At 56.9% G+C, this 56,709-nt stretch carries 57 protein-coding genes and 1 tRNA gene (2 of these 58 only partly in view); 30 read left to right on the plus strand and 28 right to left on the minus strand.

The window, feature by feature from the left end:
* The 6 genes from QWY83_RS06125 to purC all read right to left on the minus strand — a co-directional run.
* Positions 1-1,059 carry the start of an Rne/Rng family ribonuclease gene (locus tag QWY83_RS06125; RefSeq protein WP_249945640.1) on the minus strand. The gene continues 1,731 nt to the left of window position 1, outside the view, so the window shows 1,059 of its 2,790 coding nt (coding positions 1-1,059); the start codon lies at positions 1,057-1,059; its stop codon lies off the left edge, out of view.
* Positions 1,060-1,470: 411 nt separating this feature from the next.
* Positions 1,471-2,802, minus strand: a complete 1,332-nt coding sequence (locus QWY83_RS06130; protein WP_249945639.1) for a sigma-54-dependent transcriptional regulator — start codon at positions 2,800-2,802, stop codon at positions 1,471-1,473.
* A 6-nt stretch (positions 2,803-2,808) separates the two neighbouring features.
* Positions 2,809-4,566, minus strand: a complete 1,758-nt coding sequence (locus QWY83_RS06135; RefSeq protein ID WP_249945638.1) for a sensor histidine kinase — start codon at positions 4,564-4,566, stop codon at positions 2,809-2,811.
* Between the two features lie 35 nt (positions 4,567-4,601).
* Positions 4,602-5,267 (minus strand): phosphoribosylformylglycinamidine synthase subunit PurQ, encoded by a 666-nt coding sequence (purQ, locus tag QWY83_RS06140; protein ID WP_249945637.1) that lies wholly within the window; start codon positions 5,265-5,267, stop codon positions 4,602-4,604.
* A complete protein-coding gene (purS, locus tag QWY83_RS06145; protein ID WP_067545380.1) occupies positions 5,267-5,497 on the minus strand; it encodes a phosphoribosylformylglycinamidine synthase subunit PurS in 231 nt (76 codons plus the stop codon). Before purS ends, purQ begins: the two co-directional genes overlap by 1 nt.
* Positions 5,498-5,512: 15 nt before the next feature.
* Positions 5,513-6,274: a phosphoribosylaminoimidazolesuccinocarboxamide synthase gene (gene purC, locus QWY83_RS06150; protein ID WP_067545383.1), complete on the minus strand. Its 762-nt coding sequence runs from the start codon at positions 6,272-6,274 to the stop codon at positions 5,513-5,515.
* 195 nt (positions 6,275-6,469) lie between these two features.
* Between purC and QWY83_RS06155 the strand changes: the two genes are divergently transcribed.
* The 4 genes from QWY83_RS06155 (at position 6,470) to QWY83_RS06170 (ending at position 9,406) form a co-directional block, all read left to right on the plus strand.
* A complete protein-coding gene (locus tag QWY83_RS06155) occupies positions 6,470-6,784 on the plus strand; it encodes a DUF1476 domain-containing protein (RefSeq protein ID WP_249945636.1) in 315 nt (104 codons plus the stop codon).
* Positions 6,785-6,899: 115 nt separating this feature from the next.
* Positions 6,900-7,907, plus strand: a complete 1,008-nt coding sequence (gene bmt, locus QWY83_RS06160) for a betaine--homocysteine S-methyltransferase (RefSeq protein WP_249945635.1) — start codon at positions 6,900-6,902, stop codon at positions 7,905-7,907.
* 169 nt (positions 7,908-8,076) lie between these two features.
* A complete protein-coding gene (locus tag QWY83_RS06165) occupies positions 8,077-8,775 on the plus strand; it encodes a corrinoid protein (protein ID WP_067545389.1) in 699 nt (232 codons plus the stop codon).
* Positions 8,768-9,406 carry a DUF1638 domain-containing protein gene (locus tag QWY83_RS06170; RefSeq protein WP_249945634.1) on the plus strand — a complete coding sequence of 213 codons (639 nt, stop codon included), beginning with the start codon at positions 8,768-8,770 and terminating at the stop codon, positions 9,404-9,406. Before QWY83_RS06165 ends, QWY83_RS06170 begins: the two co-directional genes overlap by 8 nt.
* On the opposite strand, the gene aroB is transcribed toward QWY83_RS06170, so the two are convergent.
* Positions 9,403-10,515, minus strand: coding sequence for a 3-dehydroquinate synthase (aroB, locus tag QWY83_RS06175; protein ID WP_249945633.1), 1,113 nt, complete (start codon positions 10,513-10,515; stop codon positions 9,403-9,405). The two genes, QWY83_RS06170 and aroB, sit on opposite strands and share 4 nt — an antisense overlap.
* Positions 10,512-11,117: a shikimate kinase gene (locus tag QWY83_RS06180; RefSeq protein WP_290245734.1), complete on the minus strand. Its 606-nt coding sequence runs from the start codon at positions 11,115-11,117 to the stop codon at positions 10,512-10,514. The genes aroB and QWY83_RS06180 overlap by 4 nt, the downstream gene beginning before the upstream one ends.
* 100 nt (positions 11,118-11,217) lie before the next feature.
* Here QWY83_RS06180 and QWY83_RS06185 point away from each other — a divergent pair, with 100 nt between their 5' ends.
* Genes QWY83_RS06185 through QWY83_RS06200 form a run of 4 tightly spaced genes read left to right on the plus strand, consistent with a single transcriptional unit; the run spans position 11,218 to position 15,209 of the window.
* A complete protein-coding gene (locus QWY83_RS06185; protein ID WP_158664507.1) occupies positions 11,218-11,373 on the plus strand; it encodes a hypothetical protein in 156 nt (51 codons plus the stop codon).
* A 3-nt stretch (positions 11,374-11,376) separates the two neighbouring features.
* Positions 11,377-12,924 carry a hypothetical protein gene (locus QWY83_RS06190; protein WP_249945632.1) on the plus strand — a complete coding sequence of 516 codons (1,548 nt, stop codon included), beginning with the start codon at positions 11,377-11,379 and terminating at the stop codon, positions 12,922-12,924.
* Positions 12,921-13,859, plus strand: a complete 939-nt coding sequence (locus QWY83_RS06195; RefSeq protein WP_249945631.1) for a site-specific tyrosine recombinase XerD — start codon at positions 12,921-12,923, stop codon at positions 13,857-13,859. Before QWY83_RS06190 ends, QWY83_RS06195 begins: the two co-directional genes overlap by 4 nt.
* A 51-nt stretch (positions 13,860-13,910) precedes the next feature.
* Positions 13,911-15,209, plus strand: coding sequence for an HlyC/CorC family transporter (locus QWY83_RS06200; RefSeq protein WP_435404502.1), 1,299 nt, complete (start codon positions 13,911-13,913; stop codon positions 15,207-15,209).
* Positions 15,210-15,236: 27 nt separating this feature from the next.
* On the opposite strand, the gene QWY83_RS06205 is transcribed toward QWY83_RS06200, so the two are convergent.
* On the minus strand, positions 15,237-16,787 hold the full coding sequence (locus QWY83_RS06205; RefSeq protein ID WP_249945630.1) for a helicase HerA-like domain-containing protein: 1,551 nt from the start codon (positions 16,785-16,787) through the stop codon (positions 15,237-15,239).
* 407 nt (positions 16,788-17,194) lie between these two features.
* On the opposite strand from QWY83_RS06205, the gene QWY83_RS06210 reads away from it, so the two are divergent.
* Positions 17,195-17,764, plus strand: a complete 570-nt coding sequence (locus tag QWY83_RS06210) for an invasion associated locus B family protein (protein WP_249945629.1) — start codon at positions 17,195-17,197, stop codon at positions 17,762-17,764.
* A 49-nt stretch (positions 17,765-17,813) separates the two neighbouring features.
* On the opposite strand, the gene QWY83_RS06215 is transcribed toward QWY83_RS06210, so the two are convergent.
* The 4 genes from QWY83_RS06215 to QWY83_RS06230 form a co-directional block, all read right to left on the minus strand.
* A complete protein-coding gene (locus QWY83_RS06215; protein ID WP_105234963.1) occupies positions 17,814-19,025 on the minus strand; it encodes a beta-ketoacyl-[acyl-carrier-protein] synthase family protein in 1,212 nt (403 codons plus the stop codon).
* A 5-nt stretch (positions 19,026-19,030) separates the two neighbouring features.
* Positions 19,031-19,288 (minus strand): acyl carrier protein, encoded by a 258-nt coding sequence (locus QWY83_RS06220; protein ID WP_105234962.1) that lies wholly within the window; start codon positions 19,286-19,288, stop codon positions 19,031-19,033.
* A gap of 73 nt (positions 19,289-19,361) precedes the next feature.
* Positions 19,362-20,429 (minus strand): UDP-3-O-(3-hydroxymyristoyl)glucosamine N-acyltransferase, encoded by a 1,068-nt coding sequence (locus QWY83_RS06225; RefSeq protein WP_249945628.1) that lies wholly within the window; start codon positions 20,427-20,429, stop codon positions 19,362-19,364.
* A 26-nt stretch (positions 20,430-20,455) separates the two neighbouring features.
* Entirely contained in the window at positions 20,456-22,009 is a 1,554-nt protein-coding gene (locus QWY83_RS06230) for a L,D-transpeptidase family protein (RefSeq protein WP_249945748.1), read from the minus strand.
* Between the two features lie 366 nt (positions 22,010-22,375).
* Between QWY83_RS06230 and mepK the strand changes: the two genes are divergently transcribed.
* Positions 22,376-22,957, plus strand: coding sequence for a peptidoglycan L,D-endopeptidase MepK (gene mepK / locus QWY83_RS06235; protein WP_249945627.1), 582 nt, complete (start codon positions 22,376-22,378; stop codon positions 22,955-22,957).
* 51 nt (positions 22,958-23,008) lie between these two features.
* Here mepK and QWY83_RS06240 read toward each other — a convergent pair whose 3' ends face one another.
* Positions 23,009-23,710, minus strand: a complete 702-nt coding sequence (locus QWY83_RS06240; RefSeq protein WP_067545424.1) for a hypothetical protein — start codon at positions 23,708-23,710, stop codon at positions 23,009-23,011.
* Positions 23,711-23,784: 74 nt separating this feature from the next.
* On the minus strand, positions 23,785-24,651 hold the full coding sequence (locus QWY83_RS06245; RefSeq protein WP_249945626.1) for a helix-turn-helix domain-containing protein: 867 nt from the start codon (positions 24,649-24,651) through the stop codon (positions 23,785-23,787).
* A 223-nt stretch (positions 24,652-24,874) separates the two neighbouring features.
* Here QWY83_RS06245 and QWY83_RS06250 point away from each other — a divergent pair, with 223 nt between their 5' ends.
* The 5 genes from QWY83_RS06250 to QWY83_RS06270 all read left to right on the plus strand — a co-directional run bounded on the left by QWY83_RS06250 (position 24,875) and on the right by QWY83_RS06270 (position 28,981).
* Complete coding sequence (locus QWY83_RS06250; protein ID WP_290245946.1) at positions 24,875-25,228, plus strand: helix-turn-helix domain-containing protein; 354 nt, start codon at positions 24,875-24,877, stop codon at positions 25,226-25,228.
* A 110-nt stretch (positions 25,229-25,338) separates the two neighbouring features.
* The gene (locus tag QWY83_RS06255) at positions 25,339-26,421 is read left to right on the plus strand and encodes a methyl-accepting chemotaxis protein (RefSeq protein WP_249945624.1); all 1,083 of its coding nucleotides are present in this window, start codon (positions 25,339-25,341) and stop codon (positions 26,419-26,421) included.
* Positions 26,422-26,496: 75 nt separating this feature from the next.
* A complete protein-coding gene (locus QWY83_RS06260; protein WP_249945623.1) occupies positions 26,497-27,222 on the plus strand; it encodes a 5-oxoprolinase subunit B family protein in 726 nt (241 codons plus the stop codon).
* Positions 27,219-28,229, plus strand: a complete 1,011-nt coding sequence (locus QWY83_RS06265; RefSeq protein ID WP_249945622.1) for a 5-oxoprolinase subunit C family protein — start codon at positions 27,219-27,221, stop codon at positions 28,227-28,229. The genes QWY83_RS06260 and QWY83_RS06265 overlap by 4 nt, the downstream gene beginning before the upstream one ends.
* Entirely contained in the window at positions 28,226-28,981 is a 756-nt protein-coding gene (locus QWY83_RS06270) for a LamB/YcsF family protein (RefSeq protein ID WP_249945621.1), read from the plus strand. The genes QWY83_RS06265 and QWY83_RS06270 overlap by 4 nt, the downstream gene beginning before the upstream one ends.
* Positions 28,982-29,100: 119 nt before the next feature.
* On the opposite strand, the gene QWY83_RS06275 is transcribed toward QWY83_RS06270, so the two are convergent.
* Positions 29,101-32,715: a vitamin B12-dependent ribonucleotide reductase gene (locus tag QWY83_RS06275; RefSeq protein WP_249945620.1), complete on the minus strand. Its 3,615-nt coding sequence runs from the start codon at positions 32,713-32,715 to the stop codon at positions 29,101-29,103.
* Between the two features lie 670 nt (positions 32,716-33,385).
* Here QWY83_RS06275 and QWY83_RS06280 point away from each other — a divergent pair.
* From QWY83_RS06280 to QWY83_RS06295, 4 genes are all read left to right on the plus strand, one after another.
* Entirely contained in the window at positions 33,386-33,868 is a 483-nt protein-coding gene (locus tag QWY83_RS06280; RefSeq protein WP_249945619.1) for an Lrp/AsnC family transcriptional regulator, read from the plus strand.
* Between the two features lie 157 nt (positions 33,869-34,025).
* Entirely contained in the window at positions 34,026-35,165 is a 1,140-nt protein-coding gene (locus tag QWY83_RS06285; RefSeq protein WP_249945618.1) for a glycine cleavage T C-terminal barrel domain-containing protein, read from the plus strand.
* A gap of 55 nt (positions 35,166-35,220) precedes the next feature.
* Positions 35,221-36,021 (plus strand): enoyl-CoA hydratase, encoded by an 801-nt coding sequence (locus tag QWY83_RS06290; RefSeq protein WP_249945617.1) that lies wholly within the window; start codon positions 35,221-35,223, stop codon positions 36,019-36,021.
* A gap of 3 nt (positions 36,022-36,024) precedes the next feature.
* A complete protein-coding gene (locus tag QWY83_RS06295) occupies positions 36,025-37,653 on the plus strand; it encodes an acyl-CoA synthetase (protein ID WP_249945616.1) in 1,629 nt (542 codons plus the stop codon).
* A 197-nt stretch (positions 37,654-37,850) separates the two neighbouring features.
* Here the strand turns inward: QWY83_RS06295 and QWY83_RS06300 are convergent, their stop codons facing one another.
* Entirely contained in the window at positions 37,851-38,474 is a 624-nt protein-coding gene (locus QWY83_RS06300; protein WP_249945615.1) for a hypothetical protein, read from the minus strand.
* A 628-nt stretch (positions 38,475-39,102) separates the two neighbouring features.
* On the opposite strand from QWY83_RS06300, the gene QWY83_RS06305 reads away from it, so the two are divergent.
* Positions 39,103-39,306, plus strand: a complete 204-nt coding sequence (locus QWY83_RS06305) for a hypothetical protein (RefSeq protein ID WP_249945614.1) — start codon at positions 39,103-39,105, stop codon at positions 39,304-39,306.
* A 51-nt stretch (positions 39,307-39,357) separates the two neighbouring features.
* On the opposite strand, the gene QWY83_RS06310 is transcribed toward QWY83_RS06305, so the two are convergent.
* From QWY83_RS06310 to pdxH, 8 genes are all read right to left on the minus strand, one after another.
* Positions 39,358-39,795 (minus strand): c-type cytochrome, encoded by a 438-nt coding sequence (locus QWY83_RS06310; RefSeq protein ID WP_249945613.1) that lies wholly within the window; start codon positions 39,793-39,795, stop codon positions 39,358-39,360.
* 669 nt (positions 39,796-40,464) lie between these two features.
* Positions 40,465-40,884, minus strand: a complete 420-nt coding sequence (locus tag QWY83_RS06315) for a site-specific integrase (RefSeq protein ID WP_249945612.1) — start codon at positions 40,882-40,884, stop codon at positions 40,465-40,467.
* Positions 40,885-40,961: 77 nt separating this feature from the next.
* Positions 40,962-41,390 (minus strand): glyoxalase superfamily protein, encoded by a 429-nt coding sequence (locus QWY83_RS06320; RefSeq protein ID WP_249945611.1) that lies wholly within the window; start codon positions 41,388-41,390, stop codon positions 40,962-40,964.
* Between the two features lie 53 nt (positions 41,391-41,443).
* The gene (locus tag QWY83_RS06325; protein ID WP_290245744.1) at positions 41,444-42,784 is read right to left on the minus strand and encodes an MATE family efflux transporter; all 1,341 of its coding nucleotides are present in this window, start codon (positions 42,782-42,784) and stop codon (positions 41,444-41,446) included.
* Between the two features lie 241 nt (positions 42,785-43,025).
* Positions 43,026-43,102 (minus strand) — tRNA-Pro (locus tag QWY83_RS06330).
* A 57-nt stretch (positions 43,103-43,159) separates the two neighbouring features.
* The gene (locus QWY83_RS06335; protein ID WP_435404510.1) at positions 43,160-43,615 is read right to left on the minus strand and encodes a DUF192 domain-containing protein; all 456 of its coding nucleotides are present in this window, start codon (positions 43,613-43,615) and stop codon (positions 43,160-43,162) included.
* The gene (locus tag QWY83_RS06340) at positions 43,615-44,148 is read right to left on the minus strand and encodes a cold-shock protein (RefSeq protein WP_105236336.1); all 534 of its coding nucleotides are present in this window, start codon (positions 44,146-44,148) and stop codon (positions 43,615-43,617) included. The genes QWY83_RS06335 and QWY83_RS06340 overlap by 1 nt, the downstream gene beginning before the upstream one ends.
* Before the next feature lie 104 nt (positions 44,149-44,252).
* Positions 44,253-44,858 carry a pyridoxamine 5'-phosphate oxidase gene (pdxH, locus tag QWY83_RS06345; RefSeq protein ID WP_249945608.1) on the minus strand — a complete coding sequence of 202 codons (606 nt, stop codon included), beginning with the start codon at positions 44,856-44,858 and terminating at the stop codon, positions 44,253-44,255.
* A gap of 148 nt (positions 44,859-45,006) precedes the next feature.
* Here pdxH and fabI point away from each other — a divergent pair, with 148 nt between their 5' ends.
* The 5 genes from fabI to trpE all read left to right on the plus strand — a co-directional run bounded on the left by fabI (position 45,007) and on the right by trpE (position 50,549).
* Entirely contained in the window at positions 45,007-45,813 is an 807-nt protein-coding gene (fabI, locus tag QWY83_RS06350; protein WP_105234912.1) for an enoyl-ACP reductase FabI, read from the plus strand.
* Positions 45,814-45,816: 3 nt separating this feature from the next.
* Positions 45,817-46,431 carry a LysE family translocator gene (locus QWY83_RS06355; protein WP_249945607.1) on the plus strand — a complete coding sequence of 205 codons (615 nt, stop codon included), beginning with the start codon at positions 45,817-45,819 and terminating at the stop codon, positions 46,429-46,431.
* Positions 46,432-46,443: 12 nt separating this feature from the next.
* Positions 46,444-46,956 (plus strand): xanthine phosphoribosyltransferase, encoded by a 513-nt coding sequence (gpt, locus tag QWY83_RS06360; protein WP_249945606.1) that lies wholly within the window; start codon positions 46,444-46,446, stop codon positions 46,954-46,956.
* A 227-nt stretch (positions 46,957-47,183) separates the two neighbouring features.
* On the plus strand, positions 47,184-49,025 hold the full coding sequence (locus QWY83_RS06365) for a peptidylprolyl isomerase (protein ID WP_249945605.1): 1,842 nt from the start codon (positions 47,184-47,186) through the stop codon (positions 49,023-49,025).
* Between the two features lie 12 nt (positions 49,026-49,037).
* Positions 49,038-50,549: an anthranilate synthase component I gene (gene trpE, locus QWY83_RS06370; RefSeq protein ID WP_249945604.1), complete on the plus strand. Its 1,512-nt coding sequence runs from the start codon at positions 49,038-49,040 to the stop codon at positions 50,547-50,549.
* Positions 50,550-50,579: 30 nt separating this feature from the next.
* Here the strand turns inward: trpE and QWY83_RS06375 are convergent, their stop codons facing one another.
* From QWY83_RS06375 to QWY83_RS06385, 3 genes are all read right to left on the minus strand, one after another.
* Positions 50,580-51,314 carry a hypothetical protein gene (locus tag QWY83_RS06375; RefSeq protein ID WP_249945603.1) on the minus strand — a complete coding sequence of 245 codons (735 nt, stop codon included), beginning with the start codon at positions 51,312-51,314 and terminating at the stop codon, positions 50,580-50,582.
* 103 nt (positions 51,315-51,417) lie between these two features.
* Positions 51,418-51,849 carry a ribose 5-phosphate isomerase B gene (gene rpiB / locus QWY83_RS06380; protein ID WP_074038990.1) on the minus strand — a complete coding sequence of 144 codons (432 nt, stop codon included), beginning with the start codon at positions 51,847-51,849 and terminating at the stop codon, positions 51,418-51,420.
* A gap of 54 nt (positions 51,850-51,903) precedes the next feature.
* A complete protein-coding gene (locus QWY83_RS06385; RefSeq protein WP_249945602.1) occupies positions 51,904-53,301 on the minus strand; it encodes a divergent polysaccharide deacetylase family protein in 1,398 nt (465 codons plus the stop codon).
* 139 nt (positions 53,302-53,440) lie between these two features.
* Here QWY83_RS06385 and QWY83_RS06390 point away from each other — a divergent pair, with 139 nt between their 5' ends.
* The 5 genes in view from QWY83_RS06390 to QWY83_RS06410 are tightly spaced (at most 3 nt apart) and all read left to right on the plus strand, a layout consistent with a single transcriptional unit that may run on beyond the window.
* Positions 53,441-54,028, plus strand: coding sequence for an aminodeoxychorismate/anthranilate synthase component II (locus QWY83_RS06390; RefSeq protein ID WP_105234906.1), 588 nt, complete (start codon positions 53,441-53,443; stop codon positions 54,026-54,028).
* The gene (gene trpD, locus QWY83_RS06395; protein ID WP_249945601.1) at positions 54,025-55,041 is read left to right on the plus strand and encodes an anthranilate phosphoribosyltransferase; all 1,017 of its coding nucleotides are present in this window, start codon (positions 54,025-54,027) and stop codon (positions 55,039-55,041) included. Before QWY83_RS06390 ends, trpD begins: the two co-directional genes overlap by 4 nt.
* 3 nt (positions 55,042-55,044) lie before the next feature.
* Complete coding sequence (gene trpC, locus QWY83_RS06400) at positions 55,045-55,851, plus strand: indole-3-glycerol phosphate synthase TrpC (RefSeq protein ID WP_249945600.1); 807 nt, start codon at positions 55,045-55,047, stop codon at positions 55,849-55,851.
* On the plus strand, positions 55,851-56,324 hold the full coding sequence (gene moaC, locus QWY83_RS06405) for a cyclic pyranopterin monophosphate synthase MoaC (RefSeq protein ID WP_105234903.1): 474 nt from the start codon (positions 55,851-55,853) through the stop codon (positions 56,322-56,324). The genes trpC and moaC overlap by 1 nt, the downstream gene beginning before the upstream one ends.
* On the plus strand, positions 56,321-56,709 hold the start of the coding sequence (locus QWY83_RS06410; protein WP_249945599.1) for a molybdopterin molybdotransferase MoeA. It continues 784 nt past the right edge of the window; 389 of the gene's 1,173 nt are visible here — the first part of the coding sequence; its start codon is at positions 56,321-56,323; the stop codon falls past the right edge of the window. Before moaC ends, QWY83_RS06410 begins: the two co-directional genes overlap by 4 nt.

Below are 56,709 nucleotides of genomic sequence, written 5' to 3' on the forward strand. Positions count from 1 at the left end.
CAGTTCGCGGATCTGTTCCCACAGGCGCTGCAGGTATTCATAGTCACGCTTGATCTCAGCCTTCGTGCGCTGAGAGCCCGCAGTGCGAATGATCAGGCCTGCACCGTCTGGCACATCCATCTCGGTCGCGATTTCTTTGAGCTTTTTGCGGTCGACAGCATTGGTGATCTTGCGGCTGATGCCACCGCCACGCGCCGTGTTCGGCATGAGCACACAGTAACGGCCAGCGAGCGACAGATAGGTCGTCAGCGCCGCGCCTTTGTTGCCGCGTTCTTCTTTTACGACTTGGATCAACAGGATCTGGCGAACCTTGATCACTTCTTGAATTTTGTAACGTTTGGGGCGCGGTTTACGAGCCGGACGAACGTCTTCGTGGTCGTCCTCATTCGCTACGGACTCGATGTTGTTATCAGCATCGTCCTCGTCTTCGTCGTCTGCTTCGTCCTCGGCGGTTTCTTCGGACACCTCTTCATGAGCCTCGTCCTGAGTGTCCTCAGCGACAGCCTCTTCGGCAACAGGAGCCTCAGCAGCCGTGTCATCCTCGGGCTCTTCGACAGGGGTTTCCGCGACGGTTTCCATCGGGCTCAGGCCCTCTTGGTCATCGTCCTCACCCAGATCGATGGTCTCCATCCCCTTGGGTTCTGCATCAACGTCCTTTGTCGCGATCAGATCATCCGACTTGGCCGCAGCAGGTTTCGACCGCGACCGACGGCGGCGGTTGACCTTCTTGGGCTTATCTTCGTCTTCGTCCTCAGCGGCGAGGCTTTCCGCATATGCGCGCTCTTCGGCGATCAGGGCTTCACGGTCAGCGACCGGGATCTGATAATAATCCGGATGGATTTCCGAAAACGCAAGGAAACCATGCCGATTACCACCGTAATCGACAAAAGCCGCCTGAAGCGACGGTTCGACGCGCGTTACTTTTGCGAGATAAATATTACCAGCAAGCTGGCGTTTTGACTGACTTTCAAAGTCGAATTCCTCAACTTTGTTGCCGTCTACCACCACGACGCGGGTTTCTTCCGCGTGGGTGGCATCGATGAGCATTTTCTTTGCCATGTTTTCCAATTGCACGACGCAATGCCGCCCTACCCGGGGGCGCGGCGGATATGTAGTCGTGTCTGTCAGGGGCGAAACGGGCGCGGCAAGCAGAGAGGCCCCTTGGGGCCGTCAATCGTCTGCCTGTGTCCAGCGCGCGTTGCATCGCGGTTCTTCCTCAGCGCCCTTTTCGGGCGCCCGTTATAAGCCCGGCGCGTCCGATAAACTCGCGCTGCCAGGGCATCCTATCGACCCATTTCGGGGCCAAATACACATCTGTCGGAGACCGAGTCTGTGACCCTTATGTCTGAGACAGTGAATCTTTCCGGTGTCGGCCGCGCCATTGCGGACGCCATCACGTAACGACTACATAAGACTGGCTGGGGATAAAATACAATGGTCAATGTGTTAACCAGCCAAATCAAAGGCCAATTACAGGTAATCAGAACGCTGTAAGTTGTATTTTGCCATTTTTTCGTTGAGCGTACGACGCGGCAGGCACAGTTCATCCATCACCGCCACGATCGACCCTTTGTGGCGGCGCATCGTGTTATCGATCAGCATCCGCTCAAAAGCTTCCACGAATTCTTTCAGTGGTTTGCCTTCGGTCGTCATGGTCGGCGGCTGTTCGTCACTATCCGCCATCAACAAGGACGCAATCGTGCCCGACCCGCGGCGTGACTGTAGAACCGCGCGTTCTGCAACATTCGTCAACTGGCGCACGTTCCCCGGCCAAGGTGCCTGTAACAACTGTGCTGCCTCTTGCGCCGACACTTGCGGCGTGTCGCAGCCGTATTCATCGGCAAACTGTTCCGTATAGGTCGTAAAGATCGACAGAATGTCCTCACCCCGCGCCCGCAGCGGCGGCACGGTGATGCGCAGCGCGGCCAGACGGTAAAACAGATCAGAGCGCAACTCGCTTTCGCAGGTTTTATCCTGCTCTTGCAGGTTACAGATCGCGATGATCCGTGTTTCAGCTGGCGTGCCCTGCTCGTTGATCGCAGTCATCAAACGCGACTGATGCGACGGGCTGAGCGCCTCAATGTCTTCGAGGACCAAGGTCCCGCCACGTGCTTCTTCCATCGCTGGGATCGGCTCGTCCTCATTCGCAGGACCAAACAGACGGCGGGTCAGGCTGTCCTCGTCAAAGGCGCCACAGGACAGGATCACGAACTTCTTCGACGCACGAGCACTCACCGCATGAAGAGCGTGAGCAATCAGCGTTTTACCCGTGCCTGTCTCGCCTTCGATCAACACATGCCCATCGGCTTGCCCAAGATCGAGGATATCCTCGCGCAGACGCTCCATCGCGGGCGAGGTGCCGATCAGCTTTTGCATCAGCGATGTTGGGTCCGACAGTTCTTTGCGTAGCATCCGTGCGTCCAAAGTCACACGCCGCGCATTGGTCGCCTTTTTCGCAAGCTCGGTCATCCGATCAGGATTGAACGGCTTCTCAAGAAAATCATAAGCCCCGATCCGCATCGCCTCCACCGCCATCGGAACATCGCCGTGGCCCGTGATCATGATTACAGGAAGAGTGCTGTCCAGACCTTTGATTTTGCGCAGAAACTGCATCCCATCCATGCCAGGCATCTTAATGTCACTGACGACAATACCAGGGTAATCCGAGGTCAGAACCTTTAGCGCATCTTCGGCACAGGCGTAGGTTTCGGTGTCAAATCCCGACAAAGCCAACCACTGGCTGATGGATTGGCGCATGTCCTTTTCATCGTCCACAACGGCAATTTTCATGGCTTTTGTCATCTGTGTTTACTCCGCTGCTTCAACGTCACTGGCCAAGACCGGCAAGGTCATTTCAAAGACCGCCCCACCTTTTGCGCCATTACGCGCGGTGAGGCGACCCCCGAGGTCAGTCACAATTCCTGACGAAATCGCGAGGCCGAGCCCCACACCGTCACCCGGCTGTTTCGTCGTGTAAAATGGTTCGAACAAGGCATCGAGGTCTTCGATCCCTGCCCCGTTATCTCGCACGATCAATCGCACGGCGTCCGTGACCGTCAGCGTGACCTCAACGGACGGGTCATCGACACCTTTGGTCGCGTCGAGCGCGTTGCGCAAAAGGTTGATGATCACCTGTTCAAGGCGCAGCCGATCCCCAAAGATCAGCGCGGGATCGGATGGCAAGGTCCGCGTGATCGCGACCTTACGCGTTTTCAACTGCGGTTCCATCATCGATAGCGCGGTCGACACCGCGTCACGCACATCCACCTCTTCAAAGGCGTCTTTGCCTTTGCGCGCATAGGATTTGAGCTGTTTGGTGATCGCGCCCATGCGGTCGATCAGATCGTCAATCCGACCAAACGACGAAAGTGCCTCGTCCGCGCGTTTACGCTGCAACAACAATCGTGCGCCCGCGAGGTATGTTTTCATCGCAGCGAGCGGTTGGTTCAGCTCATGGCTCACCGCAGCGGACATTTCCCCCAAAGCTGCCAATTTCGATGACTGCGCAAGTGATTGCTCCGCCACCTCCAGCGTCTTTTCGACCTTCTGACGTTCTGCAATCTCACGCTGAAGGCGCAGGTTCAACGCCCGCAATTCCGCCGATTCCCGTTGGAAGAACACAACGCGGTTCGCGGATTTGCGCGAGGACACCCAGAACGCCAAGGCCAAGAGGATCGCAAAGCCCATGATTTCGAGCGCGAGGACCCCGTTCACCTTTTCCCGCACGGAATCATAGGTGGTGAAACTCACCATCTTCCAGCCTTGGAACGGAACACGGGTTTCGCGGCGCAACACGGCCTCGCCACGCAAATAGGCGTCAATCGGAACGACGGTCCAATCGCGAGTCGCCTCGAACGCACGATCAATGGCCGATGCAGGCGATTGGCGGGCTAAGGCTTGCTCTTCCACCAATCCACGCCAGCGCGGTTCAGTAGAGAGGATGATCGTCCCCTCACTATCAGCAACGAACACTGCATCGGAAATGCTCGCCCAACTGCGTTCGAGTTTTTGCAAATCGACGGCAACAGTCATGACGCCCAAGGTGCCGCTCGGGTCATCCATCTTGCGCGAGTAAACGAACGAAAACCCGCCTGATTCGGTGCGCACCGTGGTAAAAATCGTGGCGTTCGATCGCAGCGCATTGATGTAATACGGCGCATTGCGGTGGTTTTCGCCCAAACGGTTTCTGTCAGTCGCAGCAACCGTGCGTCCGTCTTTATCCAACAGCATCAAAGACGCCGCGCCGATCTCATCGACAAAGGACAACAGACGTTGGGTGGAGAGCGAATATTCCGCTGCCGACAATGCACGCAACAACTCTGGGTCGCGGGCCAGCAGTTGAGGCACGATAGAGTTACGCTGAAGTTCGGAAATCAGGTTACCGACGTAGAGCGTCATCCGCACTTCGGCCCTGTTACGGGTCGATTCCGTAAAACGCTCTGTCAGAAAAACATTGGTGACATAGACCACCGCGATCGCAATTGCGACGAAAAAACCGAACGCCAGCCGATTAAGCCAACGACGGATTTTTACTCTCTCAGCACGGTTCACGGTCTTTGCACCCATGGGGCGATGTTACGCTCGCCCCACGGAAGGCTCAATTAGGCGCTGACCAGCTGGTCCAGCATAGAGCGGAAAAGCGCCTGTCCATCTGTTCCGCCGTGGTTGGCGTCGATGGCACGTTCAGGGTGCGGCATCATCCCCAGAACACGGCGATTTTCGGACAGAACACCAGCGATATTCTCGCGGGCGCCGTTCACGTTCTCTGTGTAGGTGAACGCGATACGGTCCTGATCACGAAGTGCAGCAAAGGTTTCGTCGTCGCAATAGTAGTTACCATCGTGGTGAGCGACAGGAATGTCGACGATCTGACCCTTAGTGTAGCCCGATGTGAACGCGCTATCGGTGGTCTCAACAGTCAAGCCGACAGTGCGGCAGACGAATTTGAGACCCGCGTTGCGCATCAGCGCACCCGGCAGCAGACGGGTTTCGGTCAGAACCTGAAAACCGTTGCAAACACCCAGCGCATATCCACCAGCGTGGACGTGATCGACAAGCCCCTGACACACGGGCGATTGCGCCGCAATCGCGCCGCAGCGCAGGTAGTCACCGAACGAGAAACCGCCCGGAACAGCAACCAGATCAACCTTGGGCAGGCTGGCATCTTTGTGCCAAACCACCGTTACATCGAAGCCAGACTTTTCCAGCGCGACCGCCATATCACGGTCGCAGTTGGAACCCGGGAACTGGAGGACAGCAGCCTTCATCAGGACAGCTCCACAGTGTAGCTTTCGATAACGGTATTCGCGAGGAGCTTTTCACACATCTCTTTGACGGTGGCCTCAGTGGTCCCATCAGCAAGATCGAGCTCGATCACTTTACCTTGGCGGACACCTTCGACGCCGGCAAAACCAAGCGCACCCAGAGCGTGGCGCACAGCCTCACCTTGGGGGTCCAGAACGCCATTTTTCAGCATGACATGCACACGAGCTTTCATCGGGCGATATCCTTCTTAGTTAATCATCGTTGGCTTGGTCGTGTGGGTGACGTTCGTGGGCAGAACCCCCAAACGACGTGCCACTTCGGTGTAGGCATCGGTCAGGTTGCCCAGATCGCGACGGAATACGTCTTTGTCGAGCTTCGCACCTGTTTCAACATCCCACAGACGGCAGCTGTCAGGGCTGATTTCATCAGCAACCACCAAACGTGGGTATTCATTTTCCCATACCCGACCGAATTCGATTTTGAAGTCGATCAGACGGATACCAACGCCGTGCATTACGCCTGCAAGGAAATCGTTGACGCGCAGAGCGGTCGAAACGATTTCATCCAGCTCTTGCTGGGTCGCCCAGCCAAACGCTGCGATGTATTCTTCGGGAACCAGCGGATCGCCAAGAGCGTCGTCTTTATAAGAGAACTCAACAATCGGACGCGGCAGTTGGGTGCCCTCTTCGAGGCCCAGACGCTTTGCCATGGAACCAGCCGCAAAGTTACGCACAATCACCTCGAGCGGTACAATCTCTGCCTGACGGCACAGTTGTTCGCGCATATTGAGGCGTTTGATAAAGTGCGTAGGAATCCCTACAGCTTGAAGGCCGGTCATGAAAAACTCGGACAGGCGGTTGTTCAAAACGCCCTTACCGTCGATGACAGCCTTTTTCTCTGCGTTGAATGCAGTGGCATCGTCCTTAAAATACTGAACAATCGTGCCCGGTTCTGGGCCTTCATACAGAATCTTAGCTTTGCCTTCGTAGATCTTTTTGCGCCGCGCCATGCACGTCCCCTCGTCTGGCTGCGCTTTCCGCAGCGTGAGTCATGGGCTGCGTATAGGGCAAGCCCCCCGAAGCTGCAAGAATTGCAAGCGCAAACCGCTATGCGAATTTGCGATAGCTCAATACGGGGAAATCTTGTCCTGACTAAGGTGGACCACCACATAGAATGAAGAGCACCGTATCAAAGGAAGGTTTCCATGAGCACTTTTAACGATCGCGAGAAGGCCTTTGAAGATAAGTTCGCCCATGACGCAGAGATGCAGTTCAAGGCTGAAGCCCGACGAAACAAGCTTTTGGGGCTTTGGGCGGCAGAGCTTTTGGGGAAATCAGGCGACGAAGCAGCCGCATATGCTGCGGAGGTCGTCAAAGCCGATCTTCAGGAAACTGGCGACGAAGACGTCTATCGCAAAGTCGCGACCGATCTGGGTGACCTCGCAGACGAGGCCACCATTCGCGCCAAAATGAGCGACCTCCGCGCTGTCGCCAAAGATCAACTGATGACTGAAGTCTGACACAAAAACGGGCGCGAAAATCAACCGCGCCCGTCCTTTGCATACAATTCAGGTTTGAAAACCCTGCCATGTCATGCCATGCGGGGACAAACGACTCTGACGAATGGTTCGCGATATGACAAATGCACTTTCCCGCTTGCTCGAAACACGCGACTGGCTGATGGCCGACGGCGCGACAGGCACCAACCTGTTCAACATGGGCCTCAGCTCTGGTGATGCGCCAGAAATGTGGAACGTCGAACATCCTGAAAAGATCAAAGCCCTCTACGCTGGTGCTGTAGATGCGGGCAGCGACCTGTTTCTCACCAACTCTTTCGGTGGCAACGCGTCGCGTTTGAAACTGCACGGCGCCGAAGGCCGCGTTCGTGAACTGAACCGCATCGCTGCCGAACTGGGTCGTGAAGTGGCGGACGCCGCTGGCCGTCCTGTGATCGTCGCTGGTTCTGTCGGCCCAACTGGTGAGATTATGGCGCCGATGGGCAGCTTGACCCACGAGCTCGCCGTAGAAATGTTCCACGAACAAGCCGAAGGTCTGAAAGAAGGCGGCGCGGATGTTCTCTGGGTCGAAACCATTTCGGCGGTTGAGGAATACAAAGCCGCGGCAGAAGCTGCGAAACTCGCTGGCATGGCATGGTGTGGCACGATGAGCTTTGACACCGCTGGCCGCACAATGATGGGTATCACCAGCGCTGACCTCGCGAAAGTCATCGACAAACTCGACCACCCGCCGCTTGCCTTTGGTGCAAACTGTGGCGTTGGCGCGGCTGACCTCTTGCGCACCGTTCTGGGCTTTGCTGCCACTGGGTCGCAGACGCCGATCATCGCGAAAGGCAACGCAGGCATCCCGAAATACCACGACGGCCACATCCACTACGACGGCACCCCGTCGCTGATGGGTGACTATGCTGTACTGGCACGTGATTGCGGTGCGACCATCATCGGCGGCTGCTGTGGCACCACGCCAGAGCACCTTCGCGCCATGAAAGAAGCGCTGGAAACCCGTCCGCGTGGCGACCGTCCGACCTTGGATGAAATCGCGTCGAAACTCGGTGGTTTCTCGTCGGCATCCGACGGCACCGACGGTGACGGCCCAGAGCGTCGCAAATCGCGCCGCCGCGGCTAAGTGCAGGTCGCCCCCTGAAAAACCCAAAAACCGCGCCGTTCGGTGCGGTTTTTTTTCGACATTTTGTGATACCGTCGTTTCCGACCCGCCCAGAGTCGCAATCGGTCCAGACCAATTGTCGCATTGGGATCAAATCACCCCAATTGACCCTTCCAACTAGAGAACGCCAATGTCCGATCAAGATGACATCATTCTGTCCGAACTGAACGACGAAGAACTCGTCGAGCAGATGTTTGACGACCTTTACGACGGTCTGAAGGAAGAGATCGAAGAAGGTGTTGAAATCCTTCTCGAGCGTGGCTGGACCCCTTACCGCGTCCTCACCGAAGCTCTCGTTGGTGGCATGACTGTTGTTGGCCGCGACTTCCGCGATGGTATCCTCTTTGTTCCCGAAGTTCTGCTCGCTGCGAACGCGATGAAGGGCGGCATGGCCATCCTGAAGCCGCTTCTGGCAGAAACAGGCGCACCGCGCGTTGGTAAAATGGTGATCGGCACCGTGAAAGGCGACATCCACGACATCGGTAAGAACCTCGTTTCCATGATGATGGAAGGCGCTGGCTTTGAGGTTGTCGACCTCGGTATCAACAACGCTGTTGAGAAATACCTCGAAGCGCTGGAAACCGAGAAGCCTGACATCCTCGGCATGTCGGCTCTGTTGACCACTACGATGCCTTACATGAAGACAGTGATCGACACGATGGTCGAACAGGGTATCCGTGACGACTATATCGTTCTGGTTGGCGGCGCTCCGCTCAACGAAGAATTCGGTCGTGCGATTGGCGCTGATGCTTACTGCCGTGACGCTGCTGTTGCCGTTGACACCGCGAAAGCGTTCGTTGCGCGCAAGCACAACCAGATGAATGCCTGATCTTTCAGACATCACACTGACAAATGATGGCCTTGCCCCTATGGGGCGAGGCCGCGTTCTTATTGTGGCCTGCGGTGCCCTCGCGCATGAGATCATCGCGCTGAAACGGCTGAATGGCTGGGATCACGTGGACTTCCAGTGCCTTCCCGCGATTTTGCACAACCACCCTGAACGGATCACGGATGCGGTTGAGGCCGCGGTCACTGAGAACCGCGATGCCTATGATCAGATCATGGTCGCCTATGCGGACTGTGGCACGGGCGGACAGCTATTCGCGAAATGCGATGAACTGGGCGTCGACTATATCGCTGGCCCGCACTGCTATTCGTTCTTTGAAACGAATGCTGTGTTCGAGGCTCACGGTGAAGTCACCGCCTTCTACCTCACCGACTTCCTCGCCCGCCAATTCGACGCCTTTGTCTGGAAACCACTCGGACTAGATCGTCACCCCGATCTGTTGTCGATGTATTTCGGCAATTACGAAAAGCTGGTCTATCTCGCCCAAACCGACGACCCAGCCCTGACAGCCAAAGCAGCCGACTGCGCGACCCGCATGGGCCTCGCGTTTGAGCGTCGATTTACAGGATACGGCGACCTCGCCACGGCCATCGCAAAGGCCGCAGCGGATTAACCGCGCAGCGCGTCGTTCAGGACCGACAACACAGCCTCACGCGGCACATCCGAGGTCACAAAGGCCTGACCGATCCCGCGCGCAAGGATGAACCGTAGTTTTCCATCCAGAACCTTTTTGTCCTGCCCCATCAAGGTCAACAGCGCTTCGGCATCTGGTAGATCACCTGGAATATCGGTTACGTCCGTTTTCATGCCCATCTCACGCAGGTGAGCCCGAACGCGGCTTGGGTCCTCTTGGCTACACAGGCCCATGCGCGACGACAGTTCAAACGCCAGCGCACAGCCAATTGCGACGCCTTCACCGTGGAGTAGACGATCCGAATAACCCGTCGTCTTTTCCAGCGCGTGACAGAAGGTGTGACCGAGGTTCAAGAGCGCCCGATCCCCCTGCTCTGTCTCATCGCGCATCACGATCTCGGCTTTCATCTCGACGGACCGTTTCACCGCATAAACCCTCGCCGCCATATCGCCCGCCGCCATTTTCGGTGCGTTCACCTCAAGCCAGTCGAAAAACGCCGCATCACCCAACAGGCCGTATTTCACGACCTCACCATAGCCCGCGAGGAAATCGCGTTCTGTGAGCGTAGACAGGATCGACGTATCCGCCAGAACGAGGCTCGGCTGATGGAAAGCACCGACGAGGTTCTTACCCTGATCCGTATTGATCCCCGTTTTTCCGCCGACAGAGCTATCCACCTGCGCCAAGAGCGAGGTCGGGATTTGCACAAACCGCACACCACGGCGCAAAACGGAGGCCGCAAAGCCTACGAGGTCACCAATCACCCCACCGCCGAGCGCGATAACGAGGCCATTCCGTTCAACCTTTTGTTCAAGGAGCCATTCGACCGTTTTGGTAAACTCAGGCCAGCGTTTGGTGCTTTCGCCCGCAGGCAAGGTCAGCGCGGAATGCGCCACCCCCGCAGCATCCAATGACGCCTGCAATGTCGCCAGATGAAGGCCCGCGACATTCGTATCCGTGACAATCGCGACTTTCTTAACCGTCAGCATGTCCGCGATCCGCGCACCTGCCGTCGCAATCAAGTCTGGCCCGATCAGAACGTCGTATTCGCGGCCAACCAACCCAACATGCACGGTTTCGAAAGTCATTGTTTTTCCTTTAGGACATCGACACGGCCCAACAGCGCTTCGATCGCTTTGTCGGTGGTGTCATCAATCGAATAATTCGCCTGCGTTTCGACCGTCAGGTTTGCAAGGCTGTAGATCGGCTCGCGTACAGCCAGCAGATCCGCAAGCGTCTGACGCGGGTTCGCGGTGCGCAACAACGGCCGCGTATCTTTGTGACGCACTCGTTCCCAAAGCGTATCCAATGACGCCTTGAGCCAGAGCGACACACCTTTTTCGGTGATCATCGTGCGGTTCCGTTCCGCCATGAACGCCCCGCCGCCCGTCGACAACACACAGGGCCGCCCGTTCAGAAGACGCCGAATGACCTCGGTTTCACGACGGCGGAAAAACTCTTCGCCATCGCGGACGAAAATCTCAGAGATGCTCGCGTTGGCCGCACGCTCAATCTCGGCATCAGAATCAAGGAACACCACACCCAATCGAGTCGCCAGCGATTTGCCGATCGCGGACTTGCCCGACCCCATCATTCCGACCAGAACAACCGTCCGTTCCAGACGAAATGGACCGCTCAAAGCGGTTTTGCTCTCTGGGTCGTGATCGGCTGTGGCTTGCCGAGTTGTCATTTTCTGTCCCGAATGGCGTGTTATTGCTAGCAAGGGCATATATAAAGACAGCCAAGGGTGCAAAGCCCATGAGGCACAAAGGGCAAGAAAGGCTATCGGAATGTTGTGGAGATTGTTCAAAGCTCTGATCGTTCTGCTTTTTCTAGCGGGGATCGGACTTGTGGCATACGCCTACGTCGGGCCGCTGTTCTTTCCGGCAGATTTCGCGGCACCGGAACAAGCGGTCAGCCAACCCGTTACCCTGCAGGTGAAATAACAAATGCAAGGGGCACAGCTTATCACAGCCTTTGTTTTGCTGGCCTCCGCGACCCAAGCCCAAGAGGCAGGTCCGCTTTCGGCCATTGATTGGCTGTCCAATAGCGTTGATCCAACAGTCACCGTCAGCCCCCTAGGTTCTGAGTTTGGAACAGGTGTTGCGCCGCTTGATGGGGCGGAATCACCCGTGGTGACAGTGACGCCTCTGGACAGTGGATCCCCTGATTTGGTCGGGCTCTTGCCACCATCAGTGACGGGGCTACCGAACACCATCTGGTCAGCGAGCACCGAATCAATTCTCGTATCGCTCGTCACCGCAGAACGGACAGAGTCGGTCCCCGCGATCCAAGACTTCCTTACTGTCCTTCTCTTGGCCGAAGCCAAACCGCCCTTTGATGCAGCCCGTGAGGGGAACCTCTTCCTCGCCCGCGTCGATAAATTGCTAGAGGTTGGCGCGCTGCAACAGGCACAAGCGCTTCTTGAGGCCGCAGACCCGCAAGAACCCGCCCTCTTCCGCCGTTGGTTCGACATTTCACTACTGACGGGCACCGAAGACAACGCTTGCGCCGCGATGCGCGACGCGCCCGACCTCGCGCCCACTCACGCGGTTCGTATTTTCTGCGTGGCCCGTGGCGGCGATTGGGACACGGCGGCGCTGATCCTCAACACTGGGATCGCGCTCGGCGACATCCAGCCCGACGACGAACAGCTATTGGTGCGGTTCCTCGAGACCGAATTCGATGATCACGCGGCGGCCGTTCCAACGCCTGATCGTATCACGCCGCTGAAATTCCGCCTGCTCGAAGCAATCGGCGAACCTGTTCCCACGGCAACACTGCCACGCGCCTTTGCCCATGCAGATCTACGCGATGTGGCGAGCTGGCGTAGCCAACTCGAAGCGGCAGAGCGTTTGGCCCGTTACGGTGCGGTTGACGACAATGTTCTGCGTGCGCTTTACACCGCGCAACGCCCTGCGGCTTCTGGCGGCATCTGGGATCGGGCTGAGGCGTTCCAACGGTTTGACACCGCCATTCGCGCCCGCGACCCCGTTGCAGTTGCCGCAGCCCTCCCTGCCGCATGGTCCGCAATGAAAGACGCCCGCACCGAAGTGCCGTTTGCGCGCCTCTATGCTCCAGATCTTGCGGCCTTGCCTTTGACGGGCGATGCAGCAGCCTTGGCGTTCCACGTGCTGCTTTTGTCCGCTGATTACGAAGCAGCCGCTCTGAACTTTACCGCGACAACCGACGACGATGTATTCCTCAGCGCTGTTGCCCGTGGCAACGTCTCAGCAGTCAACGCAAAGACACCCGCGCAACACACTGTATTCGCTGCATTTTCAAGCGAAATACCCGTTCCCACTTCCATCGCAGAGCTCATCAACTCGCAAAAACTGGGTGAGGCGCTCCTGCGCACCATCGCGAACTTTGGTGAGGGTATGACCGGCGATCCTGTCGCCATTTCAGAGGCGCTCGTGACCCTGCGCACGGTCGGGCTAGAGGATGTCGCGCGGCGTGCGGCGCTCCAGTATCTGTTGTTGGACCGCCCATCATGACAGCGCCGTCTGGCATGATGCATTGGATCCAGAGCTTCCTCGAAGCGCAGGCCGCAGAGCTAGATGCCGCGACAAACACTCAACTGGCCTATGCCCGCGACCTCAAGGATTTTGCGGATTGGCTCGACCGCCGCAAAACCCATTTCATTGATGCGGATCGGACCAACGTCGAAAACTACCTGATCAGTTGCGAGGCCGAGGGATTGGCCGTTTCGACCCGCGCTCGTCGCCTCTCTGCGATCAAACAGCTTTATCGTTTTGCCTTTGAAGAGGGTTGGCGCAGCGACAACCCTGCGGTTCAGATCAAAGGACCAGGAAAACCTAAGCGCCTGCCCAAAACGCTGAGCGTTGAGGATGTTGATCGCCTCCTCCACGCCGCCCGCACACATGGCCGCGACACGGCACGGAATACCTGCCTGATGGAGCTTCTCTACGCGACGGGGATGCGTGTCACTGAACTGGTTAGCCTCCCGATTGCCGCCGCAAGGGGCAATCCGCAGATGCTGTTGGTGCGCGGCAAAGGGGGTAAGGAACGGATGGTGCCGCTCTCTGCGGCCGCTCTGAACGCGATCTCAGACTGGCTCGATGTGCGGGACACGGCAGAGGACCTTGCCAAACGCAAAGGCATCCCCGCCTCCAAATTCCTTTTTCCCTCGCGAAGCAAGGACGGCCACCTGACCCGACACCGCTTCTTTGCCCTGATCAAAGAACTCGCGGTCGCCGCAGGGATTTCCCCCGAAAGCGTCACGCCCCACACCATCCGTCACGCATTCGCCACGCACCTCTTGGCAGGTGGGGCTGATTTGCGGGCGATCCAGACGATGTTGGGCCACGCTGACCTCGCGACAACGGAAATTTACACGCATGTGTTAGACGAGCGTTTGAAAGACCTCGTTCTGACCCATCATCCGCTTTCGAAAAAACGGACCTCTTGAACCGCGCCCCTCGCGCCCCCATAACCGTTGTAGACCAACGGATTGGACCCAATGCCTGTTCTCGACGCTACATTCTGGATCACTGCCGCCGCCATCCTCGTGCTTTTGGTGCTCTCTGGCTTTTTCTCAGGCTCTGAAACGGCGTTGACGGCCGCAAGCCGTGGTAAGCTACGCTCTGCCGCCGACAAGGGATCGCGCGGGGCTGAGACGGCGTTGAATGTGACAGAGGACAACGAACGCCTGATCGGATCGATCCTCTTGGGCAATAACGTGGTGAATATCCTCGCCACGTCGCTCGCGACGGCGGTACTGACGAAACTCTTTGGGCAAAACGGCGTTGCACTGGCGACCTTGGGGATGACCCTCCTCGTTCTGATCTTTGCCGAGGTGCTACCGAAAACCTATGCCATCACCAATCCAGAAACCGTGGCGGCTCGCGTGGCCTCTCCGATCCGCTATGTGATCCTCGTCTTTTCGCCGGTGGTCTCTGCCGTGCGCCTGTTGGTGCGTCTGGTCCTGCGGATGTTCGGCGTCAAAGCGGACCCCGACAGCAACATCCTGGCCGTCCGTGAAGAGATCGCAGGCGCGCTACAACTCGGTCACTCCGAAGGTGTCGTCGAAAAAGAAGACCGCGACCGTATCCTAGGCGCGCTCGATCTGTCGGAACGCTTTGTCGAAGAGGTCATGCTCCACCGCTCTGGCATTCAGATGATCGACGCGGGCCTGCCTGTGCCTGAAATCCTCGCGCAAGTTCTCGAAAGCCCGCACACCCGTCTGCCGCTCTATCGCGATGATCCCGAAAACGTAGTCGGCGTTCTTCACGCCAAAGACCTCCTGCGCGCCATGCACCGCATGCTCGAAGATGGGACGATGGACACGGACGAGATGAACAAATTCGACATCATGTCGGTCGCGATGAAGCCCTACTTCATCCCCGAAACCACCACGCTCGACGATCAAATGCGCAAGTTCCTTGAACGCAAAACGCACTTTGCCTTGGTGGTCGATGAATACGGCGGGCTTGAAGGTCTGATCACACTTGAGGACATCCTCGAAGAGATCGTTGGTGAAATCGCCGATGAATTCGACGTGGCCGAAGAGGACATGATCAAACCAACGGCAGACGGCGCCTTTATCGTCGACGGGTCAATGACCCTGCGCGACCTGAACCGTGCGCATGACTGGAACCTGCCCGATGACGAAGCAAACACCATAGCGGGTCTGGTGATCCATGAGGCCCAGATGATCCCTGTTGTCGGCCAAGTGTTCAGCTTCCACGGGTTCCGCTTCGAAGTGATCGATAAAGAGCAAAACCGGATCACCAGCCTGAAAATCCGCCAGCTTAATTGAAAAAGGCGGCTCGCGCCGCCCTTTCCGTTATCGTGATTTGAACAGCGTTCCGAGGATGCCGCGCACGATGCGCCGTCCCGTGGTGCCTTTCAGCTCTTTGATCACGGCAGAGCCGATGGCCTCCCCAAAGGATTCATTCTTTGTTGACCGCGACCGTGTTGTACGGGTCTTGGTCGAAGGCGACGACCCACCGTCATAGCGGCGCGCATTGCGGAACTCGCGTTCCTCTTCCTCTGCCTTAGCTTCGGCCTCTTCTGCGGCAGCGGCTTCTTTGGCGGCGGCATCCGCGCGTTTCAGCAGAATTTCATGCGCCGATTCACGATCCACAGCCGTGTCATACTTTGCCCCCATCGGCGAGGTCGCCATCAGCGCCTTCCGGTCGCTCGCCTCAATCGGGCCGAGTTTCGACGACGGCGGACGGATCAGCGTGCGTTGCGCGATCCCAGGGATGCCCTTGTTTTCGAGCATTGAGGTCACAGCCTCGCCCGTGCCGACCTCGGTGATCGCATCAGCGATATCGAACGCAGGGTTCGGACGATAGTTCTCCGCCGCCTGACGCAGGGCCTTTTGATCCTTCGCGGTAAAGGCACGCAGGGCATGTTGCACGCGGTTGCCCAACTGGCCCAGAATATCCTCTGGCACGTCAGCAGGGTTTTGCGTGATGAAATAAACGCCTACCCCTTTGGACCGGATCAAACGCGCAACCTGTTCGACCTTATCTACCAACGCCTTGGGCGCGTCATCAAACAGCAAATGCGCCTCATCAAAGAAGAACACGAGCTTTGGCTTATCTGGGTTGCCGACCTCGGGCAGTTCTTCGAACAATTCAGAGCGCAGCCACAGCAGGAACGTCGCATAGAGGCGCGGGCTGTTCATCAGCTTATCCGCCGCCAGAAGGTTGATCTGCCCACGACCGTCGGGCGCCACCTGCATCATGTCCATCAGATCCAGGGCAGGTTCGCCAAAGAACGCCGTTGCACCCTGATTTTCCAACACCAGCAACTGCCGCTGGATCGCACCGATCGACGCCGACGCGATGTTCCCATAGCGCAGTGCAATCTCGCTCGCATGTTCACCAACCCACAGCAGCATGGATTGCAGATCTTTGAGGTCCAAGAGCGGGAGGCCCTCTTCGTCGGCGACGCGGAACACGATGTTCAGAACGCCCTCTTGGACATCGGACAGTTCCAACATCCGCGCAAGCAACAGAGGCCCCATTTCGGCAACGGTGGTGCGCACGGGGTGGCCTTGATCACCGTAGAGGTCCCAGAAGGTCACGGGGAATTTGTCGTATTGCAGATCGAGCCCGATGGTCGCCGCCCGCTTCATGAACGCATCGTGGAGTTTGAAATCGGCAGAACCAGCCGCCGCCAACCCCGACAAATCGCCCTTAATATCCGAGAGAAACACAGGAACGCCCGCAGCCGAAAACCCCTCGGCCAGAATTTGCAGTGTCACCGTCTTACCCGTGCCCGTCGCACCAGCGATCAAGCCGTGACGGTTCGCGTAGTTCAGCAAAAGCCCCTGCTGCTCAGCGTAGCCTTCGCCACCCCCGCCGATAAAAATCGCGTTTTCCATAACGTCCCCTAAATGCTCAAATCGGTGCTAAAATACATCCTTAACGGTTTCATGCCATAGTGAAAGCGTTTGTCAGAATTGTATTCTGACCGACAAAATCTCCTCCCTGTTAGACTTGCCGCGCCTTTGGGCGCGGTTTTTTTAGGCGACTGCCATAAAACTGTCGTTTCTTAGTTGACGGTCCCGATTCCTTTTCGTAGCGTCAGCACAAATAGTCGGCCAAGTCCGACAGGGAGAATAGAGAAAGGGGATCGGTTTCGGTCCCTTTTCTTTTTGCCGCAACGCGTTAACGGTAACACTTCATGTGACCAAATCGGCCAAGTTATGCCGATGGTGACGGCAATGTCACCTGACACCCACAACCTCACGTGTTAGACAGTGCGCAGCAAACCAAGACAGGACTTTTTATGTTCAACGTGATTAAACCGCTCGCCACCCTGACGATGATCGCCCTCGGCAGTGTCGCACTGGCGCAAGAGACCGCAGCCCCCGCAACGGACGCCCCCGCTGACCCGCAGGTCGGTCAGGTCTACGTCAAAGAGACCTCTGGTGATTGGGAACTGCGCTGCCTCAAAGTCGAATCTGGCGATGAACCCTGCCAAATTTACCAACTGCTCAAGGATGCTGACGGTAACTCGATCATGGAAGTCACCATGTTCCCGATGCCCGCAGACCAACAAGCTGCAGCAGCTGCGACCCTTCTGGTCCCGCTGATGACCCGCTTGTCCGAAGGCATCATGATCCAAGTTGATGACGCCGATCCGCGCCGTTACCCGATCGAATTCTGTAACCAAGGTGGATGCGTGACCCGCGCTGGTTTCACCGCCGAAGAGCTCGCTGCGTTCAAGGCTGGGTCGAACGCGAAAGTGCGTATCGTTCGTGCAGAAACAGCACCTGAGGCAGCCGAAGTTATTCTGGATATGTCTCTCGCTGGCTTTACCGCTGGATTCGACAAAGCCACGCCGCCGACCAACTAAGGCGCTGAATATTCAACAAAACGCCGCCTCTTAGGGCGGCGTTTTACGTTTATGGGGCCTTGCGTAGCGCCAGCACGGCGTTCAATCCGCCAAAGGCAAAGGCGTTCGTGAGAACCACGTCCACATTCGCCTCGCGCGCCTCATTCGGCACCACGTCGAGCGCACATTCTGGATCGGGCTCTTCGTAGTTGATCGTCGGCGCGATGATACCATCCTTGAGAGCCATGATACAGGCCAAGAGTTCGACCGCGCCTGTGCCACCGATCAAGTGACCGTGCATCGACTTGGTCGAGGACATCATCAGTTTATCCGCATGCGGACCAAATGCATCCGCGACAGCCGCCGATTCCGTTTTGTCGTTGGCGGCCGTGCCCGTGCCATGCGCGTTGATATAGCCAACCTCGCTCTTGTCGATCCGCGCGTCTCGCATTGCGCCCGTGATCGCACGTCCCGCGCCCTGCTTTGACGGCATCACGATATCAGAGGCATCCGACGACATCGCAAAGCCGATGACTTCGGCAAGGATGGTCGCCCCGCGTTTACGCGCGTGTTCGTAATCCTCGAACACGAAAACGCCCGCGCCTTCGCCTTGGACCATGCCGTTGCGATTGGCGCTGAACGGACGGCACCCGTCCTTGGACATGACGCGCAGCCCTTCCCAGGCTTTCACGCCACCAAAGACCAGCATGGATTCAGAGCCACCCGTCAGCATGACAGGCGCCATGCCCGAACGGATCATCTGGAACGCCTGCCCCATGGCATGGTTAGACGACGCACAAGCCGTTGCCACGGTAAAGGACGGACCGCGCAGGTTAAATTCGATGGACAGGTGGCTCGTCGCTGCGTTGTTCATAAGCTTCGGCACGATAAAGGGGTGAACGCGGTTCTTCCCTTCCTCGTAAACCACACGGTAGTTTTCATCCTGCGTCGTCAGACCACCGCCAGAGGTGCCAAGCACAACCCCAGACCGATCCGCCAACTCGCCGTGAAATTCCAACCCCGACTGCGCCACAGCCTGACGCGCAGCCAGCAAGGTAAACTGCGTGAACCGATCATAGAGCGCGATTTGCTGACGGTTGAAATGCGCGTGTTCGTCGTAGTTGCGCACTTGGCCCGCGATTTTCACCATCAGGCGATCAACGTCAGGAATTTCCAGCGGACCGATGCCGCAACGCCCTTCGCGCATCGCCTCAAACGTTTGCGCAACATCATGGCCGAGGGCGTTAATCGTCCCCGCACCTGTAATCACAACGCGACGCATTGGCGTTATACCTTTTCGGAGACGAGCTTTGAAACAGCGTCAATGATGGCAGAGACGGACGAAATGTCGAAATCGCTCTCGCTCGGGTCATTCGCATTGAACGGCACAGAGATGTCAAAGGCCTCTTCGATCGCAAAAATGCTCTCCACCAGACCGAGGCTATCAATGCCCAGATCTTCTAGTGTGTGATCCATTTTCACATCCGATGGCTCTAGAACGGCCTGTTCGGCAATGATTTCGATGACTTTTTCGCGAATTTCCATGTGTCCTCGCCTCTCTCGGGTATGACCCTTGGGCATTTAAAATGATCTAATCACTATGACCGCCGTTTGAAACTTATTTTTGACGGTTTCCCATATCACGTAGGATTCTTGGCAGACGGCGCAAGGATTTATAAATCTCAATTTGCTGCGTCATTTGTGTCGCGGGATAGCCCATCATCACACGACCCGCAGGCACATTCGCCAAAACCATCGTCCCAGCCGAAGTTACAACATCATCGCCGATTTTGAGGTTGTCACCGACGCCAGTCTGACCGCCCAAAACCACGCGATCCCCGATGACCGTTGATCCAGCCACCGCCGCGTGTCCCGCCATAAGGCAGTGCTTGCCCATAACCACGTTGTGCCCCAAATGGCAGCCGTTATCGATTTTTGATCCTTCGCCGACAAAGGTCGGGCGGATGGTCCCTGCGTCAATGGTGGACCCAACGCCGACCTCAACATCGTCCGAGAGGATCACGCCGCCCAAGGAATGGATACGGTGCTGACGCGGATCGTTCGGAATTTGCGCCTCGGTATCGCCCAAGGTCGCACGGGCCCGCTCAACATTCGACTGCTCGGCCATGACAAAGGAAAACCCGTCCGCGCCAATCACAGCGTTTGGATGCAGGATTACGCGATCACCCAAGGTCACACGCCGCATCACCCGCGACCCATCAAGGAGCACACAGTTTTCACCAACCACAGCACCGGGTGCAACCGTCACATGTGCAGCAATTCGGGTGCCTGCGCCGATCACAGCGCCCTTGCCGATCAGAACAAAGGGACCAATCGCAACCCCCTCACCCAAGGTCGCACCCTCTGTAATCGCGGTCGGGTGAATACCGTCCTCAATATCCCACGGACGGTCGAGCATCTGCGTGAGCTTTGCCATCGCAAGCCGCGCGCGCGGCGCGATGATCGCCGCCTTAAGGCCGAGCGCCTGCCAGTCGCAACCCGACCAGACCACAGCAACCTGTGCCTGACCCTGCCCAAGCTTTTCCGCATAAGCAGGCGACATCGCCAGTGCGAGGTCGCGTGGACCAGCCGTTGCAGGCTCTGACGCCGTGTCAATCTCTAGGGACAGATCACCTAAGGCCTCAGCCCCGAGTGCGGTTGCAATCTCTGAAACGGTATAAGCCATAAGTCCCTCTCAACGTTGAGAAGGATTTACCCCTGAACGCCGCCCGCGGCTACCCCTTCACGTGCCAAAGCATCCCAAATCACTGCGTCACGACCGTAAATGTCGCGGCGATACTGCAGTGACCCGTCCACATTGGTAAACGCGGTACGATAATCCAAGTGCACAGGCACTGGCGTTTCTAAATCAACGCGCGTTTCCTGCCCTGTCCGAAGACGGGACTGGAAGAACTCGACCGGATCAGAGGTCTGACGCGCCAATAGTGCGTAAGCAAAGTCATGCGGATCGTCCAAGCGGATGCACCCGTGACTAAAGGCCCGCACTTCGCGTGCGAACAAATTCTGCGCAGGCGTATCGTGCAGATAGATATTGTATCGGTTCGGGAACATGAACTTCACCGACCCCAGCGCGTTGCTCGGCCCCGGCGGCTGGCGCATGGAGAACGGGAAGCTGGACGCGGAATATTGGCTAAAGCCATTCGCGCGGTTCACAACCTGACCATTGCTCGCCACGACTTGAAGGTGGCTTACTGCCCCCGCATCGGCCTGCAGTCGCGGCAGATATTCGTTCACGATGATCGAGCGCGGTACATACCAGCTTGGGTTAATCACCATGAACTCCATCAGGTCAGAGAACTCTGGTGACTGACGGTCGTCCGAATTGGCACCGATAACAGATCGGGTTTCAAAGGTGACTATATCGTTGTCAATGATCTTGGCGGTGAAGTCCGTGAGGTTCACCCAGATATGCCGATCACCACGCGGGATATTCAGCCAACGCTCCCGTTCCATCGCGACGATAACTGACTGAAGGCGGTCCTCAATCGGGCGGTTTAGCTCAACAATCGTCGAGCCACCCGCAACACCATCAGCGGTCAAACCGTTGTATTCCTGAAACTTTTGCACCGCAGCCTGAAGAGTTGCGTCATAAGTGGCCGTCACCGACCGCTCCATAAAGCCCATCGCGATCAGACGGTTGCGCAGCGCCACTACAGCCGCCCCCGTATCACCGGGCCGCAGCGTCGCCTCTGGCACAGTGGCACCCCAGCCACCGCGAGCGATCTGATGCTCTAGCCGCATTTTCGACCGCATCAGCCGCGCATATTCAGCCGACTGCGGGGCAAGTGACCGCAAATACTGCACCGGATCGGCCGTCAAAAACCCATTCAGGATCTCAATCCGATCATGCACGGGAACTTCACGTTTGATCGCATCCAGAACACGGTTCGGGTTGAGGATACCTGTCTGCACGTCCCGCGCATAGGTGAGGAACAATTCGCTCAACTCCACTTCCATCGCGCCTTGTTCGTATGCCGTTTTGGCCGACTGCAAACGGGCGATCAGAGCATTGGGATCGAATTTCTCAGCTGGCAAACCATGGAGCGGCGCATCCGCAAACGCACCCAAGAGCGCATTACGGCGGGCCTGCGCAACCTCGTCCGATCCCGTCCAAATGCTCGCGAAATCACGAGCGCGGTAAAACGCGGCAAGTTCGTCGTCCATCGCAACGGATTCAGCCACGGCTTGACGGAAAGCTGTGACCTGCGCCTGCACAGGCGCAGTTGTGCCCAGAACAAAGGACATCGCGACCACAGCCGCCAAAGACGAAAACCGAACCGATCTATTCACGCGCAAAGCCCCAAACTAATATTCGCAATTGCCGACCAGAGAGACACGTTGACGGCTCGATAGTCCACTCACAATTGCGATAATCGGCCACCGGGCTACCAAATGTTGCAGGTCCGCACCGCGAGGGCGACGCATCACGGGCCACCTCAATCGGATTTTGCGCAAATTTTCGCCTATTTGACCTTTGTTAACGGACGCTAGGGCATTCTTTAGTTGGTTCAGGAATCAGTCTGTGCCATAAAGTTCCTGCATCTGGGGATGAGATGAAAACAAAACCTGCACGCCACAGCAGGTGATAGCGACGGGACAGGCGCTTCAACTATGACGACAACGAATACCTCGGGAATTTCTCGTCGCGGTCTCCTTCGTGCGTTCGCCGCGACCGCTGTAACGGCAGCTCCGGCTTTCACCCCTACATTCGGTCAAGCGGCAGGGTTCCTGCGCGGCGCTGGTGACGTTCGTCGGATTAAGATGTATTCTGGCCGCACCGGCGAAAAGATCGACATGATCTACTGGATCGAAGGCGACTATATCGCTGAATCGGTCAACCAGATCGTCCACTTCATGCGCGACTGGCGGAACAACAAAACCATCGCTATCGACACGCGCACCATCGATATCATGGCAGCCTCGCACAACCTGCTCGACGTCACTGAACCCTACATGTTGCTGTCGGGCTATCGTTCGCCTGAAACCAACGCCATGCTGCGCCGCCAATCATCTGGCGTAGCACGTAACTCACTCCATATGCGCGGTCAAGCTGCTGACCTCCGTCTAGCAAGCCGCTCTGTCAACCAAATCGCAAGCGCCGCACAATCCTGCAACGCAGGCGGCGTTGGTCGTTATGCGGGCTCGAACTTTGTCCATATGGACTGCGGTCAGGTCCGCACTTGGAACGGCTAAGCGCCATCCAAGAAACGGAAAAACAGGCGCCCTCTCGGGCGCCTTTTTCATTTAGGCCATAACAGTTTCGGCAGGAATGGTGAGAAGATACCGCAGGTCATCGCGGTTCATCCAACACATATGCGCTACCATCGGATCAGGACGATCCTTCGCATACCAGCTCAGCGCGGCGGGTTCGGAATGCATGTAGCCTTCGCGTTCACCCAAGCCCTTGAACGCGAGCTTTTTGATAATGAACCCAATCATGTGATCGGGCGACCACGTCATCAGCGCCGTTGCCAAAGCAAGCCGAGCCAGAATGCTCGACATGCCTGTGCCGCGATAGGCAGGATCGCTGATCATCCAGACGTCGCCATGATAGGCACAGGTCCCTGTCATGCGTCGCGCACTCGGTCCGGGGGAATAGAACGAGCGGTCGAAATCAATCGGCAAACCTGCAGGCGGGAAGGCCACGTATTGATCGCGGAAATAGTCGGCAAGGCTCTGCCCTTCGATCCGCAACAAACGCACCGCTTGGGTGAAGACCAGCCGCCCGTCACGGTCCCATCCGAGGAACCAAAACCCGTCATCAGGGTGAATCGCGTTAAGGTTTGGGTCAAACGGCACGCCAATCGGCTGCGGTCGATGCGCGGCGATTGTTTCTGCATAGTAATCAAAGTCGGACCCCGACTCTAACCGAATGCCGTATTTTTCCGCCAAAGTTACAATGGTGGCTACATAAAGCGCACCTTCAAAAGAATCGTGGATGGTCATTGTTCACTCTCCAAGGCTAATCATCCTTGGAGCCATCTTGTGATCCACGACCGTTAATAAATGGTTTACCAGTATTAACGAATATCCATGAGCAGCTCGCTCGGCATTCGTTCAATCTCTTCTCTGGGTAGCCCGTCGATGCAGAGGTCATAGGTACGTACCACGACCGACACCAAACCACGGCTCTGATCTGGGAAGCGACACCCCAATAGCAACCTTTGATAGCTGATCGGCACGGGGGCACCGCCCTTCTCACGCGGAAGTTCTGACACGATGTGATCTAGCCGCACGCCTTCGGTGCGTTTCACTTCCTCAAACGGCGCGACGAGCAACCGACCGAACCCCTGACCGCCCGGAAGGTCAGCGGATTTCAGGCCGATACTGCTCAGCGCCCAATCGCGCCCGAACCATGACGAATATGAGGACTCCGCACCGACCTCCACGCAGATCCATTCCTCGCCCAAACGGCGGAAAATTACGACAGCCGCACGGACCGCCTGAAACTCTGGCGCTTCAATACGTCCTTGCGAGGCGACCCACGTGTTAAAGCAATTCCGCAACAAGTCAGGCCCACTGTCCCAAATCCGACTGATCGGTTGTTGTTGTAGATGATAATAGTGGCCGTTCGTCTTTTCGCTGCGCAATTGATCCAGCCCACGGACCTGCCCCGACTGGTTTTTCATCCACGCATCAGACAGCGCCACGATATCAAGAGCCCCCTCCAACGCATCACGTCCCGCATCAGTCAAAGCGTATTGTCGGTCGTTGACAGAGAACAGCTCGGTTCCCCTATACTCTTCCAATGCGCGAATGTGCCGACGGACCGTTTGACGCGTGCTATTCAACCGAGAGACGGTCCGCGAGAGGTTCAATTCCTTTGCCAAAACCGTGAACGAACGGAGCATCTCATAAAATAACGCAGCAGTTTTTGGCTCGCCCATCTCAATGCTCCATAAGAAAATGACATCAAAGCAACGTGTTACGGTCGAATCTTGCACCGCTCAATTTGATGGGTGATTTATGCACCATTGAGTGGTGATAGTTCAACCACTTTTAGTTGTATTTAACACGTTGAAACATAACCGTTGAGGCGAGATTTTCTCTTGCAGAAGTTGTAGAGGAAACACCATACCGCATCCTATCGATGATTTTGTAGCCCAGAAAATTCGCAATGCCCGCCTGATGCGCGGTCTAACGCAATCGGGTCTGGCCGCACAAATCGGGTGTTCGTTCCAACAGTTGCAGAAATACGAAGCCGGCCAAAACCGCGTCTCCGCCAGCCGTCTTTATCAGATCGCAACCGCACTGGACGTATCGCCGGGTTACTTCTTTGAAGGCGTCGATGACCGTGTTCATTCGGACGAGATTGACACGACCACATCGCGTATCTTGTTTGCACTCGCTCGTGTAGAGAGCCCACAGATCAAAGAAACACTTTGCCGCATGGTTCAAGCCATTGCGAAAACAGAAGAAATGGACGGCGATTACGATGCGCCAACCTATGCAAAAACGGCCTGAACTAAGTCGTTTTCTCGCTAAATAAAGTCACGGTTGCGCCGTTGAACCCTTTGTAGGTGAAAACAGGCAAGGCAACCGTGATGACTTTAATCCCCCCAAAGTGGCCATTGATGATCCGTACTGCGGTGTTCAGTGTAGTTTTGAACACCGTTTTTGGGTCTATTGTAGGGTTCACCTATCCCTACTGGTCCAATGCCCTCGGCAACCCTGCCCTTACCATCTCGCTGATCTGGGTCGGCGGAAGCATCCTGACGGCTTATATTCTGCTTCGTTGGTCCCGCAGCAGCATTCGCCCGCTTGCCAACCTCTATCGCGCTGTTCGCAAAATGGCCGATGAAAAAGACCTTAGTGTTCAGTTGCCCGAAGCCCCGACTGGCGACCTTTCCCGCACCACCACTGCGATCACCGATTTGATCAACTTGATCCGAAGCGTGATCACCGACGTGACCAAAGAAATCGATATCGCTGACAACGCAGCTGAGACGATCTACAACAGCACCCATAACCTCCACCAAAACGCCGAACGGCAGTCCAGCACGGTCGAACAATTGTCCTCCTCGATCGAGGAAACCGCATCCATGGTGCGGTCAAATGCGAAATCGGCGAGCACAGCAAACGACCTCGCGCGGCGCACCGCGACCATTGCTAACGACGGCCAGTCGCAGGTTGAAAACATGGTAATGGCCATGGACGAGATCGACAAATCGTCCCGCGCCATCATTCAGATCATCAAAGTGATCGACGAAATCGCATTTCAAACCAACCTCCTCGCGCTCAACGCTGCGGTCGAAGCTGCACGCGCGGGACAACATGGTCGTGGTTTTGCGGTCGTGGCCCAAGAGGTCCGCAACCTCGCTGCACGCTCGTCCAAGGCAGCGGGTGAGACGTCACGTTTGATCGAAACATCGCGTCAGCAAGTCGAAATTGGCGTGACGACATCGGCAACGACCCGCGAAACGTTTGAGAAAATCGCGGGCGAAATCACCACCGTTGCTGAACGCATCGAAGAGATCACCCTCGCTAGTTCTGAACAGACTCGTGCGGTGGATCAGATCAATATGGCGATGAGTGAAATCCAGAAACTCACGCTCGAAAATCAACAGCAGGCCGAAACGCTGGCGTCTGGGGCAACATGTATGCGCAGCAGCACCCAGCGCATTAGCGGCTCTGCTCGCTCGTTGAAAACCGCATAATCTGACTAAGGCGTTGACGATCACCGCGGGTTTGCCCACAAATCCGACCATGTCGTCAACGCATTACGCCACATCATGATGCCCCTGCCTGAAATCCTTCCGTTTGGTTTGGATGCCGTTCTAGTACGGTTCGATACGACCATGTCAGATCAGGCCAATCGGGCGGCTTTGGGCTTTGCCGCGCATATTCGGAACAGCGCCCTCCCGTTTGTCGAAGTATCTAGCACGCTCGCCTCTGTAGCGCTTCGGTTCGACCCCTTGGCGGTTGGGCTGGATGAGGTTACCGCACTACTCCAACAGAAGCTCGAGACCCAAGACTGGGGCGCCGTAGCCCTGCCCGCAGGTCGCAAACTCTGGCGCGTTCCGACTTGCTACGGTGGCGACCACGGTCCGCAATTGGCAGAAGCCGCAGAACTCGCAGGGGTTTCGACGAATGCCGCGATTGATGCGCTCGGCACCTCACGGGTGCGCGTTTTGACCATCGGGTTTGCACCAGGTTTGCCCTATCTCGGCACGCTGCCGCCCGAATGGAACATCCCGCGCCAAACCGCTCTCACGCCCAAAGTTCCTGCGGGCGCATTGGTCGTTGCCATCCGTCAGTTTGTAGTCTTTGCAAACGCGTCCCCCACGGGCTGGCGCTGGATCGGTCAAACGGCCCTGCCCTTATTCGATCCGGCACGCAGCCCCGCGTCGCTGTTTTCCCCCGCCGATGAGGTCATCTTTACCCCCGTGTCAGAGGCCGAATTCACAACCGCCCGAACAACCCCCTTTGGCAGCGCAACGTGGGAGGATGTGGAATGACCACGCTCACCATCCACCGCGCTGGCCCTGCGATGACGGTCCAAGACCTCGGTCGCGAGGGGTATCTGTCGATCGGCCTTCCCCGTGGGGGTGCCGCAGACCGCAAGGCCATCTGCGAAAGCGCCGCTCTCCTCGGTCAATCGCCCGATCATGCTGTGATCGAAATGGCGGGTATGGGCGGCGTGTTTTCCGTCAGTCAACCGACCCGTATTTCCCTAACGGGCGCACCTATGCGGGCCACGATTGGCGACAGGGCGATGGTTTGGAACGCCTCTCACCTCCTCATTCCAGAGGATCGCCTGACCATCGGCCCTGCGCTGTCGGGCGTTTATGGCTACATTGGATTTGGTGGTGGCATCGCGACCGATCCCGTGATGGGCAGCCGTTCGACCCACCTCACCTGCGGCATCGGGGCAGCGCTCGAAACTGGCATGACCCTGCCCCTCGGCCCTGATCGAAATACGGATCGGGTCGGAATGATCCTGCCAACCGACAATCGGTTTGAGGGCGGCACCGTCCGCTATATCAACGGACCACAGACAGCATTATTTGATGAAGCAACGCGCGCACGGTTCACCCAGACCGAATTCACCCGCGATTCCGCCGCCAATCGCCAAGGTGTGAAACTGAACGGCTCAGGCGCAGGGTTCGCGACGGCGGATCAATTGAACATCCTGTCGGACGCAATCCAGCCCGGTGATATCCAAATGACAGGTGATGGTGTGCCGTTTGTGCTGCTGCCCGAATGCCAAACGGTCGGCGGCTATCCACGGATCGGCACCGTTATTCCTCAGGACATTCCAAAGGTCGCGCAGGCCCCGGCAGGTGCAAAAATACAATTCACCTGCATCACCCGCGCAGAGGCGCTATCCTCGTATCAAAGCCCCGCAGGACTGACCCGCGACCTCTCAGCGCTCTGTAAACCGCTGATCCGCGATCCTGCGCAAATGGCGGACCTGCTTAGCTATCAACTCATTTCCGGCATGATCACAGGATGGGACGCATGAAAACGATCGATCTGAATTGCGACATGGGCGAAGGCAGCACAGAGCCCGAGGTGCTCTCTGAACTCGCGATGCTCGACATTGTCAGCTCTGCCAACGTGAGCTGCGGTGCCCACGCAGGCGATGCGCGTCTTATGTCCCGCGTCATGCAAACCGCATTGGACAAAGGCGTCGCTATCGGTGCCCACCCTGGGTTTGAGGACCGCGCGAATTTCGGACGGACCGAGATGACGCTCGCCCCCTCTGACCTCACGGCGATCATCCGTTACCAAGTCGCAGCCTCGGACGGGGTCTGCCGTGCCTTGGGCGGATCGCTTTCGCACCTGAAACTGCACGGGGCGATGGCAAACATGGCGTCACGCGACGAAGAGATGGCGCTCACCTGCTACCGCGCCGCCCGCTCCGTCTGCCCTGACCTTCCGCTCATGGTAATCGCTGGCACAGCCCAAGCACGGGTGGCGGCTGCCCTCGGCGGGCCTGTGATCTCTGAGATTTTCGCGGATCGAAGCTACGAATCCGACGGCACCCTCACCCCACGCGGGCAAGACGGCGCAGTTATCCACGATCCCGACATCGCTGCGACCCGTATCCTGCAAATGCTCGAGGCCGGCGCGATCCTGCCACGCACGGGCGATCCGATCCCTGTCGCGATCGACACGATCTGCGTGCATGGCGATACCGCTGGCGCCGTGGCCATCGCGCGCAGCATCCGTGACCGCCTCACCGCTGCGGGCTATTCCATCTCCGCTAAATAAAGAATGGGGGGCGCTTGGCCCCCCAGTTCCACGGATCGGGTGGAGTTATATACCGCCCGATTGCTTTTTGCCTGTATCCCGATCCGCGTCGGGGGCGAACGCATCCGCCCCTGAAACTCTCAGCTGCAGCCCGATGTGCCGCCGCATGTATTGCACTTCATGCAGGTGCCGTTGCGCACCAGCGTGTAGTTGCCGCAATCCCCACAAGGATCACCCTCGTAGCCTTGCATTTTCGCTTTGTCACGTGCCGACATCGTGGTCACTGTGCCAACGGCGGTTTCCGTCTTAGCGGTCACAACTTTGGTCTGCTGAATCTCTTCTACAGCCGTCGCACTAAACACATTCAAGTCCTGTGGCAAGCGCTTCCGCAAGTAACCCGTCGAAGAGATTTGCTTCAACACTTCCAACGACTTAGAGGCCGCACTTTCACTAGGCGATTTGACGTTAGAGATGCCTTCCGCTTCGCCGCGACCCAGATCGTCGAACGCAGCACCCTGCGGTTTCACATGCGCCAAATCGGTGCGGTCGAGGTAGGACACTGCCAGCTCGCGGAAGATGTAATCGAGGATCGAGGTCGCCGACTTGATCGAGTCGTTCCCCTGCACCATCCCTGCGGGTTCAAACTTGGTAAAGGTGAACGCATCGACGAACTCTTCGAGCGGCACGCCGTATTGCAGACCAACCGACACCGCGATGGCAAAGTTGTTCATCATCGCGCGGAAGCCAGCCCCCTCTTTGTGCATATCGAGGAAAATCTCACCGAGGCTACCGTCAGCATACTCGCCCGTCCGGAGATAAACCTTGTGTCCGCCCACGACCGCCTTTTGGGTATATCCCTTACGGCGCTCTGGCATCTTTTCGCGGTGGCTGCGCACGATCTCTTTGACGATGACCTTTTCGATCACCTTCTCGGCCAGCACCGCAGCTTTTTCCACTGGGTTGCCGGATTCGAGGATCTCTGCCGCCTCTTCGTCATCCTCAACCAGCGCCGCAGCGAGAGGTTGGGACAGTTTCGACCCATCACGGTAGAGCGCGTTCGCCTTAACGCCGAGGCTCCACGACAGTTCGTAAGCCTTCTGGCAGTCCTCAATCGTCGCATCATTCGGCATGTTGATCGTCTTAGAGATCGCACCAGAGATGAACGATTGCGCCGCAGCCATCATGGTGATGTGGCTATTAACCGACAGATAACGCTTGCCTTTTTTGCCGCATGGGTTGGCGCAGTCAAAGACGTTGTAGTGCTCTTCTTTCAGGTGCGGCGCACCCTCCAGCGTCATGGTGCCACAAACATGGTCGTTCGCAGCGTCGATCTCTGCCTTAGAGAAGCCAAGGTGTCGCAGCAGGTCGAACGACGGATCGTTCAGTTTCGCCGCAGGAATACCGAGGGTTTTCTGGCAGAACTCTTCACCCAGCGTCCACTGGTTGAACACAAAGCGGATATCAAAGGCCGATTTCAGCGCGGCTTCGATCTTGTCGATTTCGCCTTGGCCAAAGCCATGACCGATCAGCGCAGTATGGTTGATCGCGGGGGCCTGACCGATCGAGCCATGACCAACTGCATAGGCGATGATCTCTTCGATTTCGGCAGAGCTATAGCCCAGCGTCTCCAGCGCAGACGGAACCGAACGGTTGATGATTTTAAAGTAACCGCCGCCTGCGAGTTTCTTGAATTTCACGAGGGCAAAGTCAGGCTCAATGCCTGTGGTGTCACAGTCCATAACAAGACCGATGGTCCCCGTCGGCGCGATCACAGAAACCTGCGCGTTGCGGTAGCCGTGCTTTTCACCCAGCGCCAGCGCCTGATCCCATGCCTCGGTTGCGATTTGCACCAGACGCGCGTCAGGGCAGTTCGCGTGGTCGAGCGGAACAGGTTTCACCGCAAGGGCTTCGTAGCCATCCGCATTGCCATGTGCCGCGTTGCGGTGGTTCCGAATAACGCGGAGCATGTGCTCTTTATTGCGCTCGTAGCCTTCAAAGGCACCCAACTCGCCCGCCATTTCAGCTGAGGTCGCATAGGACACGCCCGTCATGATTGCGGTCAGGGCAGCACCCATCGCACGGCCTTCGTCGCTGTCGTAGCCAAAGCCCATGTTCATCAGCAGACCGCCGATGTTCGCGTAGCCAAGGCCAAGCGTGCGGAACACGTAGGACAGCTGCGCGATTTCTTTGGACGGGAATTGCGCCATCATCACAGAGATTTCGAGCGTCACAGTCCAAAGACGGGTCGCGTGGATATACTGCTCAACGTTAAACTCAGCGTTCTTGTAGAACTGCAGCAGGTTCATCGACGCGAGGTTACAAGCGGTATCGTCGAGGAACATATATTCCGAACAGGGGTTCGATCCACGGATCGCGCCGTCCTCAGGGCAAGTGTGCCATGCGTTAACGGTGTCGTGGAACTGGATACCCGGATCAGCACAAGCCCATGCCGCGTGTCCAACCTGCTCCCACAGATCGCGCGCTTTGATAGTCTTGGAAACGGTGCCGTCTTTGCGGTTGATCAGGTCCCAATCCGCATCATCCTTAACCGCCCGAAGGAAGGCATCGGTCACGCGGATCGAGTTGTTGGAGTTCTGACCCGACACCGATGCATAGGCCTCGGAATCCCAGTCGGTGTCATAGGTCGGGAATTCGATGCTGGTGTGGCCCTGTTTTGCGTAGTCCAGAACACGTTTGATGTAGGTTTCCGGGATCGCGACTTTCTTTGCCTCACGAACAGCGGATTTCAGGCTCTCGTTCTTGGACGGATCATAAGCATCAGCCTCTGCCCCGTCCCACGTGTTGATCGCCTTAAAGATCGCATTCAGCTTCTGTTCGTGCATCTTCGAACCAGCGACGATGGACGCCACTTTCTGTTCTTCGATGACCTTCCAGTTGATGAAGTCTTCGATATCGGGGTGATCGGCATCGACGATCACCATCTTCGCTGCTCGACGGGTTGTGCCGCCTGATTTGATCGCGCCAGCCGCACGATCGCCAATTTTGAGGAAGCCCATCAAGCCCGACGATTTACCGCCGCCCGAGAGCCGTTCGCCTTCGCCCCGCAGCGACGAGAAGTTCGTGCCGGTGCCAGAGCCGTATTTGAACAGACGCGCCTCACGCACCCAAAGGTCCATGATGCCCCCCTCGTTCACCAGATCGTCAGCGACGGACTGGATAAAGCAAGCATGCGGCTGCGGGTGTTCGTAGGCAGAATTCGATTTAACCAGTTTCCCAGTTTTGTAGTCGACATAGTGGTGGCCTTGTGCCGGACCATCAATGCCATAAGCCCAATGCAGACCTGTGTTGAACCACTGCGGGCTGTTCGGTGCGGCCATCTGATTGGCCAGCATGAACCGCATCTCGTCGTAATACGCGCGGGCGTCATCCTCGGTGGTGAAATAACCACCCTTCCAACCCCAATAGCACCATGCACCAGCCAGACGGTCGAACACCTGCTTTGCACTGGTTTCGCCTGACATTTCTGCGCCTTCTGCAGGAACAGAGCGCCACAGGAATTCTGGCACGCCCTTTTCACGGACCTTGGTCATCGCGCTCGGCACGCCAGCCTTGCGGAAGTATTTCTGCGCAATCACGTCAGAGGCAACTTGGCTCCATTTCGACGGAACCTCGCAATCGTCGAGTTTGAACACAATGGTTCCATCGGGATTGCGAATTTCAGACGTCGTCGTGCGGAATTCGATATCCGCGTAGGCGTCTTTTCCTGCTTTGGTGAAAATGCGTTCGATCTTCATCGTACCTGGCCCCTAACACACGACCGTCTGCGCGGCCTGCCGATCTAATTCAAGGCGCTACACCACGCCCCAATTCCCTGACGCCAAATGAACCAAAGCTTGGGCAAAGCGACTCCGCTCAGGGAAATACCCTGTCTCAACAGCACGGCGTGCTGATCATTACGTTTGGTAGTCTGCCTTGATCCAAGCGGCACCACATATTGTAGCGCCCCACTCGGCAGGCACAAACTGACAAAACTACCCCTTGGGGGTCAATCAATTTTTTCGACAAAATGTTGGATAATCTAGCTTGACGCACGCAAGTGTTTAAAACCGCTCGATTCATCCACAGCCTTGCCCACAGCTTAGGCAAAGGTTTTCTCATCTTAGGTTATGCAAACCTGATCTAAAGAAGTAATTAGCATCCAATTGGAAGCAGCCCAAAGCCGAAAACACCGCGAAAAATAGAATCGCGCTAGACCCACAGTCTGCAAACAGTGTGGTTGGATTGACCGCCTCCCGGTAAATAGGTTGGCTACATGGGAGAACTCTCAAGGCTCCCGCAAGCAAGCGCATAAACAGCTTTGCAAGGGATTAATTCGGGTCGAGGTAAAAGCATTGCATCAAACCGTTTTGTAGATATGACAGACGGGTTGTTGTCTTGATCGACTAGCGTTTGAGGAAGCTGCTCTTGAAAAAATCTGCTCTTGATGGTGCTGATCTGCGCATTCTCACCGCCGTGCAATCGCACGGGCAACTCAGCAAGACAAAGCTAGCCGAACTGGTCAATCTTTCGCCCACCCCCTGCTGGGAACGCCTGACCAAGCTGAAACTAGCAGGCTACATCACAGGCTACAGAGGCGAGATCGCGCTAAATAAGCTATGTGATTTTACGATGGTCGTGGTGACTGTTTCGCTCGCCCATCATCGGAAATCCGATTTTGAACGGTTCGAAGCACAAGTTCAGGCGATGGATGAGATCATTGATTGCGTCGCCACAGGCGGCGGCATGGACTATGTTCTCAAGGTCGTCGCGCCAACGCTTTTGGCCTTTCAGGGCGTCTTAGATCGGCTCTTTGCAATCGACGTCGATGTGGACCGCTATATGACCTACATCGCCACCCGTCAGATCAAATCGACCGTTCCGAACTTATCCAATCTGATCACGCGCTGAGCCTCCGACCAGTTGGTCGGTTTTTAGAATTCTCTTTAGCCTGAACGGTCGCCTTTCATCTGCGTTTTCAGACCATCGCTCTGAAAAGGTGGCGCTAAATGTTTTGTCCAGAACAGCGCGGCAGCGGAAATTGCCGCCGATCAGGAAGGATAAAACAATGCAATCTGATGACTTCGGCTTTGGCACCCAAATTCGCAAATCCCCCTATTTCGACGCAACCGTGCGGTGGGGCGCTCAGGGATTTTCGGTGTACAACCACATGTATATTCCGCGCGATTTCGGCGATCCGGTGCAGAACTTCTGGAACCTCGTGAACGACGCGATCCTCTGTGACGTCGCCGTTGAACGTCAGGTCGAAATCACCGGACCAGACGCTGCCAAGTTTGTTCAAATGCTGACCCCGCGTGATCTGTCGACCATGGCTGTTGGCCAGTGCAAATACATCCTGATCACCAATGCTGACGGCGGCCTCCTCAACGACCCAATCCTCCTGCGATTGGCTGAAAACCACTTCTGGATCTCGCTTGCAGACAGCGACATCCTGCTTTGGGCCCAAGGCGTAGCGATCCATTCTGGCCTTGATGTGTCGATCTGCGAACCTGACGTGTCACCGTTGCAGCTTCAGGGGCCGAAATCGGGCGAAATCATGCGTGCCCTATTCGGCGACAGCATCATGGACCTGAAATACTACTGGCTGCGTGAAGTAGACCTAGACGGTATCCCGCTTATCGTGTCGCGGACCGGCTGGTCGAGCGAACTGGGCTACGAACTCTATCTGCGTGATAGCGCACATGGGGATGCGCTGTGGGAGCGGATCATGGCGGCTGGGCTGCCGTTTGGCTTGAAACCCGGTCACACCTCGTCGATCCGCCGCATCGAAGGCGGAATGTTGTCGTATCACGCCGACGCAGACATCCACACAAACCCGTTCGAGCTGGGCTTTGATCGTCTTGTGAACCTCGATATGGAAGCCGATTTCATTGGGAGGGCTGCGCTCCGCAAGATCAAAGAAAATGGAGTCACACGAACTCAGATCGGTCTGATTATTGATGGTGAACCGCTCAAGGGGCCGAACACCACATTCTGGGCGATTAAGGTCGGCGACGAGACGATCGGCAAAGTGACCTCAGCTGTGTATTCGCCACGCCTCGATCAGAATATCGCACTGGCAATGGTGTCGGTAGACCACGCACATATCGGCAAAGAGGTCGAGGTCGTGACCCGCTCTGGCCCTGTCCGCGCAACGATCTGTGAACGCCCCTTCTTTGATCCCAAAAAGAAGATCGCTGCCGCTTAACCTTCCCTACGACGGCGGGGTCGCGACGGCCCCGCCCTTTTAAACAGAGCCCTTGATGATGACCAAACAACTTGTGCAGCAAACCATCACGTCCGACGGTGTGCTGAAACTGACCCTCGACGACAACAGCCGTCGCAATGCTTTGTCCGAAGCCATGTTGTCCGAGCTACAGTCACTGATCGACGCGGCCTGCTCGGACCCGTCGGTGCGTGTCATCGTCCTCGCTGCGAACGGCCCCGCGTTTTGTGCCGGTCACGACCTTAAAGAAATGACAGCGGGCCGCGCAGCCAAAGACGGCGGTCAGGCCTATTTCGAAAAGATCATGTCGATGTGTTCGGGCGTCATGTATTCCATCGTCAATTGCCCCAAACCTTTTATCGCCGAAGTCGCAGGTGTCGCCACCGCCGCTGGCTGCCAATTGGTCGCGAGCTGCGATCTGGCCGTCGCCGCAGAAACCGCGAAATTCGGCACGCCGGGTGTTCATATCGGTCTATTCTGTTCAACCCCCATGGTCGCGCTATCGCGAAACGTCACGACCAAACACGCCATGGAGATGCTCCTCTTAGGTGATATGATTTCAGCAGAACGCGCAGCGGAAATGGGCCTTGTGAACCTCTGCGTGCCAGTCGAAGACCTGAGCAAGACCACGCTCGCTTGGGCGCAAAAAATCGCATCCAAATCCAGTATGACTTTGGCCACGGGGAAGAAAGCCTTCTACATCCAAAAGCAAATGGGATTGGCTGAGGCCTATACCTACGCATCCAATGTGATGGTGCAAAATATGCTCACGCAAGACGCGGAAGAGGGCATCGGCGCCTTTATCGACAAGCGCAGCCCCGCATGGAAGGACGCGTAATCCATGACCAAACAGTTCTACAATCACGACCTCGAACGGACACCTGCCAACCATCAGCCACTCACGCCTCTCACGTTCCTTGAACGGGCTGCGAGTGTCTTTCCCGACCACACCGCGATTGTGCACGGGAATCTGCGTCGAACCTATGCAGAATTCTACGACCGGTCGCGTCAGCTCGCGTCTGCTCTGGCAGGCAAAGGGATCACGCGGGGTGACACCGTCTCTGCCCTTCTCGCGAACACACCTGCAATGCTGGAATGCCATTACGGCGTGCCCATGTGCGGTGGCGTTCTCCATTCGATCAACACCCGCCTCGACGCGGCGATCATCGCATTCCAACTCGACCATGCGATGTCAAAGATCGTGATTGTCGATCGTGAATTCATGCCATTGATGCAAGAAGCACTCGCACTCACAGATGTCTCGCCTGTCGTTATTCAGTATGACGATCCCGAATTCACGGGCAAAACACCTGCGATTGACGCGCTGGACTACGACGCCTTTGTCGCCTCAGGTGATCCGGAATTCGAATGGTTGATGCCCGAGGACGAATGGGACGCCATTTCGATCAACTACACCTCTGGCACCACGGGCGATCCCAAAGGTGTCGTTTCGCATCACCGTGGCGCCTATCTCCTTGCTCAAGGCAACGCCTTGACCACCTCGATGCAGAAACACGCAGTCTATCTGTGGACCCTGCCGATGTTCCACTGCAATGGCTGGTGTTTCCCGTGGACGCTCTCTGCGATCATCGGCACCCATGTGTGCCTGCGTCAAGTTCGGGCCGAACCGATCTGGTCCGCCTTGGCCGACGAAAAGGTGTCGCATCTCTGCGGCGCGCCCATTGTCATGTCGCTCCTCATTTCGGCGCCAGAGCACGAGAAACGCGAACTCGATCACACTGTTCAGTTTTTCACCGCAGCCGCACCGCCACCTGAAAAGCTCCTCGCTGATATGAATGAGGCAGGCTTTGACGTCACGCACCTCTACGGCCTGACAGAAACCTACGGGCCAGCAGTTGTGAACGACTGGCACGCTGAATGGTCAACACGGCCAAAAGCAGAGCAAGCCGCCCTCAAATCGCGGCAAGGGGTGCGATACCTGCCCCTCGAACAGCTCGACGTTTTGGATCCAGAAACCATGCAACCCGTGCCCCGCGATGGTAAAACCATGGGTGAAGTGATGTTCCGCGGCAACGTCGTCATGAAGGGATATTTCCGCAATCAGAAGGCCACGAAAGAGGCCTTTGAAGGGGGATGGTTCCATTCTGGCGACCTCGGCGTGCGGTATCCAGACGGCTACATCCAACTCAAGGATCGGTCCAAAGACATCATCATTTCGGGTGGAGAGAACATTTCCTCGATCGAAGTAGAAGAAGTTCTCTATCGCCATCCCGATGTTAGCGTCGCCGCCGTCGTCGCCATGCCACATGAAAAATGGGGGGAAACCCCCTGCGCCTTTATCGAACTGGCCGCAGGACGTTCGGTGGACAGCGAAGAGCTACGCCAATGGTGTCGCGATCACCTCGCCCCGTACAAGGTGCCTGGAAAGTTTGTCTTTACCGAAATCCCGCGCACGTCGACGGGCAAGATCCAGAAGTTCCAGATGCGAGAGCAAGCGAAACTGCTCTAGTCCGCAGGATCAATCCGGCAAACAGGTTACTCGGGCGTGAAGTTGCGGGGGATTGCGGACGTTGGTTGATGGGCGGGAATATGTCAGCTGTGCTCGGGAAACCTGCCTTGCACGGTTGCAGATGAACATTGACGCTTCGTTGCTGCCCTTTGATCGATTAGGCAAATTACTCCGCAGGTATTGGCCGACGCAGGCTGTCAAGGAATTGCGCACCAGCCGGTGGCAATCAGTTGACCTGCGATGATCAGACCTGCACCCGCGCCGCCCGTAGCCACAGCAACGCCCATTGCACCTGCCATAACGCCTAGCGCGCAAACATTGAGCTTGTTTGGATCGCTTGCATCCATAACCTCGATCAACGCGCGTGAACCAGATATCGCCGTTGATCCCATGTCTGGCATCTCAACAGGCTGACCGTTGTCGTATTCGAAAACAGGGCCGTCAATAGGCATGGCTTTCAGCGCAGACCACGAAAGGTTCGAAAATTGATTGCGAGACAAGGTTAGAGCAGAAATCGCATTTCCATCGAGATCACCGGTGATCCGTGCGCCATCAACTTCTGGTGTCATGGAAAATTTCAGTGTTTGGCGCGTACCAGACTCCGCCCAAAATACTGTCGTTAACTCTGCTGAACCATCTGCAAATACGATACCGGATTGCTCTACGACAGCTCTGCCGCCCACCGTTAGCAATCCCGAATAGGATGTCTCTCGGCTCACCTCGGATTGAGATCTACTGGCCCACAGAACAACGTCAACGCCGTTGGCATTGGCCTTTTCAAATACTGTCTCCGACATGAATTTTGGTGCATTAGCTGTCATCGTTTCCCGCTCCTTCCCTATGCTTTAAGACAATCATAGGGAGAATACGTCGTTCTGAGAACATTTTTAAATGATCCGAAAATACTCCGCCAATGCCAAGGCACACGTCGCGTTGAATGCGCCTACTGGAACGTAATTTTAATGACGGTCCTCGCGGACAAGGCCGCACAGATCGGTCAGAATAAGATTGACCCATTTTCAAATATCGCCCCTCTGATTGAGTAACGAAGGCGATACCTTCTGAGCGCGCATTTAATCTTAATAACGGCGGTCCACATGCTCGCGATCCTTAGCAACTGAACCTATCGGCACCTGTTTGCGGCTCAAGTGATCGCTTTAATCGGCACTGGGCTGGCGACGGTCGCTCTAGGGCTGCTGGCGTGGAACCTTGCTGGGGATGACGCTGGTTTGGTCCTTGGCACGGCCCTTGCGCTGGCGGCCTTTGGGGGCGGGTCAATGATCGCCGCCCTGTTTCTTCCGAGCATCCCCATCAGGTCGACTGCTGCGCAAGAGCGCCCAAGCCGAGGACCGCCCAGCAATCTTTGCCGCACAATTCGCGCTGAGCCATACCTGCTGGCTGATCACTTACCCGCTCGCCGGACGGTTCGGAGCAAGTTTCGGCCTCGATGTGACCTTCCTCCTTATGGGCGCTACCGCGGCCATTGGGTTCATCAGCGCGATGATCCTATGGCCTGCGAATGACCCGCAGGTGATGGAACATGACCACAGCGACCTTCCACCCGATCACCCCCACCTACGGGATCACGGCAAAACCCACTCTCACCCTCTAATCATCGACGACCTTGACCACCATTGGCCGCGTGGAGCATAGGGCCGCCAGAGCACTTGAACGACCAAACGCTCTGGCAGGTCATTTTTGTCCTCAGTTGATCCCGTTAGCGCGTTGCAATTCGCGGACATAGGCGACGATCGCAGTCACATCGCTGTTCGTCACGCCCGCTTGAGGTGGCATGTTCCCGAACGGCCAATGGTGCGCCTGCACTCCGTTCTGAACAGCCATCAGAAACGCCATATCGCCGTGGTGATTGGGTTCATAAATTGGGTGAATCAACGGCGGCCCAAATCCCATCTTACCCGTCGCATTACTGCCGTGACAGGCGGCACATACCGCATCATAGGCCGTCTTGCCGAGCTGCGCCTGAGCCGACAATTGATCAGGCACCACAATACTGACGAGCGGGGCGCCTTCGGGAGGGAGCGCAGAGCTCGCGGTCGATGGTGCAGGTGTTTCGGGAATTGCCAGATATGCAGCAACGGAAAGGGCAGCGATTGCAGCGCCCACAATGAGTAGTTTTTTCATGATCATGTCCTGAATTGCCCTGCAATGACACAGGGTTGAAAAGCCTTGGAACCGGAACGGCTCCATTTGATTTCAAATGATCAGGCGCGTGGAGGTGGAAGGTCCGATTGCGGACGCACACTCCGCCATGTGCGTCCGATTTGCACCGGATGAGCCAACGCTATCGGTTCCGCCGACCAACTGTCCACACTCGGAATAAGTGCGCTGAATAAACAACATTGGCCCGTCGCACAGGTCATCCCATGCTCCGCCACATCAGTCATGACCTGGGAATGGTCTGGACAGTCATCACAATCAATCATCGCCATATCATGCCCATAATACGCCTGCCCCAAGCTCGGCGAAACGAGCATGGCAGACGTGAGCAGCAACAGAATGGCAAAGATAAAGCGCAAAAGGAGTCCCAATTGTTAGGCACCAAACTATGGCCTTGATTGTCGCCTCTGGTCAATGGGAGGAGTCGTTGATCACGTCATTGGGACGGCTGATCGTCCTTCTGCCTATGTCGAGGATTGGCCTGAACAGCTGTTCAGGATCGGGAACTTACTCCCGTGTGCAAAGCCATGCCGCACAATGCCTCGAATGACTTCACTGGGGAAAATGTCTTGCTGCGCAAATTCTAAGGATGAATGGCTGGTTTGGTCCGTCTGTTGCGAAGGCCCAAGGCCTTCAGATTCCCACCGCCTCTGCGATGGTCAGCGCATCTTCGAGCTCAACGCCGAGATAGCGCACAGTGCTGTCCAATTTTGTGTGACCCAACAAGAGCTGAACCGCTCGCATGTTTCCGGTGTGGAAGCGACCCGGCCACAAATGTTCCGATCCGATCATTTTGGGGTCCTCGAGCCTTGCCGCGACGGCCTTGCGCGTCCCCTCGGTGTTCTCGAAACTAACAGGCTTACGGGTTTGGCTTTGGACGATTGAAGCGCAATGCTTGACCTGTCCGGCAGCATAGACGTCAGCGACCTTCGGCCGTACCAAGTCGCCGCCGCGCAGCTTACTGTCGATGGCGAGATTGAATGACGCCAGCTCTCGGATTTTTTCCGCGATTTCAAGCAGAACCCGGATCGCCCATACTCCCCAATGCAGCATGCTGCGCGAAAGTGCGATTTAGGTTGCGTGCATGAACGGCAACCACTCGAAACTAATTGCCGTTCAGAAAATTCAAATCACTTGCTCGGAATATCTATGACCAAGTGCGGCGTGCCGTCTGAGTTTTTGCGCGGTGATCGGCCGTTGGGCCCTACCATGCCTCTGATATGTCGGCGCATGTTTGAGAAGCTTTCGAACTGCACCGTATCAACAGGTTCGTTCAGCTGAAGCGAAACCTGCGTGTTTGCGCCCACCTTTGAAAGAGCTACGATCCGCCCAATGAAGGCCTGCCCGAGATAGTGCCCGCTCACTTCGTCATTGAGGTGAAAAAGCTGCGGCTCTGCCCATGATAGCTTGGCTTGAAGCGTGTTCCAATCCCGGGCGCCATTCTGATGGGCGACGAGTTCCAGTGCCCGCGCATGGGTGATGGTTGTGCCTCGCGCGGCGAGTGATGCGCGCAAGGCCTTAGCTTGGGATTTAGCCTCTATTACAGATTGTAGGTTCATCGTGCTTGCTCCTGACCCGACAATCCAAAACCAATGTTGTCTTTGCCCGTCCTTTAGGACGCGATCACAATCCAAATGGCGATACTAACCACGATCCCGTCAGCAATTGGAAAGGCAAGCCAGATCGCTTGTGCGCCATAAAAAATGCCCAAAATGACGATCAGAAGAGGGCTGAACACAAAGGGCTTAATCAACGTTAGAGCGGCGGTATGTGCGGGTTTTCCAATAGCTTGAAAATAGAGGGCGAGCACAAGAACCGGACCCGAAAACAGATAAAGGGACGACATTGGGCGCAAAATGACCCCGACCTGTGCGATCACCCCTTGATCGCTGACAAAGCCTCGGCCAATCCAAGCACTTCCGGAAAGCAAGATCATCTCAATGGCAGCACAGTAAAGAACCGCTACGGTGAGGGCGATCCGCAGGATAGCATTTGAGCGGTGGTAAAGCTTTGCGCCCACGTTGTTTCCGACAATACTTTGGGTTGCCAATGCAATGGCCATGAGGGGCATGAATGTGAAACTGAAAATTCGGGTCACGATGCCGTAAGCGGCGATCCCCTCGACATAGCCGGTGTCGGACGTCAGTCGCAGCGTGGAGATCACCGTTCCTGAAACCAACGCTATCCCGATGAAGCTAAGACTGACGGGGGCTCCAAGGACCAATATCGCCTTCCATTGCCCAACCCATCGCGCGTTTCTAAGGGCCGCAAGGGACAAGATTTCTTGCCTTGGCAAACGCAAGCCTAAAAGAAGTGCAAGGCCTACCCCCTGGGCAATTGCCGTTCCCCAAGCTGACCCTGCAACGCCCAGGTCGAAGCGCACGATCAACACGTAATTGAGTGCGATATTGGCGAGTGTGACGCCGACTGACATCAATGCCATCAGGCCCGCACGCCCTTCGTTGCGCCCAGCATCGGCATGGACACTCAAGAGCAGTTGCACAGGCGTCGCAAGGATCATGATAGCCAGATAGGTATAAGCTATGTCTCCAATGTCGGGACGACCGTCCGCGAGCGCGTCTATGACAACCCCACCGAAGACACCAAAGGCCGATATGAGCAAAAGTGACAGAAACAGCGCCATACCATGCGCTTGCGCGAATACAGCAACCGCATCACTTTTGTTTCCCGTCCCCAAATGACGTGCGAGAAGGCTGGACATTCCCCCGCCGACAAGGGTCGAGAGTGCTATTGTGATCATGATTACGGGGAATACGACGCTAACGGCCGCAAGGGCATCAGCTCCGACGAAGTGGCCCAAAAACACTGCATCTACGACGGTCAATAGACCGCTCATCAACATGATAAGCATCATAGGCAGAGCATTGGCGACAAAAAGCCGTTTCGGCGTAGTCGTCAAAAATCGATTCTCGGATGCGTTTTGGCACGACATCATTCACTCCTCGGATGAGGCATTTCTGATGGGATGGGAGCCTGCGTTGCCACCTGCGAAATGCTTCTAGGGTGTATGACGTTGTAAATTTGAGCTTCACCGAGACTTTCGTCCGCAGGCGGCAGGTGCCCAATACCTAACCTCGTCTTACGGTTCTGGTATTGGAAGTGTCAAGCAGGACATGACACACCACCGTCGATCAACATCCTGCTGTCTCGGTACCTGCATCAATTTTATGAAGTGGTCGGGGCGATAGGATTCGAACCTACGACCTACGGTACCCAAAACCGTCGCGCTACCAGGCTGCGCTACGCCCCGACTGCGCACCGTTTAGCGATGCTTTTGGGAATTGAAAAGCCCCAAGCGTGCTTTTTCTTAGTTACATGGCAAAGCGGCGTTTTCTCCGATGGACGGATGCTGCAAAACATCGCCTTCAGCCATGCCTAAACGCCCTGCAAGGCCGCCATTTATCTCTAAAACGTACTGAACCTGTGCCCCACCGTCGATTGGCGTTCGGTCGAGCGGGATCGCATTGGGATGGATGCGGGTAATCGTGCCCGTTTCATCTGCGAAAATCATATCAAGAGGAATCAGTGTGTTATGCATCCAGAACGCCACCTGATGCGGGCGTTCGTAAACGAACAGCATCCCCGTCATCGTCGGCATCTCTGGCACGTTCATCAGCCCTTGGGCCCGTTCGTCCGCAGTATCCGCCACCTCTACGGTGAACCGCGCCTGACCAAAGTCACCCCTGACCAGCACCTTATCCAAAGAACAAGCCGCCGCAGCCGGTTGGGCCACGGCGGATAGCGCTGCAATCACGAGCGATATTAATCGTCTAGATGAATGCTTTCCCAAATCAGAACCTCGACCGCCAGTTTCCCGCGCTTCCCGTCGATGCTCTTCATGGCGATAGCTTCGCCTGGTTGCAGGTCGGCAAGGCCAGACCGGCGCAGAACTTCGATGTGCACAAAGATATCTTCGGACGAACCAAAGACATTGGCAAACCCAAATCCCTTACCTTTGTCGAACCATTTGACCCGAGCAGGTAAAATCGGCGTGTTATCGAGAACCTCAGGATCAACGTCCACCAGATCCGCCAGCATACTCCCGTTAGCTGGCAACTCAGGTGGTGAAATCGCGATAACCTCGGTCGCTTGAAGACCACGATCCGTCTCTTGAACGAGCAGATCAATATCCGATCCATCCGCCACCGAACTCTGCCCAAAATTGCGTAGAACGTTTGCGTGCAGCAAAATATCCGCGCCGCCTTCGTTTGACACGACAAAGCCAAAGCCTTTGCCAGGATCAAACCATTTTACACGCCCTTTGACAGGGCGTTCATTTATTGTGTCAGTCATCATACTTTCAATCCCGCCGCGGGCCCCCATCCGGCCGCAGCTTCACCGCGTCAGCAGACCTGTTTTGTTCGCAAGAAACAAGTCCCACCAACGGCATTTTGATCATCTTAGGGATACAAACGGACCGCCGACCAAGGTGCGTTTACACCTTCGCGTGTCCATCTAAAGCGGTCATGCAACCTAAACGCGCCATCAGCCCAGAACTCTATCTCGACTGGTGTGATGCGGAACCCACCCCAAAACGGTGGGCGCGCCGGATTGATTCCCTCTTTAGCGGTAACAACGGCCACTTCGGCCATCAAAGTGCCCCGACTATCGAGAGGTTGCGATTGTTTCGACGCCCATGCCCCCAAACGGCTCTTGAGAGATCGCGAATGATAATATTCGTCCGCCTGCTGTCCGTCCTCGCGTTCGATGGTTCCGCGCACCCGGATTTGCCGACGAAGGGACTTCCAATGCATGACAAAGGCAGCCTTCCCTGCCCCCTCTAGCTCTTGGGCCTTTTTGCTCCCGTAGTTTGTGTAGAACACAAAGGCGTCGTCCTCGATCTCTTTGAGAAGCACCATACGCGCATTCGGCAGACCGTCTGCGTCCACGGTCGACAGCGCGATAGCGTTCGGGTCATTGATCTCGCTTTTTTCGGCCTCAGCCAACCAGTCCCGCGCCAATTGGAACGGATCGTCGCCTGCGAAAATGCCAGTGCGGTCACTCATGATACCCTCTTCTCATCAATAAGGTGGGGCGCGTAACAAGCGCGTTTTGATACAACAACTGTGACGTTGCGTCTCACACAGGCTTGAAGCGACTGGTCCAATCGCCTACACCGAAGCGATATAACGCGAAAGGGGCAAGGGGGACACAATGTCGTCGCAACTCATGCAGGGTAAACGCGGGCTAATTATGGGCCTCGCCAATGACAAATCAATAGCTTGGGGCATCGCCAAAGCACTCGCAGACGCTGGTGCGGAACTTGCCTTTTCCTATCAGGGCGAAGCGCTGCTGAAACGGGTTGGCCCGCTCGCAGAACAGCTCGGCTCTGACACGGTTCTGCCGTGCGACGTGTCCGACATGGACTCTGTCGATGCACTTTTCGCAGAGCTTGAGAAAAAATGGGGCAAGATGGACTTCATCGTCCACGCCATCGGTTTCTCTGACAAAAATGAACTGCGTGGCCGCTATGTGGACACCACCCGCGAAAACTTCCTGATGACGATGGACATCTCTGTCTATTCGTTCACCGCTGTTGTTCAGCGCGCAGCTAAAATGATGACCGACGGTGGTTCGTGCCTCACCCTCACCTACTACGGTGCAGAACGCGTGATGCCGCACTACAACGTCATGGGCGTCGCCAAAGCAGGCCTCGAGGCCTCCGTGCGCTACCTCGCCGAAGATCTGGGCAAAGACCGTATTCGCGTCAACGCGATCTCGGCTGGTCCGATCAAAACGCTGGCGGCATCGGGCATCGGTGACTTCCGTTACATCCTGAAATGGAACGAATATAACTCGCCGCTGCGCAAAAACGTGTCGATCGACGAAGTGGGCGGTTCCGCGCTCTACCTTCTGTCCGACCTCTCAACCGGCGTGACGGGCGAAACCCACCACGTTGACGCGGGCTACCACGTCGTCGGCATGAAAGCCGTCGACGCGCCTGACATGAACAAAGAGTAAACCATGACCGCCGCCGCATTTCTGTCGATCGTTCTGATCCACCTTGCGGCGGCGATTTCCCCTGGACCCAGCTTTGTCGTCGCTGTGCGCACCGCAGCCTCGGACGGGTTCAAGGTGGCAACCGCCCTTGCCTTTGGGTTCGGGCTCGGTGCGATCCTCTGGGCCACGGCAGCGATGGCTGGCCTCGCCCTTCTCTTTGAAATTCTTCCCTCGTTGTTCATCGGCCTTAAACTGGTCGGTGCCGCGTTCCTCTTTTGGATCGCCTACAACATGTGGAAACACGCGAACGAGCCGCTTGCAGAGCCGACACCGGGCGCAGCGCCCCGCTCTGCCGTCTCTGCGATGCGCTACGGGTTCCTGACATTTGCCTCAAACCCAAAGCCTGCTGTGTTCTTTGGCGCGGTCTTTGTCGGCCTCGTGCCGCATGACACGCCCTTGCCGTGGCGTCTTGCCATACTTGCGGCTGTTTTCGCCAATGAAACACTCTGGTATATCATCGTTGCTCGGGTCTTTTCTCTGCCCCGCGCGCGTGCTGCCTATTTGCGACTAAAGGCCGGTGTTGACCGGATGTTCGGCGGGCTCCTTGCCCTGCTCGGCCTGAAAATCGCCCTGACGTAAAGGACTGACCAAATGGCAAAGAACGATCTTCTGCCCCACGAAAAAGGGTTCCATGTGTCTTGGGACCAAATCCACCGTGACAGCCGCGCGCTGGCATGGCGTCTGGACGGCCAAGGTCCGGCAGAAGATGGATCGTGGAAAGCCATCGTGGCGATCACCCGTGGCGGCATGGCCCCCGCGATGATCATCGCCCGCGAATTGGATGTCCGCACCATCGACACCATCAGCGTCAAATCCTACAACCACCAGAACCAATCCTCGACTCAAGTGCTCAAGGCACCCGACGCAGAGGTGATGGGTGACGGCACGGGTATCCTCGTCATCGACGACCTCGTGGACAGCGGTAAAACGCTCGAACTCGTCCGCGAAATGTATCCCAACGCCCACTTTGCCACCGTCTACGCAAAGCCCAAAGGCCGCCCGCAGGTGGACACCTTCATCACCGAAGTCAGCCAAGATACGTGGATTTTCTTCCCGTGGGATATGGCGCTGCAATACGTTCAACCCTATCGCGGTACCGATTAATCATCGGCTAAAGGTACACAATTCGAACATTTTATGGCGCGAAATCCTATACCTTCGCGCCATTTTTATACAAAAGTATACATTTTCCCAGATTTCCACGCCAATTCAAAAAACCGCGTTCCGTGGCGGTTTCCCGTGGCTCCCCGCTTGCACCTTATCGCCCGCCCGCCTATTCATTGCAGGCCTTGTTTGACAGGGTGAAGAGATCAGTTTCAGGGGGGCCGCAGATGGCACGCGAAAAGAAGACAAAATTGGGCGTCTGGGTCATCTTGGGCCTTTTGTTCTTCAGCCTTGTGGGCTTTGGCACGACGAACCTGTCGGGTCGGACAAACACCCTCGCAACAGTCGGTGACAAAGAAATCACCCTGAACCAATACGCACTCGAACTGCGCCGCGGGATCGACACCTTCTCAGGTCAGGTCGGTCAACCGCTGAGCTTCACTCAAGCACAATCGCTCGGCATCGACCAACAGGTGCTGAACGACATGATCAACATGCGCCTGTTCGAAAACGAAGCCTCGCTTATGGGCGTCTCCGTTGGCGACCAACGCGTGCGTGACCGCGTGACATCGAACCCGAATTTCCAAGGCTTCTCTGGCACCTTCGACCGTGATGCGTACCGCGATGTTCTGTCCCGCATGGGCACCCGCGAAAGCGACTATGAACAGGCGCTCCGCGATGAAATGGCCGCGACCGCGCTGCAGATTAGCCTCACCGCTGGCTACACCGTTCCCGCTGGCTACATCGATGCGATCGTGAACTATGCCGCAGAACGCCGTGACATCACTTGGGTTCAGGTCACTGACGCCGCTCTGACCGATGCAATCCCAGCCCCGACCGACGAAGACCTTGCTGCTTACCACGAAGGTCACCCTGCCGATTTCACCACGCTGGAAACCAAATCCATCGTCTATGCGGCCCTGACACCCGACATGCTGCTGCCGACGATTGAGGTGGACGAAACATCGCTTCGTGATCTCTATGCGCAACGCACCGCTGACTATAACAGCCCAGAGCGTCGCTTGGTCGAACGTCTCGGCTTTGCGGATGAGGCCTCTGCCCAAGCCGCCATGGACGCGATCACTGCTGGCGAAACCGACTTTGACCAACTCGTTGAGGACCGTGGCCTGACGCTTGATGACGTTGACCTCGGTGATGTGGATCAGGTGCAACTGGCCGAAGCGGGCGCTGCTGTTTTCGCGGCTGCCTCGGGCGACGTTGTTGGCCCACTGCCCTCGCTGATCGGACCCTCGCTGTTCCGCATCAACGCCGTGCTTGAGGCGGAATCGATCCCCTTTGAAGTCGCTGCTGACGAACTCCGCGCTGAACTGGGCCGTGACCGTGCCCGCCGTGTGATTGGCGATGTCGCCGAACAAATGGCTGACCTCATCGCTGGCGGTGCCCGCGTGGAAGACCTCGCTGACCAAACCCAGATGGAGCTTGGTTCGCTTGACTGGACTGTCGCCTCGACCGACGGCATGGCTGCTTACCCTGAGTTTCGTCAGGCCGCTGCTGTGGCGCAGATCGGTGCCTATCCTGAACTGATCGAAATGTCTGACGGTGGCATCTTTGCGCTGCGCGTCGAAACGATCCAAGAGCCTGCGTTGCAGCCGCTTGAGGATGTTATCGACGAAGTGACCGCTGGCTGGACACGCGACACCACCCAGGCCGCGATCCTCGCCAAAGCCGAAGAGATGGCAACCGCCCTCTCCAACGGTTCGCAGTTCGGTGAATTTGGCCTCGCACCAACCATCGACGTTGACGTGACCCGTCAGACCTTCCTCGACTACACTCCCGAAGGTTTCATGGCGCGCGTATTCGAAACCGAAGCTGGCAAAGGCTTTGCCCTGCCCTACGACGGCGGTGCGGTGCTGGCCCGTGTCGATGCCGTGAACGCACCGAACCTTGAAGACCCTGATGTGATCGCGCTCCGTGATCGTTTCGCGGCGCAGCTGTCGAACGGTGTGGCTCAGGACGCTATGCAGATCACGCTCAACACCCTGCGCGGTGAGACCGACATCAATGTTGTGCGCGAGGCCGTGAACGCGGTCCACGCTCAGATCCAATAAGGGAACCGCACTATGGCCCTCAGCCCAGATTTCGAGAGCTTCCAACGTGGCTATGACACTGGTGAAAACCAGATCGTCTACACCCGTCTGGCCGCTGACCTCGATACGCCTGTGTCCCTCATGCTCAAACTCTCGGGCGCGGGCAAAGATGCCTTCATGCTGGAAAGTGTGACCGGCGGCGAAGTCCGTGGTCGCTACTCTATCGTTGGCATGAACCCTGATCTGATCTGGCGCTGTGACGGCACCACGGCCCGCGTCAACCGCGCGGCCCGCTACGACGACGACGCCTTTGTCGAAGAAGAGGCCGATCCGCTCACATCGCTCCGCAACCTGATCGCGGAATCGAAGATTGATCTGCCTGACGATCTGCCGGGTGCTGCGGCTGGCCTCTTTGGCTACCTCGGCTACGATATGATCCGTTTGGTCGAACACCTGCCCGACGTGAATCCTGATCCAATCGGCCTGCCCGACGCGATGATGCTGCGCCCCTCGGTCGTGGCTGTCCTCGACGGGGTCAAGGGCGACGTAATCCTCGTGGCACCCGCATGGGCGAACTCTGGCCTCTCGGCCAAGGCTGCCTTTGCCCAAGCCGCCGAACGCGTCAAAGAAGCCCAACGCGCCTTGGATCGCCCTGTCCCCGTCGACAGCCGCGAATTCCGCACCGCGCATGAGGCCGCACCTGCCACGTCGAACTTTACCAAAGACGGCTACATGGCTGCCGTCGAAAAGGCCAAAGACTACATCCGCGCGGGCGACATCTTTCAGGTCGTGCCAGCCCAACGCTGGACACAAGAGTTCCGCGAGCCGCCCTTTGCGCTCTACCGTTCTCTGCGCCGCACGAACCCCTCGCCGTTCATGTTCTTCTTTAACTTCGGCGGGTTTCAGGTCATCGGCGCCTCGCCAGAAATCCTCGTTCGTGTGTTCGGCAATGAGGTCACCATTCGCCCCATCGCAGGCACCCGCCCCCGTGGCGCCACGCCCGAAGAGGATAAGGCGAACGAACTCGACCTCTTGGCCGACAAAAAGGAACTGGCAGAGCATCTCATGCTCCTCGACCTTGGCCGCAATGACACGGGCAAGGTGTCCAAAATCGGCACCGTCCGCCCGACCGAACAGTTCATCATTGAACGCTACAGCCACGTGATGCACATCGTATCAAACGTGGTCGGTGAACTGGCCGAGGACCAAGACGCGCTCTCTGCCTTCTTTGCGGGGATGCCTGCGGGCACCGTCTCTGGCGCGCCCAAGGTCCGCGCAATGGAGATCATCGACGAGCTGGAACCCGAAAAGCGCGGCGTCTATGGCGGCGGCTGTGGCTACTTCAGCGCGAACGGCGACATGGACATGTGCATCGCCCTACGGACTGCGGTCCTTAAGGACGAGAAACTCTACATCCAAGCCGGCGGCGGCGTCGTCTACGACAGCGACCCCCACGCCGAATACATGGAAACCGTCCACAAATCGAACGCCATCCGCAAAGCCGCCGAGGACGCAACGCGGTTCACGGGATCGGGTAACAACTGAGAATAAAGAACCCCGCGCAAGCGGGGTTTCTTATAACCCGTTCATTCCTTCGCCGTTCAAATAACGAGGCAAAATGGACGTTTCCAGCTCTCTAAATTTCTGATCCAAATCTTTTGCACTTCTAAACTTTAACAGTTTCGACTTTGTAGATTTGGGAACACCATCATGCTTCCATCGAATATTAATGAAAAAGCACTTCCCTAAGCTGTAGGCATCCACATCGTATTCTAAGTGCCGACCCGAATAAGAAAGCGAATTAATTTTTGTTTTCTGATCCTTTGAAAGTAGACCACTGACATTTGAAGTTGCAACTTTCCATCTATTGCCAACTTCATCGACAACAAAAATCCTCTTAACAGTAGATAAGTCGACCCGTTCACTTGAGATAATGCAAACAGTTTTACTGTTTTCAGTTAACCTTTTCTTTTCAGGGCTAATTGGATAATTAGTTTTCCACTCACCCCTGAGCCAATGCCATCTTGCTTGGACGTTTCCAATCAAGCCTTCTTTCGAATGACAAAGTTCTAAGTAGTCAAGGTTAATGGGTCGACAACCTATCGACCTAATTTCCACGTTGACAACACGTAACGCAATTCCCGAATTTTTCGGTTCTTGAAATACTAAACGACACCTCAGCTTGGCTCTATCTTTACGTTGCTGACTGAATCTAAGGTAGAAATTACCGCAACCTAAAAGTGTTCCCAAAACCCCCGAAATTGCACCAATAATAGCCAGAACTTCAGTATTACCTAGAAACGAGAACATCAAACATATCCCAGAATATACAACTAAAAGCAGAACATATTTAATACGAAGTCTGCGTCAAGGAACCGCGCAGGAAACCCTCAGCCCCCTGCGCTTTACTCTTTTACTCTTCGATCATGTCCACGCGGGTGGCGTGGCGGCCGCCTTCGAATTCGGCGTCGAGGAAGGCGTCAACGATGGCCAGAGCAAGACCTTCGCCCACAACGCGGGCACCGATCGAGAGGATGTTGGCGTTGTTGTGCTGACGGATCATCGCAGCCGAAAACTGGTCAGAGCAGACGCCGCAACGGATGCCTTTGACCTTGTTCGCGGCCATCATGATGCCTTGGCCCGTGCCGCAGAGGATAATGCCCAGATCGCAATCGCCCGAAGCCACACGCTCTGCCGCGGCTTTGCCATGGACGGGGTAATGAGTGCTCACGTTCTCGGTCGGGCCGATGTCGACGGCCTCATAGCCTTTGGCGGTGATGTGGGCGGCGATGGCCTGACGCAGCTCGATTGCGGCGTGGTCGCTAGAGAGGACGATACGTGTCATTGTGGTTCCGTTTGTAGTGGGTTTCGTCTGGGAGATAGCCCGAAGGCCCGCCCGTTAGTCCTTTAAAATCGCCGAAACAGGGGCCAAAGCGACCTGCCCCGCCCTATTCGCCGTCGACCAGAGCGTCAGCGCGCTGAGCGTTTCCGCCCGCAGACGCGAGATCAGCACAACGCCGCTGGTTTGCCGCGCCTGAAACGCGGAACGGTCGATAAAGCGGCGGATGACGGCGGCAGTTTGATCGTTGCTATCAAGGTCACGTTCGACCGTAGCAACAGGCACATCTGCCCCCTCAGCCGCACGGATCGCCGCGTTCAGGCCACTCGCCGCCGTGATGAACCCACGCCCATCGGCCGCAAGGCGGGCCATCACGGCCTCGGTCGCTTGACGGTTCGATTGCAGGCCTGCGTCCCCCATATCGAGAACCATCGCGGCCTCTGGCATGGTGGCAAAGGTGGCTTCCATCACTTGGGCCGCATCAGGGGCGGTGGCGTTGGCAGGCAAGGTCAGGATCGCCGCAACCTCATAACCCGCCGCGCGGTAAGCCGCCGATTTCGATGCCGCATCAGGGTCAGAGACAGCAATCGCGACCGTCACGGGGAACGGCACCGCAGAAAGGAGCAATGGCCCGTTCGGCAAAGCCCCGTCATCAATCACTACAAACGACATCAGCGGCAGATCGTCTGGGTTGGTGAAATAGGCAGCATAATCGAGGAGCGCGTTGGTGCTGGCCTCGACCACGGGCGCCTCAGTTTCGGATGTGGGGCGACGGATCACAACGGCGCTATCGCTCGACGGCATCACGCTCGCCGGTTCATCCGAGAGACCGGGCACAGGAGCCGCGTTGACGTTCGGCTCCTCCGGTTCAGGTGTGGGTTCTGGCTCAGGTTCAACAACCTCAGGCTCAACCACCTCGGGCACCACCATCTCTGGCGCTATATCCGTCACAACGGGCGCGTCCTCAACAGGCGCTGGCTCTTCCTCAGGCACCACAATCACCTCAATTGCGGGCTGGGTGCTGACCACGATATCGGCCTCACCTGATGGCATTTCAGGCTGCGCGACCATCGGCGACTGCAGAACAGGCGCATCGGTTGTGGCCTCAACGCCTGCGGATTGCTCCGCCTCTGGCTCAGCCATATCGCCTGCAATTTCAATTGGATCAGGACGATCCGCAGGTGTCGTATCCGCAATCGGCGGCGTAGGTTCGGTGATCTCCATCGCGACACCGGGTGACATATCAGGCGCTTCGATCTGGATACCCGTCGCCGCATCTACAGCCAAGGTCGGGCTTTCCACCTCGACCGCGACAGGCTCAATCTGCGCGGACTGAGTTTCCACCCCGACAGGAGGCGTCGATGGTACGGGCAATGGGGCCAACAGTGACACCACCGATAGCCCTGCACCTGCAACCAATGCGCCTACACCAACGCCTGAAAGTAATCCTCGTAACACCTATCTGCCCCCGTGACGCCCCAGTCCGGTAAATTCCCCTGCGGACCTTGACGGTCCCTCTCATACAGGATCATGTATGCGCCGACTATACCGCCACCTTTACGGTCGGCAAAACCCCTAAATGCTTGTTGGGCTTACCATGTTGCTCTTGATCGATAACTACGACAGCTTCACCTACAACCTAGTCCATTACTTGGGCGAATTGGGCGCGGATGTTGTCGTCAAACGCAATGACGCCCTCACCGTTCAGGACGCGATGGGCATGAACCCCGAAGCGATCCTACTGTCCCCTGGCCCCTGCGATCCTGCTCAGGCCGGGATCTGCCTTGCACTGACAACCGCGGCGGCAGAGACAAAGACACCGCTGATGGGCGTCTGCCTCGGCCACCAAACCATTGGCGAGGCGTTTGGCGGCAAGGTCGTGCGTTGCCATGAAATCGTACACGGCAAAATGGGCACGATGCACCATAATAATAAGGGCGTTTTCGCGGACCTTCCGAACCCGTTCGAGGCGACGCGCTATCATTCGCTCGTTGTGGAACGCGAAACCCTGCCCGATTGCCTAGAGGTCACTTCGTGGCTCGAGGACGGCACCATCATGGGTCTGCAACACCGTGAACTGCCGATCCAAGGCGTGCAATTCCACCCTGAAAGCATCGCGTCTGAGCATGGGCACAAACTGCTTCAGAACTTCCTCGATATCGCAAAGATGAAGGTGACCGCATGAGCGACGCAATGAAGCCGCTGATCTACGCAGCCTCCGAAGGTCCGCTGTCTAAATCCCAAGCGCGTCAGGCGTTCGACATCCTCTTTAACGGAGATGCCACCCCTGCCCAGATTGCGGGTCTGTTGATGGCAATGCGGGCACGCGGTGAATCAGTTGCGGAATACGCGGCAGCGGCGGCGTCGATGCGGTCGAAATGCATCCCCGTCAAAGCCCCCGAAGGCGCGATGGATATCGTTGGCACAGGCGGCGATGGCCTCGGTACGCTGAACATCTCGACCGCGACTGCGTTTGTTGTGGCTGGTGCTGGTCAGCCCGTGGCGAAACACGGCAACCGTAATGTCTCGTCCAAATCGGGCGCTGCGGATGCGCTGGGGCAGCTTGGCATCAACGTCATGGTCGGCTCGGAGATCGTCGAACGCGGCCTGCAAGAGGCCAACATTGCCTTTATGATGGCCCCGATGCACCACCCCGCGATGAAGCACGTGATGCCCGTCCGTCAGGAGCTTGGCTGCAAAACGATCTTTAACATCCTTGGCCCGCTGACCAACCCTGCGGGCGTGAAACGCCAGCTCACTGGTGCCTTTGCCCCCGACCTGATTTTCCCAATGGCCGAAACGCTCCAAGAGCTCGGTTCGGAAAAAGCTTGGCTGGTCCACGGTCACGACGGCATGGACGAAATTTCGATCACTGGCGCGACCTCCGTTGCCGTGCTTGAAAACGATGAGGTCACTGGGCGCGAGATTCACCCAGAGGACGCAGGCCTGCCCGTTCACAAACTCGCCGACATCCTCGGCGGCACGCCCGAAGAAAACGCCAAGGCGCTCTTGGCTCTGATGGAGGGCGCTGACGGTGCCTACCGTGACGCGGTTCTGTTGAACGCAGCCGCTGCACTGGTCGTCGCAGATCGCGCGAACTCCCTCACCGAAGGCGTTGAAATCGCAAAAGAAAGCATTGCATCTGGCCGCGCTATGGCCGCGATCAAAATGCTGTCCAAAGTTACCCAAGAGGCCTGATCCATGCACGTCCTAGATAAAATCAAGGCCTACAAGCTCGAACATATCGAGGCCTGCAAACAGGCGACCCCGCTCTCTGTGATCGAGGAACGCGCTCGCAACGCATCGCCCACCCGTGGCTTTGCTGACCGCCTGCTCGAGGCGACCCGCACGGGCTATGGCCTGATTGCGGAAGTGAAAAAAGCCAGCCCGTCCAAGGGTCTTATCCGCGCCGATTTCAACCCGCCCGCATTGGCCCAAGCCTACGAGGCTGGCGGCGCGACCTGTCTGTCCGTCCTGACCGACGGCCCCTCATTCCAAGGTGCCGACGAATACCTCGTCGCCGCGCGTGAGGCGACCAGCCTTCCCGCGCTCCGCAAGGACTTTATGTATGACACCTATCAGGTGGCCGAAGCCCGCGCTTTGGGCGCCGACTGTATCCTGATCATCCTCGCCTCTGTCTCTGACACTCAGGCCGCAGAGCTAGAGGATGCCGCGTTCCACTGGGGCATGGATGTCCTCCTCGAAGTGCACGATGCCGAAGAACTCGAACGCGCAAGCCGTTTGAAATCGCCGCTCATGGGGATCAACAACCGCAACCTCAAAACCTTTGAGACCACCCTCGACACCACCCGCAACCTTGCGCGCATGGTGCCCGAGGATCGCACTATCGTCTGCGAAAGCGGCCTCTTCACCCCTGCCGACCTCGCCGATATGGCGCGTTATGGGGCGCGGACCTTCCTCATTGGCGAAAGCCTGATGCGTCAGGACAACGTCGAAGATGCCACCCGCACCCTCCTCGCCAATCCGCTCCGTTCGGGGGGCATGTGATGTCTGGACTCACCCATTTCGATGACAGCGGCAAGGCGCATATGGTCGATGTCTCGGACAAAGCCGTGACATCCCGTATCGCCGTCGCCGAAGGGTTCATCACCATGTCCGCCGAAACCCTCGCCCTCGTGGTTGAGGGACGCGCCGAAAAGGGTGACGTTCTGGGCATCGCCCGCCTTGCTGGGATCATGGGCGCGAAAAAGACCTCCGACCTGATCCCCCTCTGCCACCCGCTGCCGATCACCAAAGTCGCCGTCGACCTCACCCCCGACGCTGACCTCCCCGGCATCCGCATTTCCGCAACGGTCAAAACCACTGGCCAAACAGGCGTCGAAATGGAAGCCCTCACCGCCGTCTCCACCGCCGCCCTCACCGTCCACGACATGGTCAAAGCCGTGCAAAAAGACATGGTCATAGGCGGCATCAAAGTCACCCTAAAAGACGGCGGCAAATCAGGGCGTTATGAGGCATGATCTCTGTCGCTGAGGCACAATCGCTTTGTCTGGCTCTCGCAACGCCGATGGCGACCGAAGAGGTGGCTTTGGCGGATGCAAACGGGCGGGTAATGGTGGTGCCTGCGGCGACGACGCGGGCGCAGCCTCCGTTTCGGTCAGCGGCGATGGATGGCTATGCCGTTCGGGACGCAGAGGTTCGGATCGGCGCGAGCTTTACCGTTGTGGGTGAATCCGCTGCGGGACATGGCTGGAACCAGACATTAGAGGCGGGTCAGGCCGTTCGGATTTTCACAGGCGCCCCTGTGCCAGAGGGCGCGGACCATGTCGTGATCCAAGAGGACATCCTCCGCGACGGTGACAAGATCACGATCCAGCCGAACCTTGGCGATGGGCCGAATATCCG

Source organism: Marivivens donghaensis (assembly GCF_030410045.1).
Classification (GTDB): domain Bacteria; phylum Pseudomonadota; class Alphaproteobacteria; order Rhodobacterales; family Rhodobacteraceae; genus Marivivens; species Marivivens donghaensis.

Excerpts from the sequence above, each read along its gene's own strand:
- QWY83_RS06210 (WP_249945629.1), top strand. The coding sequence starts at position 17,195 with ATGTTCAACGTGATTAAACCGCTCGCCACCCTGACGATGATCGCCCTC.
- purS (WP_067545380.1), bottom strand. The coding sequence starts at position 5,497 with ATGAAAGCTCGTGTGCATGTCATGCTGAAAAATGGCGTTCTGGACCCC.
- mepK (WP_249945627.1), top strand. The coding sequence starts at position 22,376 with ATGACGACAACGAATACCTCGGGAATTTCTCGTCGCGGTCTCCTTCGT.
- QWY83_RS06195 (WP_249945631.1), top strand. The coding sequence starts at position 12,921 with ATGACAGCGCCGTCTGGCATGATGCATTGGATCCAGAGCTTCCTCGAA.
- trpE (WP_249945604.1), top strand. The coding sequence starts at position 49,038 with ATGGCCCTCAGCCCAGATTTCGAGAGCTTCCAACGTGGCTATGACACT.
- QWY83_RS06265 (WP_249945622.1), top strand. The coding sequence starts at position 27,219 with ATGACCACGCTCACCATCCACCGCGCTGGCCCTGCGATGACGGTCCAA.
- pdxH (WP_249945608.1), bottom strand. The coding sequence starts at position 44,858 with ATGAGTGACCGCACTGGCATTTTCGCAGGCGACGATCCGTTCCAATTG.
- QWY83_RS06245 (WP_249945626.1), bottom strand. The coding sequence starts at position 24,651 with ATGGGCGAGCCAAAAACTGCTGCGTTATTTTATGAGATGCTCCGTTCG.
- QWY83_RS06355 (WP_249945607.1), top strand. The coding sequence starts at position 45,817 with ATGACCGCCGCCGCATTTCTGTCGATCGTTCTGATCCACCTTGCGGCG.
- QWY83_RS06180 (WP_290245734.1), bottom strand. The coding sequence starts at position 11,117 with ATGACAACTCGGCAAGCCACAGCCGATCACGACCCAGAGAGCAAAACC.
- QWY83_RS06390 (WP_105234906.1), top strand. The coding sequence starts at position 53,441 with ATGTTGCTCTTGATCGATAACTACGACAGCTTCACCTACAACCTAGTC.
- QWY83_RS06240 (WP_067545424.1), bottom strand. The coding sequence starts at position 23,710 with ATGACCATCCACGATTCTTTTGAAGGTGCGCTTTATGTAGCCACCATT.
- QWY83_RS06315 (WP_249945612.1), bottom strand. The coding sequence starts at position 40,884 with ATGCTGCATTGGGGAGTATGGGCGATCCGGGTTCTGCTTGAAATCGCG.
- QWY83_RS06295 (WP_249945616.1), top strand. The coding sequence starts at position 36,025 with ATGACCAAACAGTTCTACAATCACGACCTCGAACGGACACCTGCCAAC.
- QWY83_RS06165 (WP_067545389.1), top strand. The coding sequence starts at position 8,077 with ATGTCCGATCAAGATGACATCATTCTGTCCGAACTGAACGACGAAGAA.
- QWY83_RS06130 (WP_249945639.1), bottom strand. The coding sequence starts at position 2,802 with ATGACAAAAGCCATGAAAATTGCCGTTGTGGACGATGAAAAGGACATG.
- moaC (WP_105234903.1), top strand. The coding sequence starts at position 55,851 with ATGTCTGGACTCACCCATTTCGATGACAGCGGCAAGGCGCATATGGTC.
- QWY83_RS06205 (WP_249945630.1), bottom strand. The coding sequence starts at position 16,787 with ATGGAAAACGCGATTTTTATCGGCGGGGGTGGCGAAGGCTACGCTGAG.
- QWY83_RS06185 (WP_158664507.1), top strand. The coding sequence starts at position 11,218 with ATGTTGTGGAGATTGTTCAAAGCTCTGATCGTTCTGCTTTTTCTAGCG.
- aroB (WP_249945633.1), bottom strand. The coding sequence starts at position 10,515 with ATGACTTTCGAAACCGTGCATGTTGGGTTGGTTGGCCGCGAATACGAC.
- trpD (WP_249945601.1), top strand. The coding sequence starts at position 54,025 with ATGAGCGACGCAATGAAGCCGCTGATCTACGCAGCCTCCGAAGGTCCG.
- QWY83_RS06325 (WP_290245744.1), bottom strand. The coding sequence starts at position 42,784 with ATGTCGTGCCAAAACGCATCCGAGAATCGATTTTTGACGACTACGCCG.
- QWY83_RS06310 (WP_249945613.1), bottom strand. The coding sequence starts at position 39,795 with ATGAAAAAACTACTCATTGTGGGCGCTGCAATCGCTGCCCTTTCCGTT.
- QWY83_RS06215 (WP_105234963.1), bottom strand. The coding sequence starts at position 19,025 with ATGCGTCGCGTTGTGATTACAGGTGCGGGGACGATTAACGCCCTCGGC.
- QWY83_RS06275 (WP_249945620.1), bottom strand. The coding sequence starts at position 32,715 with ATGAAGATCGAACGCATTTTCACCAAAGCAGGAAAAGACGCCTACGCG.
- bmt (WP_249945635.1), top strand. The coding sequence starts at position 6,900 with ATGACAAATGCACTTTCCCGCTTGCTCGAAACACGCGACTGGCTGATG.
- QWY83_RS06170 (WP_249945634.1), top strand. The coding sequence starts at position 8,768 with ATGCCTGATCTTTCAGACATCACACTGACAAATGATGGCCTTGCCCCT.
- QWY83_RS06225 (WP_249945628.1), bottom strand. The coding sequence starts at position 20,429 with ATGGCTTATACCGTTTCAGAGATTGCAACCGCACTCGGGGCTGAGGCC.
- rpiB (WP_074038990.1), bottom strand. The coding sequence starts at position 51,849 with ATGACACGTATCGTCCTCTCTAGCGACCACGCCGCAATCGAGCTGCGT.
- gpt (WP_249945606.1), top strand. The coding sequence starts at position 46,444 with ATGGCAAAGAACGATCTTCTGCCCCACGAAAAAGGGTTCCATGTGTCT.
- QWY83_RS06190 (WP_249945632.1), top strand. The coding sequence starts at position 11,377 with ATGCAAGGGGCACAGCTTATCACAGCCTTTGTTTTGCTGGCCTCCGCG.
- QWY83_RS06200 (WP_435404502.1), top strand. The coding sequence starts at position 13,911 with ATGCCTGTTCTCGACGCTACATTCTGGATCACTGCCGCCGCCATCCTC.
- QWY83_RS06365 (WP_249945605.1), top strand. The coding sequence starts at position 47,184 with ATGGCACGCGAAAAGAAGACAAAATTGGGCGTCTGGGTCATCTTGGGC.
- purC (WP_067545383.1), bottom strand. The coding sequence starts at position 6,274 with ATGGCGCGGCGCAAAAAGATCTACGAAGGCAAAGCTAAGATTCTGTAT.
- purQ (WP_249945637.1), bottom strand. The coding sequence starts at position 5,267 with ATGAAGGCTGCTGTCCTCCAGTTCCCGGGTTCCAACTGCGACCGTGAT.
- QWY83_RS06375 (WP_249945603.1), bottom strand. The coding sequence starts at position 51,314 with ATGTTCTCGTTTCTAGGTAATACTGAAGTTCTGGCTATTATTGGTGCA.
- QWY83_RS06135 (WP_249945638.1), bottom strand. The coding sequence starts at position 4,566 with ATGGGTGCAAAGACCGTGAACCGTGCTGAGAGAGTAAAAATCCGTCGT.
- QWY83_RS06220 (WP_105234962.1), bottom strand. The coding sequence starts at position 19,288 with ATGGAAATTCGCGAAAAAGTCATCGAAATCATTGCCGAACAGGCCGTT.
- QWY83_RS06340 (WP_105236336.1), bottom strand. The coding sequence starts at position 44,148 with ATGATGACTGACACAATAAATGAACGCCCTGTCAAAGGGCGTGTAAAA.
- trpC (WP_249945600.1), top strand. The coding sequence starts at position 55,045 with ATGCACGTCCTAGATAAAATCAAGGCCTACAAGCTCGAACATATCGAG.
- QWY83_RS06260 (WP_249945623.1), top strand. The coding sequence starts at position 26,497 with ATGATGCCCCTGCCTGAAATCCTTCCGTTTGGTTTGGATGCCGTTCTA.
- fabI (WP_105234912.1), top strand. The coding sequence starts at position 45,007 with ATGTCGTCGCAACTCATGCAGGGTAAACGCGGGCTAATTATGGGCCTC.
- QWY83_RS06300 (WP_249945615.1), bottom strand. The coding sequence starts at position 38,474 with ATGACAGCTAATGCACCAAAATTCATGTCGGAGACAGTATTTGAAAAG.
- QWY83_RS06255 (WP_249945624.1), top strand. The coding sequence starts at position 25,339 with ATGATCCGTACTGCGGTGTTCAGTGTAGTTTTGAACACCGTTTTTGGG.
- QWY83_RS06290 (WP_249945617.1), top strand. The coding sequence starts at position 35,221 with ATGATGACCAAACAACTTGTGCAGCAAACCATCACGTCCGACGGTGTG.
- QWY83_RS06270 (WP_249945621.1), top strand. The coding sequence starts at position 28,226 with ATGAAAACGATCGATCTGAATTGCGACATGGGCGAAGGCAGCACAGAG.
- QWY83_RS06320 (WP_249945611.1), bottom strand. The coding sequence starts at position 41,390 with ATGAACCTACAATCTGTAATAGAGGCTAAATCCCAAGCTAAGGCCTTG.
- QWY83_RS06155 (WP_249945636.1), top strand. The coding sequence starts at position 6,470 with ATGAGCACTTTTAACGATCGCGAGAAGGCCTTTGAAGATAAGTTCGCC.
- QWY83_RS06285 (WP_249945618.1), top strand. The coding sequence starts at position 34,026 with ATGCAATCTGATGACTTCGGCTTTGGCACCCAAATTCGCAAATCCCCC.
- QWY83_RS06230 (WP_249945748.1), bottom strand. The coding sequence starts at position 22,009 with ATGTCCTTTGTTCTGGGCACAACTGCGCCTGTGCAGGCGCAGGTCACA.